We start from the raw sequence: 57,671 nt of genomic DNA, 5'->3' as shown, positions 1-57,671 counted from the left end.
AGGTTCACTACGGCTCTGCAACGGACGACGAAACTCTGCAGGCGTTCTGGGCGCTATCCCGTTATGAGGGCATCATTCCAGCGCTGGAAAGCTCCCACGCTGTCGCCTACGCCATCAAGCTGGCCAAGGAATGTCCGGGTGAAACGATCCTCGTGAATCTGTCCGGTCGCGGCGATAAGGATCTGGATTATGTGGCTGATAACTTCGGCACAGGCGAAGACCTGAAGATGTAAGGCGTGCCATTACCCCGTGGGATGGGGGAATGAAGTGTAAGAGCAAAATGCATAAAGGGAGCTCAGGCTCCCTTTTTCAAAGCGAAGGTATGCCGTCACACATTCCTGTTTCGGATCGCCATATAAGAGGTGTAGGAAACGCCACCTGCGCCAGAGATAAACGCTGCCACATCTCGTGCCGGACCGCCATACATGACAGTCTGGAATACAACGACGAAAAAGAACAGCATCACAGAGGCTGCAAAGGTTTTGCCGATAAACAAGAAAATTCGGTTCATATGCGTGATCCCGACTGAATAACTGCCCAAAGGAGTGAAGCTCATTTTGGAAAGATGACTTGCTTCAAAACAAGGCGTTACAACGCTTTGCAATCAGTGAAGTGTTTGCAAAGAGCTTTAACTCCCATTGAGCCAATATGGGGTAGGGGATTAATCCTACAAGGTAAAAGCTGTGAGAAAATAAAAAAGCCTCCGCGAATATTCGGGAGACTTGAAGTCCTCTGGAAGAGGAATGGTGGGCGATGAGAGACTCGAACTCCCGACATCTTCGGTGTAAACGAAGCGCTCTACCAACTGAGCTAATCGCCCCCGTAGGGTGGTACGCCGTGTGGCGTGAGGAGGTGTTTAGGCCCTTTGCCGGGTTCCTGCAAGCCCCCTCAGAAACTTTTCCCAAAAGAATTCAAAATATCTCAGATATATCGTCGTGATGGGTACGGCGCATCCAGACCGGTCTCCTATTGCTTATATTTATCAGAGGGTTGAGCTTGTTGGTAATTCGCATAAGGCATGTTGCTCACGATCAGCAAAGGCTTACGGGATGGCCGACGGAACATGAACAGCTTCGCCACATAAAGCCGGTAGGCCGTGAACAGCGCCAGAGAGCCACTCAGGCTGATCAGGATGAAGTCAGGTGTCTTGGAACCAAGGATCGGTGCGAGGATACTGATGAGCGTAGGACCAGCCACACTGCCAGCTGCCCAGATAAAGAGCAGGTAAGTCGAAAGCGCAACACTGCTCTCCGGTTTCCGCTCAAATGCGTGCGCCACACAGATTGATTGCAGCGGGAAGGCAAGACCACCAAGAACAGCCAGCACCAGACCCAGCATGGTCAGCAGGTGATAATTGCGCAGGAAACCAGAGTTCCAGCCAGTAAACGGATCAGCAAGCAGGAAGGTCACCATGATCGCAGTGATCAGCGTGGAGGAACCAAGGATCAGCCATCTGCGATCCATACGGTCAGCAAGGGAGCCAAACGGCCACTGGAACATAAGACGCCCAATGTAAAGCATGGCAATCATGAGAGCCGTCGTGCTGCCACCAACACCAGCTTTGGAAAGGGAAAACGGCACAATGGTCAAAAGGCTTGTCACAATCGCACCGGAAGCAAACGCACCCAGCACCGCAACAGGAGACTGCGTCCAGATCTCACGAAACTTCACACGCTTGGACTTGTAGGTCCGTGGAGGCACAGAACGCGTCATGCACAGCAGAACCACCGCCGCCAGCAAAATTGCGCTCAGCAGCTCCAGCATCTGCAAAGGAACCTCAGTGTAATGGGCAACGAAAATCTGTGAGAGAATAGCCATTGCACCAATCACAATGGAATTTACGGAAAGAACACGGCCACGGACTTCATCTTTCACGGTCTCGTTCAACCAGGCATCCGCCGTTGCAAACAACATGGCAAAGGCAGCACCCATAAAGAAGCGCAGAACAGTCCAGAAAATGATGCTCTCAGAGTTCTTGAAAAGGAGAACCAACAAGGCAGTCAAACCAGCTGCACCAGCAAAGGCCCGGATGTGACCGATGCGGTTGATCATCCGCACACCGCGCATGCACCCGGCCATAAAGCCAAGCGAATAGGCACCCGCCACAAGGCCAGCCTGTGAGGCAGAACCTCCGATACTGGCGATCTGAAGCGGCAGGCTCGTCAACAAAGCAGAGCTCGCCAACTGTGCAAGAGCACTGGCAAGAATGATCGCAAACAACGAAACAAGTGAAGCTTTTACCATGCAGCAATAGACCAGCGCCTGTCCTGACGCGGTGTTCCTGTGTTGATTTCATTTAGTGGAAAACAGAGCTTTCCGATGCTGGATGTTTCGCAGGGGAATGTGACTGCATTGAGCGAAAATTCGCACCAAGCGGTGATTTTATGATGGGATTTACGTGGGGGAAATACGTCAGATTTGCGGCTGCAAACAAAACTGCCGCCCAATGCAAAAGCACGGGCGGCAGATTAATCTTTTTCTGTATCAAAGAGTTAGGAAGGAGCGTTCTCTTCACTCAGCTCTTTAACAGCTGCTTCCAGCTGATTGTAATGCGAAATCACCACATCCGGACCAAGTTCACGAACCGGAATGTCGGTGTAACCGAAATCAACTGCAATCACTGGCAGGCCAGCGTTGCGCGCAGCAGAAATGTCAGCTTTGGAGTCACCTACGAAAATGGAACCGGCACGGGAACCGCCCGCAATGTCGATTGCGCCAAACACTGGCATCGCATCCGGCTTGTTCTTGGAGAAGGTGTCACCACCGACTACCGAGTCAAACAGATGCTCCATCTCCATGGCCCGAACCAGAGGCTTGGCCAGTTTTTCCAGCTTGTTTGTGCAGATAGCGGTTTTCCAGCCTGCTTCTCTCAAGCGCGCAATTGTTTCCAGCGCCTGAGGAAAAGCGTGAGTGTGATCAGCAATGTGGGTTTCGTAATAACGAATAAACTTGGCAAGCAGCGGTTCCAGAACTTCGTCTGTCACTTCAATCTTGTTTGCCTCAAGCCCACGGGTCATCAGCACTTTCACGCCAGCACCCACCATTTTTCTAACCCGTTCAGTTCAATGGCTTCAAATCCGGCTTCTACCAAAACATGATTCATCGACGCTGTTAGGTCTCCCATGGTCTCCAGGAGAGTACCGTCTAGGTCGAAAACCAGAACTGGTGTTGTCATACTTAAGCTCGTTTCTGTTGAGAAAATCCGCGCCACCCTAACGAAATTCGCCGTGAAGTCAATTTGCGAGGAAAACCTATAGTGTGTTGGGTGGATTGCTGCTTGGCGGGGCTGGCACCTCATGGTAATCAGCAGGAGTTATGTCAGAGTAGACCCAAGCGGTATAACTAGGCAAAATTGTTCTGAATTGTGAATGTTTCCTAAGAAGCTTAGGGTCCGGGGAAGAGAAAATAGTCAGATGGCAATGAGTTTGAAGGCGCAGGCCGCAGCTGCAGCACTCAAGGAAGTTAAGCCCGGCATGAAGCTGGGGATAGGTTCTGGATCAACAGTCAACGAAATGATCCGCCTTCTGGCAGATATGGTCAAGGATGGTTTCGAGATCATCGGTGTTCCAGCCTCCTCTTACTCTCAGGCGCTTTGCGATGAACTGGGAGTTCCACTGACCACACTGGACGAAACACCGGTGCTGGACCTTGTAATTGATGGTGCGGACGAGATCGATCCGCAGCTGAACCTCATCAAAGGTGGCGGTGCGGCACTGCTTCGCGAAAAAATCATCGCGGCAGCATCTGGCCGTATGCTTGTCATCGCAGATGAGAGCAAAATTGTTGATACCCTCGGAAAGTTCCCGCTTCCCGTGGAGGTTATCCCATTCGGGCTTGAGGCTACCCGGCAGATGATGCAAAACAGCTTGGACGCTGAGGGGCTGCAAGGCGAGATGATCCTGCGTATGGCAGGTGATAAGCCACTTGTAACCGATAACGGCAACTACATTCTCGATTGCCACCTGAAGGCAATCAGCGATCCGAAGTCACTGGCAAAACGCCTGGAAGTTATTCCGGGTGTCGTTGAACACGGGTTGTTTATTGATATGGCGGTACGGGCTTATGTCGCCGGTACTGATGAAATTCGTGTCTTGGAACCTTAAGCTATCCTGACAGTCATTTAAGGACAGCTGATTAAAATATAGGGGAGCCATTTTATGCTCGCTAAGTTCAAGTCTGCAGCAATTGCAGGTGTCGCATCACTGGTTGTTGCTGGTGTGCTGATTTCCAGCCCGGTCATGGCTCAGGACAATTCCATTTCTGAAAGCCACATCGAAGCTGCAAAAGCAGCCGTTCGTGCAACAAAGTCCATCGAGAACTTTGACAACATCCTTCCAGATGTTGCTGAGCGCACGCGCACCCTGTTCATTCGCTCCAATCCGGCAATGAGCGCTGAGATCGACATTGCTGTCAACGAAGCTGCTGTTGAACTTATCCCACGCCGTCAGGAATTGGACCGCGTGATCTACGAAGTGTGGGCGCGCCGCTTCACCGAAGAGCAGCTCAACGAAATCGCGACTTTCTACAACTCTGACACTGGTAAGCGTCTTGCTGACCTGTCCGGCACACTGTCCGCGCTGACCATTGGTGCAGCGAAGCAGTGGGGCGACGCGATCAGCACCGACATGGTTGCTATTGCACGTCAGAAACTTGCTGCGATGGCTGCTCAATAAGCGATCACGAAATCGCAATCCAAAATGAACAGTTAGATCAGATACGCCCCTTGAAATTTGGGCGTATCTGGCCCAAGTCTGAGCCTACGTTTTTATAAGACAAGACCTTAGAGCGAAACGAAACGTCGTTGCATAAGGTTCTATTGCTAACGAAAGTGGGCTGTAATGACTAATTTCGACTACGATCTCTTTGTTATTGGGGCTGGTTCCGGCGGTGTGCGCGCAGCACGTATCGCAGCAACCCATGGCGCCCGTGTTGGTATTGCTGAAGAATTTCGCTACGGCGGTACCTGCGTAATCCGCGGCTGCGTTCCAAAAAAACTCTTTGTATATGCTTCCAAGTTCACGGAAGAATTCGCCAACGCTGACGGGTATGGCTGGAGCCTGAACGGCACGCCGACCTTCGACTTTGATAAGCTGGTTGAAAACAAAGACAAGGAAATCACCCGCCTCGAAGGCATCTACCGCCGCAACCTGGACAAGTCCGGTGTTGAGTTGCACGACAGCCGTGCTGTTATCGAAGGCCCGAACACCGTTCGCTTGCTCTCCACTGATCAGGTCATCACAGCTGAGCGCATTCTCGTTGCTGTTGGCGCAACGCCAAACGTGGATGCTGGCCTTGTTGGCTGTGAGCACACGATCACGTCCAACGAAGCGTTCCACCTTTCCGAGTTCCCGAAACGCACCATTGTTGTTGGAGGCGGCTACATCGCGGTCGAGTTCGCTGGCATCTTCAACGGAATGGGCTCTGAAACCACGCTGGTTTACCGTGGCGAAGAGATCCTGCGCGGTTTTGATATGGACCTGCGCACCGGTCTGCATGAGCAGATGGAAGAAAAGGGCATCACTGTCAAAACCAAATCTACCATCGCTTCCATCGAGAAGCATGAGGGCGGCCTGACAGTGACCACCCATGCTGGTGAAGTAATCGAAGCCGATCAGGTGCTTTACGCAATTGGTCGTCGTCCAAACACAGCAGGCCTCGGCCTCGAAGAAGCTGGTGTTGAGCTCGATAAGGCAGGGGCAATTGTTGTTACCCCGCAGAGCCAGAGCTCCGTACCAAGCATCTTTGCTGTCGGTGACGTAACTAACCGCGCCAACCTGACCCCTGTTGCGATCCGCGAAGGCCATGCGTTCGCTGACAGCACTTATGGTGGCAAGGAATGGCATGTGGATCACTCCATGATCCCAACCGCTGTCTTCTCCCAGCCAGAAATTGGCACCGCTGGTCTGACACAGGAAGAAGCGGAAGCACGTTTTGACAACATTGATATCTACACCTCTTCCTTCCGCCCAATGAAGAACACGCTTTCCGGCAAGCCGGGCAAGATGTTCCTCAAGATGCTGGTAGATGCAGACACCGATAAGATCCTCGGCATTCATATCATGGGCCCAGATTCTGGTGAACTGATCCAGATCATCGGCGTCACGCTGACCATGGGTGCTACCAAGGCAGATTATGATCGCACCATTGCGGTTCACCCAACTGCCGCAGAAGAACTGGTGACAATGCGCGAACCAACTGAGCGTATCCGCAAGAATTAAACTTTAGTCGACTTTCAAAGAGCCGCTAGTCCTTGCTAGCGGTTCTTTTTTGCCCTGCGACAGGAGCAAGGCATCTCTCAAGTTTTGATTGGAATACCCGTGACAGACCTCACACAGGACCAGATTTGCTATTTTGGTTATGGCTCACTTGTAAACGAAGAAACTCTTCCAACCGGCACTACCGTGATTGCCGGGCAGCTGAGTGGATGGAAACGGGAATGGCGTGGCTGCTCAAAGGGCAAAGAAGGCAATGGCCGCATGTCCGGTGTCGGCGTCTGTGCACTTGGCGTTCGCCGTGAAGAAGGTTCCGTCATCCGCGGGGCAATGGTTCTCGACTCCAAAGCCAACCTGCCTGCACTTGATAAGCGCGAATGGCACTATTCCCGCAAGTCTCTTGCTGAAGGAAGCTTCGTGCCAGACTGTGGCAGACGAATGCCAGCGGACACGTTCCTCTATCAGGTTCAGGACCAATACGCCCACTGGGGCAATGAAGAGCATCCAATCCTGCAGAGCTATGCAGACTGCGTCATGGCTGGTTTCTACCGCTTGTGGGGGCAGGAGGGCCTGGAGCACTTCGTGGAAACCACCGATGGTTGGGACCGCGTGCCGATCCTGAAGGACCGCGAGGATCCGTACTATCCACGGGCAATCGTGCTCTCCAATGAGCTGGCTGCGACTATTGACGATCTGCTCAAATCTGTGAATGCTCAATATTTAAATCGCTGAAATATGCCTTGAGGATCAGCAGTGTGAACGCTTCATGTATCTTTACACAAGTGTTCATCCGCGATCCCAAAGGGTGCTTTGAAATAATTCTCTACCAAGTTTCGATTATTTGGAACATAATAGCTCTAAAGAAGATTGGTTTGATGGATTCTCGTGAGAGCTGAATTTTTTGAGGTATCCTCAACCTACAGCGATAAAACAACGTATACGTACCCCTAGTCAGACAAACGGGCGGCGTGTATAAGCCTTTCTGGGCTTTTGTCAGAAAATGAGAACTGCTCGAAAGAATTAGAGCTGCCAAAGACAAGTGCATTGGGCGCGCTGGCAGCATTCCGTATTGATGGAGTTTTAAAATGGCGGAGAAATGGACACCGGATTCCTGGCGATCAAAACCGATCGTGCAGGTGCCGGACTATCCAGATAAGGAAGCATTGGCAGACGTTGAAAGTCGCCTCGCATCTTATCCGCCGCTCGTGTTTGCAGGTGAGGCGCGCAAGTTGAAAGCGCAGCTCGCTGATGTTGCCGAGGGGCGTGGATTCCTCTTGCAAGGTGGTGATTGTGCGGAGAGCTTTGCGGAGCACCACGCTGATCACATCCGCGACTTTTTTAGAGCATTCCTGCAGATGGCTGTGGCCCTTACCTATGGTGCACAGCAGCCGGTTGTGAAAGTAGGCCGTATTGCAGGTCAGTTCGCAAAGCCACGTTCTTCTAATATTGAGAAGAAAGATGGCATCGAGCTGCCAAGCTACCGTGGTGACATTATCAACGGTATCGAGTTCAACGAAGAGTCTCGTATTCCGGATCCTGAGCGTCAGGTGAAGGCATACCGTCAGTCTGCTGCGACCCTGAACCTGCTGCGTGCATTCGCGCAGGGTGGTTTTGCAAACCTTGACCACGTGCACCAGTGGATGCTCGGCTTCGTAAAAGACAGCCCGCAGGCGCACCGCTATCAGGAAATGGCGGACCGTATCTCTGATGCGCTGTCCTTCATGCGCGCTTGCGGCATTGACCCGGACAACACACCTCAGCTGCGTTCCACTGAGTTCTTCACCAGCCACGAGGCACTGCTTCTGGGCTATGAAGAAGCTCTGACCCGTATCGATTCCACCACTGGCGAATGCTACGCGACCTCCGGCCATATGCTCTGGATTGGTGACCGGACCCGTCAGCTGGATCATGCACACGTTGAGTTCTTCCGTGGCATCAAGAACCCGATTGGCCTGAAATGTGGTCCATCTCTTGATCCTGAAGATCTGATCAAGCTGATCGATGTTCTGAACCCTGAAAACGAAGCTGGTCGTCTGACACTGATCACCCGCTTCGGTCATGACAAGGTCTTCGAACATCTGCCAGCAATGGTTCGTGCTGTTGAGCGTGAAGGTAAGAAAGTCGTCTGGTCCTGTGATCCGATGCACGGCAACACCATCACCGCAAACGGCTACAAGACCCGTCCATTCGAGCGTATCCTGCGTGAAGTGGAAGCATTCTTCGCGGTTCACCGCGCTGAAGGCACCCACGCTGGTGGTGTTCATGTTGAAATGACTGGTCGTAACGTGACTGAATGTACCGGTGGTGCACGCGCACTGTCCGCAGAACAGCTCGGTGATCGTTACCACACGCATTGTGACCCGCGCCTCAATGCGGATCAGGCTCTGGAACTGGCGTTTACAATCGCTGAGAACCTCAGAAAAGAATCTGAATCTCGCGTTGCAGTGAACACTTAACTCTATCTAGAGTATTCAATTGATGATCAGGGGTTGCACATTGTGCAGCCCCTCTTTTTTTGATAAATACTCATATGTGTTGCACATAGGAAATTGGAATTATGTGCTTCCTGCCTTTAACAGCTCGGTTTATTTCTAGGTTTTTTCGCCCTCAGGGAGAGTTTGTTGCTTCAGAGCGATTCTTTGTTGTCTGGCTATTCAATCCTCATTGTAGATGACAACAACTACATGCGTTCCATCTTGCGCACCATGGTCTCCGGCTTTGGTGTCCGCTCGATCTATGAAGCTGGTGATGGAGCAGACGCGATTGCTATCCTGCTTGATCGCCGACCAGACATCGTTTTGTGCGACTGGATCATGCATCCCATCGATGGCAATGACTTCCTCCGTATCCTGCGGCAGGATCAGGATTCTGAAATTGCAAAAACGCCGGTGATCGTCATCACCGCAGATTCCCGACGCTCCGTGGTCGTTGCTGCGCGCAATGCGGGCGTAAACTACTTTCTTGCCAAACCAATCGCACCAGCCATTCTGTATGACCGCCTGAAGGCGATTGTCATGCAGGGGGATGAGTGCGTTCAGGCCAGAGACATGGCGCAACTGCCCATGGGAACACGCCTGCAGCAGCATCTGGATGTGATGGCAAAAGCAAAAGACTCCGGCACCTTAAAGAAGAAGTCCTCTGACTGATCGGAGACTGTGAATCCTTTCCTCCAACCATCAACTATGTGATGGATCGACTTTTCTAAGCTATAAAAACGCTGTACATGAGATGCAAAGCTACGAAAGCTCGAAGCAATCAGGGCAATCCCATTAACCCATTATAGCCTTTGAAGTTCATATGATGATTAAAGACCAGTTCCGTCTGGCCGTCGTTCAGGCCAATCCTTGTGTAGGTGATATTTCCGGTAATGCTGAAAAAGTTCGGCATCACAGAAAACTAGCTGCCGAGCAAGGCGCTGATCTGGTCTTGTATTCCGAACTCTTTCTTGCCGGTTATCCGCTGGAAGATCTGGTGCGTAAGCCTTCCTTCGTCGCAGCTTGTAAGCGCGAACTGGAAGCTTTGGCAAAAGAAACTGCGGACGGTGGTCCTGGTCTTCTCGTAGGCCTGCCATGGGCAGAGGGGGAAAAGCTCTATAACGCTGTGGCCTTGTTGGATAACGGCAAGGTTGAAGGCCTGCGGTTCAAAGTTGATCTGCCAAACTATGGCGTGTTCGATGAAAAGCGCGTGTTTGATGCTGGTCCAAACCCGGGCCCAATCAGCTTCCGCGGTGTTCGCTTAGGCGTTCCAATCTGTGAAGACACATGGACGGATGAGGTCTGTGAGTGTCTTGAAGAGACAGGCGCTGAAATCCTCGTTGTTCCAAATGCGTCGCCTTACAACCGGGAAAAAACCGAAGAGCGTATGCAGCTCATGATCTCCCGTGTGGTTGAGACTGGCCTGCCATTTGTTTACTGCAACCAGGTCGGCGGACAGGATGAACTCGTTTTTGATGGCGCCTCCTTTGCGCTTAATCATGATCGGTCTCTGGCAATGCAATTGGGTCAGTTCACCGAAGAGACTGGCTATCTTAACTTCAAAAAAGATGCAGACGAAAACTGGCTGATTGAGCCTGCGCGCGTCGTGCCTATGCCAGATACACAGGAAGCTGATTGGCTTGCCTGCGTGCTTGGCCTGAAAGACTATGTAAACAAGAACGGCTTCCCGGGCGTTGTGCTCGGCCTTTCCGGTGGCATCGATAGCGCCATATGTGCTGCAATGGCCGTTGATGCACTGGGGGCTGAACGAGTTCACTGCATCATGCTACCATACCGCTACACCTCCGAGGAAAGCATCAAGGACGCTAAAGCGTGTGCTGACGCACTCGGCGTGAAGTACGACACCATTCCAATCGCTGAGCCAGTAGAAGGCTTCCAGAAGACGCTGTCCGGCGTTTTTGCTGGCACTGAGAGCGGCATCACAGAGGAAAACCTCCAGTCCCGTTCTCGCGGTGTTATCCTCATGGCGGTCTCCAACAAGTTTGGCGCGATGGTTGTGACCACCGGCAACAAGTCAGAAATGTCCGTTGGCTATGCGACCCTTTACGGCGACATGAACGGCGGCTTCAACCCGATTAAGGATCTTTACAAGACTGAGGTCTACCGCTTGTCTGACTGGCGCAACAAACACCACCCGGCAGGTGTCATGGGCCCGGCAGGTGAGGTGATCCCGAACAACATCATCGTGAAAGCGCCGACTGCTGAGTTGCGTGAAAACCAGACGGATCAGGACAGTCTGCCAGAGTATGATGTACTGGACGACATCCTGCACTGCCTCGTGGAACAAGAGTTGAGCCTTGACGAGATCGAAAAGCGCGGTCACTCTGTTGAGACCATCCATCGAGTCGAACACCTTCTTTACATCGCTGAGTACAAGCGTCGTCAGGCAGCTCCGGGTGTCAAAATCACACTAAAGAACTTCGGACGCGATCGCCGCTACCCAATCACCAACCGTTTCCGGGATCGAACCTAGAAACAAACGCGACTTCAGATCTTAGTTTAAGATCTCGCGCACTAGGCTTGATCTCCCGTGTTCAGGCAGGCATCCGGCTTTGCCTGAATCATTTTCTACACTTCTTAGGTTAAGTCTATGACTTTCTTCGAATTTCTCCAGCGCAACCTGCGCTGGGTCGCGGGCGGTTTTCTGCTCGGCTTTGGCTCCAGCTTCGGCCAGACGTTCTTTATTGCCCAATTTTCCTCCCAGATCCGTGAGACCTACAGCCTGTCTCACGGGGATTTCGGCTCAATTTACATGTTCGCCACGCTGGCAAGTGCGGCGACACTTATCTATCTCGGCAAAATCGTCGACTATTACCGCCCGGTCGTCGTCGGCTGCGCTGCAATTTTGATCCTTGCCGGATTCAGTTTCTTAATGAGCTGGCATAACTCCATAATATTACTAGGCATTTGTCTCTATGGCTTGCGCTTGTTCGGGCAGGGCATGCTGCCCCATACCTCACAGACCGCAATGTCGCGCTGGTTTCACGGTTCCCGCGGCAAAGCGCTGAGCCTTGCCTCCTTTGGCAATATGGCCGGTGAAGCTCTGCTGCCACTGGCAGCTGTTACCCTCATGGTTTCCATGTCCTGGCGTGATCTCTGGTCTGCTGCCGGCGTTACTCTGCTCCTCGTATTCCTCCCTCTGGCATACCTGACACTGAAGAAAGACCGCACACCAGAAAACCCGCTTGAGTCATCCCGATCAAATGGCCCGGCTGTCAGCTGGACCAGAAAGCAGGTGATGGCGGACTGGCGTTTCTGGGTTGTCATGACCGCAGTGCTAGCTGTGCCATTTCTCGTCACTGGCCTCATGTTCCATCAGGTCCACTTTATGGAAGCCAAGGGATGGGAGCGCACCGTGATGCCATCTTATCTGCCGCTCTATGCTGCAGCTGGTGCTTTGTTCTCCATGCTGGCTGGCATGCTGATTGACCGGTTCTCCGCTGTCTCTCTGCTTCCCCTCTCCGTAGTGCCGCTCGGTGTCAGTGTCCTCGTGTTTGCTTTTGCAGGCGAAGAGTACTTCGTCCCCGTGGCGTTTATCATCCTGGCAATGACTGTCGGGTCATGGGGCGCTGTTGCCTCCGCTGTTCTGGCCGAGCTGTATGGCACAGCCCACCTCGGGTCCATTCGTGCCATCTACTCCGCCATGATGGTCTTTGCCTCCGCACTGGCTCCCGGTCTCATGGGTGTCCTGCTGGACTATGGTGTTGAGCTCGATACGCAGTTTGCCTTCTCCAGCCTCTACTGCTTCGGTCTGGGACTGGTTCTGTTTGCTGTAAAGCCGCAGCTGATGCTGGTGCGCTCTCCAGCCTGAAAACAGGAAAACCCGAGATATTCCGTAGGTATTCAAGATTGGCTGGTTGACCCGTACCGGCCAACGCGATACCCGAGTGTCAAACTTGTTTATTGATGAGAAGGCTCAGCCATGAGTGTTACGGTTCGCTTCGCGCCATCTCCGACTGGTCACATCCATATCGGCAATGTGCGCCCGGCGCTTTTCAACTATCTCTTTGCCAAAAAGCAGGGCGGTAACTTCGTTCTGCGTTACGACGACACCGACGTGCAGCGCTCTAAGGAAGAGTATGCTGTCGGCATCGCCGAAGACCTGAAATGGCTGGGCATCAACCCTGATCGCGTCGAAAAACAGTCCGAGCGCTTTGCATTGTATGATGCAGCTGCTGCCAAGCTGAAAGACGCCGGTCTGCTCTACGCCTGTTACGAGACACCGGAAGAGCTGGAACGCCGCCGCAACCGTGCCCGCGCTCTGGGCCGTCCTCCTGTCTACGACCGTGCTGGCCTGAAGCTCACCGACGAGCAGATCGCTGAGTATGAGGAAGAAGGCCGTAAACCACACTGGCGCTTCAAACTGCCAAACCACGTAGAAGGCGATCCGTTCTCCTTCAATAGAACAGAAGTTCACTGGGATGATGTAATCCGCGGTCGTCAGACTGTTGATCTTGCTTCCCTGTCTGATCCGGTTCTGGTGCGCGCAGACGGCACATACCTCTATACCCTGCCATCCATCGTGGATGATGCGGATATGGGCATCACCCATGTCATCCGCGGGGAAGACCACATTGCGAACACCGGTGTCCAGATTGCCATATTCCAGGCACTGGGGGCACAAGTTCCTGAGTTCGGTCACCACAACCTGCTGACCACCGCTTCAGGTGAGGGCCTTTCCAAACGCTCTGGTGCTCTGTCCATTCGCTCCCTGCGTGAGGAAGGCTACGAGCCAATGGCAGTCTGCTCTCTCGCAGTTCTGACCGGCACCAGCCACGCAGTAGAGCCAGTAAAGTCCATGGAAGCTCTGGCAGAAATGCTCGACTTCTCCGGCATTTCCAAGTCCGCTGCAAAGTTCGACCCGGAAGACGTTGGTCACCTGACTGCAAAGCTGGTGCACGACATGAGCTTCGCTGATGTTGCAGATCGTCTGAAGGCAGACAGCGTTGAAGGCGATGAAGCGTTCTGGTCTGCTGTGAAGGAAAACTGCTCCACCGTCAGCGATGCGAAACAGTGGTGGGAGCTTGTTGTCGGCTCTGTCACCCCGGAGATCGCCGAGGAAGACAAAGAGTTCATCACTCAGGCCAAAGATCTGCTGCCGCAGGAGCCGTGGAGCGAAGAGACCTGGGGCGAGTGGACCAAAGCTGTGAAAGGCGAAACAGGCCGCAAAGGCAAAGGTCTGTTCATGCCACTGCGCAAGGCAATCACAGGTCTGGCCCACGGACCAGACCTGAAGAACATGCTACCGCTTATCGGTCGGGAAAAAACTTTGGACCGACTTTCCTGATAGGCCCTTCGCGAGGCTCAACCTCGCGAGGCACAAATTTCTTCTGAACAAGCGGAGGCTCGGAGATATCACTCTGGGCCTCTGTTGCATCTACGGTCTGACGCAGCTCACTCTGGTTCGGAATAGCCGGATAAGTCGCAGTTGCACCCGGTGTCAGATCATCCAGCTCGGTGCTCGGAATAGCTTGCTCCAAAGATGGAATCGCAGGTGTCGGCTCAATGTTGTTCGGCTGACCAGCCGCTGCATCACACGAACAGGCTGGATTGTTTTGCTGTCTGAACAGATAGGCATTGGCTAGGGAGGTATAAGGCGCACCGGAAAGGGAGCGCATCTGCGCTGGTGTTTCCTGCGGAACCTGGAAAACGTAAAGCTCCGTATCCTGACTTGGGCACAGCGCCTGACAGATCTCTTCATCCTCCGCCAGATCACCCGCACTGGAGTTCGGGTTGATCGGGAAGTAGTAGCCATCACACTTGCGCACACACATGGTGGCATACTGCTGGCCGCCAGAAGAGTAACCTGCCGTAGAGCGCGGCTCCAGCTGCAAAGGTTGGTTGGCCTGCACTGGCGGTGTCAGCGGCTGGATCTGCTGATCAGAGCGATCAGAACAGTTCAGATCAACCAGTGCCTGCTTCACTTCATTCAGACGGTCCTGCATCGCGCTGGAATAGAGTTCCTGCTGTCTCTGACTATCAAGATAGCTCAGGTTCTCATTCATCTGCTGCAGGGAAGAGCTGAGCTGCTGACACTGCGGCGGGCCAAAAGACCCGTCACAGCCAAAGCTGGACATCTGACTTTGAACATTGCGGATGTGCACCTGCTGCTCTTCATAGGCCGTCTGCCAGCTGTTGGAGCTGCCGTTGGCCTCGACCTGTTCTGAGAGCTCGATAAACTCCGTCTCCAATCGGTCACAGACCTGTGGGCGCGCGCTCGCACTCTGGGTCCAGATAAAGGAGGCACCAAGGGCGAGGGCCGCAACTGCGCATGAGTGAGCGAAGGGGAGTCTGGAAATAGTCATAGCCCGCAATTTTACGTTTAGTCAGAGAGGTTTCTACAGATAAGCTATTCTATGGCCTTATTGGGGCAAAACCAACGGATTCTGGATGGTTTTGAAAAAATCTCTTCTTCTCTTGCTGGTAGTTGCCGAAAAACATCTTATATCGAGAGTGAATTGATTTGATCTTTTGTGATGGAGGGGAGCTTTGCAGATGTCTGCGCTTGGCAAGTCAGTCCTGAAAATGGTGAGCACCGTAACTGTGGCACTTGGTGTAACCTTAAGCATGCTCGGTACAGCTGCGCAGGCACAGGACCCGGACCTGATCTTCAAAAAATCCACGGTCTGGAAGTTTCTGAGCCCGGACCACAAACTGGCCACCTACGCGCTGGATGACCCGGAAGTGGAGGGCGTGGCCTGTCACTTTACCGTGCCGGAAAAGGGCGGCTTCTCAGGCTGGCTCGGACTGGAAGAGGAAACCTCTGACGTCTCTCTGGCCTGCCGTCAGGTCGGACCAATCAAGTTCAAGAGCAAGTTTGAGCAGGGCGATGAAGTCTATCGTCAAAGCCGCTCGCTGTTCTTCAAGAAAATGCGCATCGTCCGCGGTTGTGACACCAAACGCAACGTGCTGGTCTATCTCGTCTACTCCGACAAACTGGTTGAAGGCAGCCCGAAGAACTCCACCTCAACCGTGCCAATCATGCCGTGGGGCGATCAGGTGCCAGAAAAATGCGCTGACTATCTGGACGACTAAATCGCGCTCCAGAAGAGCGCCACCGGTCTTCCAAGTAGAATCCACTGCACAAGCAATTTTAGCACCGCTGGGCTATCCCGGCGGTGTTTGTGTTTGAGGATCCCGTTTCTCACGGGTGGAGCAAGGCGAACAGGCTCTGCCTGCGCTACTTGTTAGAAATGTTTCTTCGGCATCAGCTGTTCGCCTCGCCCGGGCCTTTTATCATGAACACGCGGGCTCCCTCTCAGACAGACGCGACTGACAGGTTTCCCTGTCATTGACAATTTCTTGTCACCACCGGACGCCCTCCGGAACGACCCCAAGCTCCCTACTACCACTGTGGTCTCAATAGGGTATGGCGCTTCACCGGACCTCCCGACACGATACGTTACCTCATGCCGGCAGCCCAACCCCGCCCACGCCACGGAATGGACGGTCCACTCCTGCCCGAATGCGTGGGCACAAACTGAGAGTAAAACAGGTGCTGGGTGAGGGGGATAAGTTTCTTGGCACTGCACCACACCACCCCACGCCGTCATTGCGCACGACCACAGCGCGATGCGGGAACCGGAGCCACACACTAGAACCTCTCCACTGGATACCGGATCTCCGCTTTGCTCTGCCCGGCATGACGGCAAGAACCACCACCCCACACCGTCATCCCACACAAGCGCAGCGCGATGCGGGACCCAGTGCCACACACTAGAACCTCTCCACTGGATACCGGATCTCCGCTTTGCTCCGTCCGGCATGACGGCAAGAAACACCACCCCACGCCGTCATTCCGCACAAGCGCAGCGCGATGCGGGACCCAGAGCCACACACTAGAACCTCTCTGCTGGATACCGGATCTCCGCTTTGCTCCGTCCGGCATGACGGCAAGAAACACCACCCCACGCCGTCATCCCGCAGAAGCGCAGCGCGATGCGGGACCCAGTGCCACACACTAGAACCTCTCCACTGGATACCGGATCTCCGCTTTGCTCCGTCCGGCATGACGGCAAGAAACACCACCCCACGCCGTCATTCCGCACAAGCGCAGCGCGATGCGGGACCCAGAGCCACACACTAGAACCTCTCTGCTGGATACCGGATCTCCGCTTTGCTCCGTCCGGCATGACGGCAAGAAACACCACCCCACGCCGTCATCCCGCAGAAGCGCAGCGCGATGCGGGACCCAGAGCTACACACTAGAACCTCTCCACTGTATACCGGATCTTCGCTTTGCTCCGCCCGGCATGACGGCAAGAAGCACGATACCGTCACCCTTTACAAGCGCAGCGCGATGCGGGACCCAGAGCCACACACTAGAACCTCTCTACTGGATACCAGATCTCCGCTTCGCTCCGTCCGGCATGACGGCGAGAAGCATCACCCTACGCCGTCATCCCGCACAAGCGCAGCGCGATGCGGGACCCAGAGCTACACACTAGAACCTCTCCACTGGATATCGGATCTCCGCTTTACTCCGTCCGGCATGACGGCAAGAAGCACCACCCCATAACGTCATCCCACGTAAGCACAGCGCGATGCAGAGACCTGAACCCAACAACCAGTATAGCCTTGAGTGATGGAGCGTCGTGTCGATGACTAATAAATTTTCATTTTGAATAAGTGTGCTTCATATTTAGGATTATAGCTCTCGGGCCCTCCTGGATTTTTTCATTTTCAAAACTGAATTTTTATGAGGCTACTTCGCATGAAACGCCGATATCTCTTAGTTGCGCTCGTCTTTGTCACGATCGCAGCATCCCTTCTGACTTATCTCATCCAGACCGGAGAACGTGGACTAGCACGTCAAACTCAACCCTCTCGGGATTTGGGCATGACCCGACTTGATGCATCTAAGATCAAGAGTTTGGGGTGGGATCCCAAGGGGTTGGATGCGGTTTTCAACTATGCTGCCAGCCTGAGCACCGATACCTTTATGATCATCACTGATGGCCAAAGGGTTGGGACATTGGGTGACCTTTCAAAACCCTACAATGTCCATTCAATCAGAAAATCTCTTTTGAGTGCTGTTATTGGCCAGCACCTCGCTTTGCCCGAAAATCATTTGCGCCTAGATGCAACGCTTATGGAACTCAGTATTGATGACGCCCCGGTTTCGCTGACGGATTTACAGCGAGAGACAACCGTTCGCCACTTGCTGCAAAGTGTTTCAGGCATTAATCACCCGGCAGCTGCATCGGGTAGTCTTGAAGAGGAAATCGACAAGCGGTTGGGGCATGCAGAGAACCAGCCTGGTACCATTTGGGCTTACAACAACTGGGATTACAACACCCTGACGACGGTCTTCGAAAATGCAACGGGCTCCGAGGTTGGGGCAGCTTTCGAGGACGGGATAGCAAAACCAGTTGGAATGCAGGATTTTGATCGTTCCGCCGTGTCGTATGTGTTTGATCCTCAAAAGTCTGAACATAAGGCAGCAATGTTCAAAATGTCTGCACGTGACCTTGCTCGTGTTGGGAGCCTCTATCTCAATCATGGAGTTGCAGACGGACAACACGTTCTTGTAGAAAACTGGACAAGTCTCATCACAGAGGATTTTGCTGAAACGGGCTATGGCGGACTGCGAATGGGGCACGGCTATCTGTGGTGGATACCTGCAAAGGAGACTGGTCTGCCTGAGGGGACTTTCTGGGCATGGGGTCTGGGAAATCAGGCTCTCATGGTGATCCCTGAATGGAACACGGTTGTGGTCCATCAATCAGACACCACTGAGTTCCTGAAGCGGTTCATCCCATTGATCAGCAGTGAAAATATAACCGGAGAAGCGGCGATCGAGCAGCTTATTTTCTCATGTCTTAAACGTGCTGCCCGTGAAACTGAGTATTGTATCGAGCACCGTTTCACCACGAAGCGTGAGTTCACGCAGCTGATGTCGCTGATCGTGGCCGCACGGGAGTAAAGCAGCTAAAGCGTATTGCTGAAAAGTGGGAACCTGGATCTCATTTGCTAATCTCTGCAGGTGTTGTGCTGGATACCGGATCTCCGCTTCGCTCCGTCCGGCATGACGGCAAGAGGTGCTCGCCCACGCCTTCATCCCGCACAAACGCAGCGCGATGCGGGAGCCAGAGCCACACACTAGAACCTCTCCATTGGATACCGGATCTCCGCTTCGCTCCGTCCGGCATGACGGCAAGAGATGCTCGCCCGCGCCGTCATCCCGCACAAGCGCAGCGCGATGCGGGACCCAGAGCCACACACTAGAACCTCTCCACTGGACGCCGGATATCAACTTTGCTCCGTCCGGTTTAACAGCAGAAGTCACTCCTCTTGAAGCACAATCAGTGCCGATCTCACAAAAGCACCACAGCCCCCACAACATCACCTCGCCAGAAACACAAAGCTGCCAGCTTGCCCAATTAACCAGTTTAGATGAGTGAAATTCAGGCAAAGAAAAAGGCAGCGCAGAACGCCGCCTTTAAATTTTCGGGAACTCACACTTTTGTCTGGACCATCTGAAGAGATGGGCTGGAACTCATGCAGAGTTCATAAACAGGTAAACCGCAAGGAAAATGATCGGGCTCGAGATCACACTAGCCACAATCATAGCTCCCATAGCCTGCTTCAGCATAATCAACCCCCGTTTGAATTATGAAACGCAGCTCTATGTCGGATATATTAGCACAGTTAATTCAAATATGCACTATTAACCATACCCTGAGAAGGAGCGTGGCAATTTGCGCAGTGCGATCAGATCAGTAGGTGGAGGCCATCTTCATTTTGAATGCATCTTGCGAGGTCAAAAGCGCTTCTAAAATAGCTTTGTCCTGCTTGTAGATGTCTTCCCGGAACTGCAGCTCCCCATCAACACCGGCAAAGGCAGTGTAATAGCGCAGATGCACTGGCACCGTCTCCGTCAGCTTCAGGCGTACTGTCTTGCCACGCGCACGCAGCTTTTCCATCTTTGCACGGCTGTGGCCGGAGCCAGAAAGCAACACCTCGCCGAAAGTGAATGGATCCTGCACACGAATACAGCCATGACTGAACGCACGTTGATCTTTGTTGAACAAGCGTTTGGACGGCGTGTCGTGCAGATAGATGTTGTGCTTGTTCGGGAACATGTACTTCACCGCACCCAGCGCATTCTTCCGGCCAGCCTTCTGGCGCAGCTGATACCCAAACTTACGCTTGCTCACATTGCTCCAGTTGATCGCGGTGGGATCAACTCGTTTGCCGTTCTTGTAAACGTTGATGCCGGTACCGGAGAGGGCAGAAGCATTCTTGCGGAGTTTCGGCAGATACTCGTTGGTCGCAATGGACCACGGAACACCCCAGGTCGGGTTGATCTCGGCGTACTCAAAGGTATCGGAAAACAGCGGTGTCGCATTGCGCGGCTTGCCCACCACGCTGCGGGTTTCATAAAGCACATCCGTGCCTTCCATCACCCGTACCATTTGTTCCGCTACGTTCACCTTCACATAGCGACCTGATGGCAGAGGATCATCCCAGCGCATGCGCTCCAGATTGACGAGAATCTGATTGCGGCGATCCTCCAGGGAAGCATTGAGCGCGGCCCGTGTCTTCTTGCCAACAACGCCATCGACCGTCAGGCCATGGCGCTTCTGGAAGTCCTTGACCAGCTCAACCATGTCATCATTGTAAAAGGTTGGTGGCACCTCAGTTTCACTGGTGCCCGTGTAGTCGGAATAGTAAGGCGCATAGCCTTCCGCCTGAAGGCGCTTTTCCAGCTGAGCCACGCGGCCTCCTGTATCACCGAGCCGGATGCTTGGGCCATCTTCAATGTAAACGGGATAATCAGAAGTCAGCGCCGCGTTATAGCGGGCCAGCTGATCCTTCAAAATATCGTAGGAAGGCGCTTCCGGCTCCAGCCCGTCGAAGAACTGCGCCAATGAGCGCGTTTCTTCCATCTGGGTAAGCATGTCGTTCAGCTTTGGCACCTGAGGTGAGATGAATACGTTTTTCAGCACCTTGGTTGGCCGTACAACACCGCCAGCAATGTGAGCGCCATATGTGGCAAAGGCACGGGTCAGCTGCAACTCGACAACCGCAATCTCATGAAGGGTTGCAGTGGCGTTGGACGCTTCCATGACGGCCAGAATGGAGGCGAGCTGACGGACACCATAGGCTTGCGGATCAAGCCCATGGGCCGGTGCCTTACGAATCTCAGTGACCAGACGGTTGGCCAGCGGCGTTAGTGACTGATCCTCAAACCACACAGGCCGGAACTTGCGCAAAGCGTAAGCCTCCGCCAAGGCGTCAACCTGCTTGGGGCTGAAGCCAGCCTTTTGGATATCCGCTTCAGAAAAGATCAGATCCCGGATGGTCTGCTCCAACTCAGAAAGTTCGGAGCCCGTTGGTTTGGCCACCTGACCGGCAGGGCCAGTCAGAGGAGGGGCCTGCGGTTCACTCTCTGGCATCACCAGCGGCTCAATCACAGGCGGGGAGAGGTCTTCCGGTGCGGGCAGGTCAGGCAGGGCCGCCGGATCTTCGTTGAAATTCAGCGGGTCTATAAGTCGCTCGGAGGAAGTTGCATTACTGGTCGCACTTGATGGCGAGATCATTCCAATCAGACTTGCAGCGAGAATGGTGGCACAGATACTCTTGTGAGACACGTGTAACTTCCCTGTTTTTTCTTGGCTTTCCCTTAGAATTGCATCTTCGGGTAGAAATTTTGTATTTAACTTAGTTAGAAATGTGGGTGATCCGGTGAGACTAAGACTTGACCTGTAAGCCACAATCAGCGAAAAGCAACATATGAAAACGGCGATGCACACTTCTTCTTGCACCATCATTATTTGCAGCTAGCGACAACGCTGGCTGTGGCCGTTCTATCCTGCCTATTTTCTGCGTGAGATGAACGCCCGGCCAGCTGGCCAGGAGACGAACCACTATGAGCGCAGACACAGCCCAAGGCGAAAAGGGACTTCTGCTCACCAATACTTTGACACGCACAAAAGAAGCTTTTGTGCCAATGGATGCGTCTAACGTGCGCATGTATGTGTGTGGTCCCACCGTTTATGACTACGCCCATATTGGTAATGCGCGCCCCGTCGTCGTTTTTGACGTTTTGGCAAGGCTGCTTCGCCAACTCTATGGCAAAGACCATGTCACATATGTGCGAAACATCACAGACGTGGATGACAAAATTAATGAGCGCGCAGCACGGGAAGGCATTTCCATTCGCGAGCTGACCGAAAAAACAGCTGGTCAGTACCATGCGGATATGGAAGCGCTGGGTGCTCAGGCTCCGGACATCGAGCCGCGTGCAACCGAGCACATCGAAGAGATGAAAGTGATGATCGAAACGCTCGTCGACAAAGGTCATGCCTATGTCGCGGACGAACACGTTCTCTTCCACGTGCCAAGCATGCCGGAATACGGAAAGCTCTCCAACCGAACACTGGACGAGATGGTCGCCGGTGCCCGTGTGGAAGTGGCCTCATACAAAAAAGACCCGACCGACTTCGTACTCTGGAAGCCATCCAAAGCGGATGAGCCGGGTTGGGAAAGCCCATGCGGCATCGAAACACCGGGCCGTCCGGGCTGGCACATCGAATGTTCCGCAATGTCTGAAAAGCACCTGGGCAAGGTCTTTGATATTCATGGTGGCGGGGTCGACCTGACCTTCCCACACCATGAAAACGAGATTGCACAGTCCAGGTGTGCGCATGATACCCATGCCATGGCAAACGTGTGGCTGCATAACGGCTTCCTGCAGGTGGAAGGCGAAAAGATGTCCAAGTCTCTGGGCAACTTCTTCACCGTTCATCAGCTGCTGGACACGGAAGAGGGCGGCGGACGCAAATGGTCTGGTCAGGCCATCCGCTACGCACTGCTTCAGACCCAGTATCGCCAGCCAATAGACTTTACATTCAAGAGTCTGGCAGAAGGCGAAAAGCAGCTCACCCGCTGGGCAGACCTGCTGAAGAAGCATGATGTCACCGCACAGGAAAATGGTACACCGGATGAAGCTGTTCTGGAAGGTCTGAAGGACGACCTGAACACACCACGTGCCTTCGCTGCTCTTCATAAGCTCGCCCGTGATGCACGTGGCGGTGATGCAGACGCTGCACAGAAATTAGCTAATTCTATCAAGTTCTTGGGCTTTGATCTTGAATCATTTTCCAAAGCACAGAGCGAAGAAAAAGCTGAAGCAGATGTCTCCCCTGAGCTGAAGGCAAAGGTGGAAGAGCTGATCGCAAAACGTCTGGAAGCCCGTAAGGTCAAGGACTTTGCCGAAAGCGACCGCATCCGCGATGAGCTGGCAGCCGACGGCATTGTGCTCAAAGACATGAAAAACAAGGAAACAGGTGAGATCGAAACCACCTGGTCCTGCGCTTAACGGAAAAGCAGACTTTGGAGTAAGCAGATACCACAAGGAAACTTGAAGTCTGCTCCATGGTTCTGAATGGGATAACCCGTTAGGCTTGCTAAGTTTTCTCAAGGCGCGCGTTGTGTGTGCCTTGAGAGATCCTACGGAGGCAACAGGGAAGCCTCCGCCAAATGAGGGGAGCCTGAGGCAAAGCTCAGGACAATAAGCAGGGTAGGCATACTATGACGAAAGAGCGTCTGTATCTTTTCGACACGACATTGCGCGATGGGGCTCAGACCTCCGGCATTGATTTCTCCGTGGACGAAAAAATTGCCATTACCGACTTATTGGAAAGACTGGGTGTCGACTACATTGAAGGCGGCTACCCGGGCGCGAACCCCACAGACACAAAGTTTTTCTCTGAAAAGAGAACCCAAAAAGCGATCTTCACCGCATTTGGCATGACCAAGCGGGCAGGGCGTTCCGTCAGCAATGATCCCGGCGTGCAGATGGTTCTGCAGTCCGCAGCTGACGCCACCTGCTATGTGGCAAAGAGCTGGGACTACCACGTCGATATCGCGCTGAAATGCACCAACGAAGAAAATCTGGAAAGCATCGCTGACACCGTCAAAGCCTCCGTCGACGCTGGCAAAGAAGCCATGATCGACTGCGAGCACTTCTTTGATGGCTACAAGGCGAACCCTGACTACGCTCTGGCCTGCGCGAAGACTGCCTATGAAGCCGGCGCGCGCTGGGTAGTCTTGTGCGACACCAACGGCGGTACGCTTCCGCACGAAGTCACCGAGATCGTCAACGCCGTGATGCAGGTGGTGCCGGGCAGCAATCTGGGTATCCACGCTCATGACGACACCGGCCACGCCGTCGCAAATACGCTGGCAGCCGTTGTTGCAGGTGTGCGTCAGGTGCAGGGCACGCTCAACGGCATCGGTGAGCGCTGCGGCAATGCCAATATGATCACCTTGATCCCGAATATGCTGCTGAAGAAGCCATATTGCGACCTGGTGGAACTTGGCATCAAGGTTGAAGACCTGACAGAATTGACTGCAATATCAAGGAGTTTTGACGAGATCTTGAATCGATCTTCCAATGTCCATGCTCCTTATGTCGGCGCAAATGCCTTCGCCACCAAAGCAGGCATTCACGCTTCTGCCATCCTGAAGAACCCGGACACCTACGAGCACATCCCGCCAGAAATGGTCGGCAACCAGCGCCGTGTGCTTGTCTCTGATCAGGCAGGCAAGTCCAACCTGCTCAACGAGCTGAAACGCCTCGGCGTGGACGCGGACAAAGCAGATCCGCGCGTCGATCGCCTGCTGGCAGAAGTGAAGGAACTGGAAGCACAAGGCTTTGCATATGAAGCCGCAGACGCCTCTTTCGAACTCCTCGCCCGCAGACGCTTGCATTCCGTGCCGGATTACTTCGACGTCCTGTCTTTCCGCACCGGAGTAGAACGCCGCTACAATGCGCTAGGTGAGCGCGTAACTGTTTCCGAAGCGGTGGTGAAAGTGGAAGTGGACGGCGAAACCTTCATGTCGGTGGCGGAAGGGAATGGTCCGGTAAACGCACTTGATCTGTCACTGCGCAAAGATCTCGGCAAATACCAAAGCCTGATAGCTGACCTTGAGCTGATCGACTATAAGGTACGAATATTGAATGGCGGCACCAGCGCTATCACCCGCGTTCTCATAGAAAGCCAGAACAAGAAAACCGGCAAGCGCTGGTTCACGGTTGGCGTCTCTGAAAACATCGTAGACGCCTCCTTCCAGGCTCTGGTAGATTCCGTTCGCTATTGCATTTTCAAGGCGAATGAGTTGGAAACAGCCTGATAGATGCTGATAAGGCATCTTAAAACGTATCGCTGAAAAGTGGGAACCGGTTTTCAGATAAAGATACCTGGGAAAAAGCACTGAAAGATTTGTGGTCGCGATCGCGCGGCCATTCCTACCTGTATTTCATCGGCGTCAGGCTCTCTGGCGCCCATTTATTTCGTAGTATGAGGGTTTAATGAGCCAGTCAGCATCCGCTGCTGACCAGCTGAGCACGCCGGAAGCGTTCAAAGCTGGCTTGATTGCAGCGATATCTGCTTATCTTATGTGGGGCTTTGCACCCATGTACTATAAGCTCACAGCAGACATGCCAGCGATCATCGTAATCTGTTATCGCGTGATTGGCTCCGTGCTGTTCCTTGGTGCGTTTCTGGTCATGAGCAAGCTGCGCAAAGAGGTCTTCGCCATCTTCTGCGATTTCTCTCGCCTGCGCTATCTGCTGGTCTCAGCTTCAGTCATCAGCATCAACTGGACCGTCTTTATCTGGTCCGTTGAAACGGGCAGGGTGCTGGACGCAAGCCTCGGCTACTTCATCAATCCGCTCGTCAGTGTGGGCTTGGGCGTCGTGCTGCTCTCCGAGCGCCTAACCAAAGCGCAGATGCTGGCCTTGGCGATCACCATCTTCGCGGTGCTCTACAAAACTTATGAGGTTGGGGAGCTGCCGTGGGTCTCCGTGGTGCTGGCCCTCAGCTTTGCGCTCTACGGCTTCGTGCGCAAAAAAGCCCCTGTGGGTGCTGTTGCCGGTCAGTTAGTGGAAGTTCTGCTGGTCATGCCATTTGCGCTGGGCGGTCTCTGGTACTTCACCGCAGTGGGGTCGGGTGGTATCTATCCGACCATCCCAACCGAGCATCCATGGTTCCTGTCCTTGCTGCTCTTTACAGGTGTGATCACAGCCGTGCCGCTGGTGGTCTTTGCTTTTGCCGCACGGCGTTTGCCAATGGTCTACATCGGCTTCCTGCAATACATCGCTCCTTCCATCCATTTCCTCAGCGCAATCTGGTTGTTTGGAGAGGAACTGTCGCTGGAAGGCCTGTTTGCCTTCGGCATGATCTGGTTCTCGCTGGTGGTTTTCTCCATTGATGGTGTCATGGCGCGCCGCCGGACGGAGAAAATGGCATAGAAGCAGTCGCACGCAGAATTAAGAAAGGCCGCTCAATCAGCGGCCTTTTTCATTACATGTCTTTGACATCCGGATGTTCAACTTTGCAGCCCTCAATGGCCTTGCAAAGGATATCGACGCTCTGCGAAACGTCTGAGGTGATCTCATAGGTGATGTCGCTATCTGGACGAATGAAGCCAAGGCCTCGCATGTGGTCGAGTAGCTCAACCAATGGCGTCCAGAACTGATCCAGATTGAGCAACAGCATTGGCTTGTCGTGACGGCCAAGCTGAGCCCAGGTCAGCATCTCCACAAGTTCCTCAAGTGTGCCGATCCCGCCCGGAAGAGCGATGAACGCGTCCGCTTTTTCAAACATGGTGCGCTTGCGCTCATGCATGTCCTGCGTCACGATCAGTTCGTGGGCTTCTTCCAGCATCACTTCCCGTTCCTTCAGGAACTTTGGAATAACGCCGGTCACTTCACCACCGTTTTCAAGAACGGTTTTTGCAACAGCTCCCATAAGTCCAATGGATCCGCCACCATAAACGAGTCGAATCCCTTCACGGGCTAACAATTCACCAAGCTGAATCGCAGCTTGTTCAAACAGCGGCTGGCTCCCCGCGTTGGAGCCGCAATATACGCAGATGCTTTTCAAGGTTTTCATAGGTATTCTGTCGCATTAGGCTAGGGGGAACGTCAAGCAAGGCTCGTAAAATGAGGTTAATTCACCCAACATGCGCAACTTGCCTGACATAGTGCACCTTGCCCCTCGGGTTAAACATGTATAACAAACACGATTAAAGTCTGTCCTTTTTGCTCTAAACTCGGCAAAAGAGACAGCCGGATAAACTGATATCCGGGCAATCTGATATAATGTCAAAGCATGCCATGTCGAGTGAACTATGGTCTGCTTGAGGAGCAATTGAGAACCATGTCGAAATCGGGGATGAACTGGTTGCTGACAGTTGCTGTAGCTGTTGCTGCGGGCGCAATCGGTGCGGGGGCGTACTATCTGAGCAAGGAAGACACTTCGGTTGTAGCAGAAGCTGAAAAGGCTGTTGCAAAGCTGGAGGCCGCTGCAAATGGCAAAGTACAGCTCAACTCGTCGGGCGCACAGGTAGATAAGGCAGGGGCCGATAAAACTCCTGAAGCGACTACCAAGCTGGAGACAGCAGATGTTGCCGGCGACAATGTCCCAAGTTTCGATGTGATGCGTGTTGAGCCATCAGGTGATGCTGTGGTTGCGGGCCGCGCAGAAGCCGGTTCCATTGTCGCGCTCATCTCCAATGGCGATGTGATCGGCAAAGGCATTGCCAACAACCGCGGTGAGTTCGCGATTGTCCTCGATAAACCGCTGAAGCCGGGCGACCACGATGTCAGCCTGGAAGCGACCAATCAGGAAACTCAGGAAAAGAATGGCTCCGAGCAGCACATTGCTGTGTCCGTTCCTGAAGATGAAAGCGGTGAAGTCCTCGTTGTCCTCAATGAGCCAAACGCACCATCCAAAATTCTTCAGCTTCCTGAAGCGCCGGTCACTGCAGAACCTGTAACAACCGTCCAGACAGAGCAGCCAAAAGCGGATGCCCCGGTTGAAACAGCAGCCACTGAAACGCCGGGTGCAAAAGAAGAAGCATCTGCACCAGCAGCAACCGCTGAAAAGCCAGCAGCAGCGCCAGCTGAAACCTCCGTTGCTGTGACAGAGACACCAGCTCCAACTGCTGAAACACCTGCACCAGCAGCAACTGAGACTGCGGAAGCTCCCGCTGAACAGCCTCAGCCAGAAGCACCGGCGGCTGTTGCTGCACAGACTGAAACCCCAACCGAAGCTCCAGCCCCTGTTGCTGTTGCGCAGGCAAACGAAGAGCCTGAGCTGACCGTAAAGGCTGTTGAGACCGAGCAGGGCAAAGTCTTTGTCGCCGGTGAAAGTGAGCCGGGCGCACAGGTTCGTGTTTACGTTGGCGAAGAGTTCGTCGGCGAAGCAAAAGCTGGCAAAGAAGGCCGCTGGTTGGTGGAGGCTGATAAGACCATCCCAGCTGGCAACGTAGAGGTTCGTGCCGACAAGGTGGAAAACACCGAAGGCAAAGTAGAAGCCCGTGCGCAGGTCGTCTTCACCAAAGGTGAAAATGATGTTGCTATGATTCCGGTTCGCCTCGTCGCAGAAGGTTCCGGCTCTAAAGGGTCATCTGCATCTGTCGGTATTGGCGAGCTGCCAAATGTTATCATTCGCCGCGGTGATAACCTTTGGACCATTTCCCGCCGCCTGTATGGTCAGGGAACGCGTTACACCACCATCTATCAGGCAAACAGCCAGCAGATTCAAAACCCGGACCTGATCTTCCCGGGACAGGTGTTCATGTTGCCTGTGGCTGACCTGAATTGGAAAACAATTAATAACTGATCTGGATTCTTCTCTTCGAACGTCCTATTTAAGAAGAGAAAGCTTTCCAGATTAATCTTTCGGAAAGCGCTGGATGAATAATCCAGCGCTTTCTCTGGTTTGCAAACCTACTGCGCACTCCCGAAAAGTGGTTTCGGTTTTCGGATGAGGGTGCGTTCCCAAAGAGGGCATAAGACCCTTTCCAATCTGATGACAATGGCGCGTTCAGGACCATTGCTCTTCTGATAAGACATTCCAAATTCGCCAAACCGCTTCTGCGTATTGAGAAGCGTGCCGGGCAACAAGGCACTAGCATGACTGCAACAAGCAAAAAACAGCAGGAAAAATCCGCCCCTGCTTTGGATGCAGACGATAAAGGCTTGCTTCGTTCACTGAAAACTCTCTGGGTTTACATGTGGCCTGATGCAAGGCCGGAGCTGAAAAAGCGTGTCGTTCTGGCCCTCGCGGCGTTGATTGTCGCAAAAATTATTACCGTTTTCGCACCCTACCTTTATGCATGGGCAACCGATGCCCTGACTGATAACAGTGTTCTGCCAAACTGGTTGCCGCCAATCCTCATTGCGCCAATCATGCTGGTGATCGCGTACAATGTCGCCAGAACCATGGCTGTCGGTTTCAACCAGATCCGTGACGCCATCTTCTCCAGCGTCGGCTTGCATGCCGTTCGCGAACTGGCCAACCTGACCTTCCAGCACCTCCATGCGCTGTCCCTGCGCTATCATCTGTCACGCCGCACCGGTGGCCTGACCCGTGTGATCGACCGTGGTGTGAAGGGCATTGAAGGCATCGTTCGTTTCACGATCCTCAGCGGTATTCCAACAGTCGTTGAATTTGCCATGATGGCGGTTGTCATCTGGTTCCAGTTCGGCTTCTGGTACGTGGTCGTGGTCGGCGTCACCGTGTTTGCCTACGTTTACTACACCGTTGTGGCTTCTGATAAGCGTATCCAGATCCGCCGCGACATGAACAACGCGGACAACGACGCAAACAGCAAATCCGTCGACAGCCTGCTGAACTTTGAGACTGTGAAGTACTTCGGCAACGAAGAGATGGAACGTGGACGTTTTGATAAGGCAATGCGTGGTTATGAGCGTGCGGCCATCAAGACATGGACATCTCTCTCCTGGCTGAACTTCGGACAGGCGCTAATCCTGGGTGTCGGCATGACAACCTGTATGGTCATGTCTGCGATGGCAATCCAGCGCGGCGAGCAGACCATCGGTGACTTCGTCATGATCAACGCTCTGCTTATGCAGCTGTCTGTCCCGCTCAACTTCATCGGCTTCATCTACCGCGAAATCCGTCAGGGTATAGCTGATCTGGAAGCTATGTTCTCTGTTCTGGCTGTTGAACCTGAAATTCAGGATGAGCCACTGGCAGAGAACCTGAAGGTCAAGGAAGCCACCATCAAGTTTGAGGATGTGCACTTCCACTACGATGAAGAGCGCCCGATCCTCAAAGGCGTGAACTTTGAGGTTCCCGCTGGCAGCACCATTGCGATCGTTGGCCCATCCGGTGCCGGTAAGTCCACCATCTCACGCCTGCTGTTCCGTTTCTATGACGTCACCTCAGGCCGCATCACCATTGATGGCAAGGACGTGCGTGAAGTCACTCAGAAGTCTCTGCGCGATCACATCGGCATGGTACCTCAGGATACGGTGCTGTTTAACGACAACATTGCCTACAACATCCGCTATGGCCGCGTGAACGCAACAGATGAAGAGGTGAAGGAAGCAGCAAAGCTGGCCCAGATCGACCACTTCATCGAAGCATTGCCACATGGTTATGACAGTGAAGTGGGGGAACGCGGCCTAAAGCTCTCTGGTGGTGAAAAGCAGCGTGTGGCGATTGCGCGAACCATCCTCAAGAGCCCGCCAATCCTTATCCTTGATGAAGCAACGTCAGCTCTGGACACCCACACCGAGCAGGAAATTCAGTCCGCTCTGGATGTGGTCTCCAAGGATCGCACCACGCTCGTCATCGCCCACCGCCTCTCAACCGTGGTGAACGCAGACCAGATCCTCGTGCTCAAAGCCGGTGAAGCCGTAGAGCAGGGCACCCACGCTGAGCTTATGGCCAACGATGGTCTCTATGCCTCCATGTGGAGCCGTCAGCGCGAAGTCAGCGAAGCGGAAGCTCGTCTGGCAGAAATGCGTGAGGATGATCAAGGCTTCATTTCCAGAGGCAAAAGTGCTGAAGAAGCCGTAATTGAGGGCATAAACGACAAGAAATAGTGGGTTGAAGGGAAAGCTCTGCGCGCAATCAGGGGAATCTCTGTTTAAATAAGCTAGAGTTGCTTGCACAGAACTCTCTGAGTTGCTCTATGAGCAGAAACTTAACGTCTGAGGGGTTCAATAGCTGAACCCCTCAATTGAGCAAAGGTGGTCGACGATGTCGTTGGTAGACAGCATTTCCAAGACACTGGTTCCCATTCATAGAGAAGGTTACCCGTTCATCGCCATTGCTGCTGTCCTGACCATCATTTTAGGGTGGTTCTGGTCACCTCTTTTCTGGATAGGCCTCTTCCTCACCGGATGGGTCTGTTACTTCTTCCGTGACCCAAAACGTGTCACACCCGTTAAAGACGGTCTGATTGTTTCCCCCGCAGATGGTACCGTGTGCCTGATGGGCTCCGCCATTCCACCGCGTGAGCTGGATTTGGGTGATCAGCCGATGATGCGTGTCTGCATCTTCATGGATGTCTTTAACTGCCACGTAAATCGTGCGCCAATGGCAGGCCGCGTCACGCGCGTTGCTTACAAAGCCGGAAAGTTCCTGAATGCGGAGCTGGACAAGGCAAGTGAGCACAACGAGCGCAACGGCCTGATCATTGAAAACGACAATGCCCGCATCGGCGTTGTGCAAATCGCCGGCCTCGTAGCACGCCGTATTGTGTGCTTCGTCAAAGAAGGCGAAAACATTTCTGCAGGTGATCGCTTCGGTCTGATCCGCTTCGGATCCCGTCTTGATGTTTACCTGCCACAGGGTACAAAGCCACAAGTTGCCTTGGGCCAGACCATGATTGCTGGCGAGAGTATTCTGGCAAATCTGAAAGATGAAGAAGCAGGCGACGTCGTTGCCCGCGTTTCTTAAGGTAGTATAGCGTGTCAAATCCATTTCCTCCCTACGAACCGGGAGGTCAACCCGCCAATGGAAAAGGGAGTACGCGCAAGCGCATTCCCCTTCGTATTGTTTTACCAAATGTCGTCACCCTGCTGGCGCTGTGTTCTGGCCTGACAGCCATCCGCATGGCCATGGAAGACAGGTGGGATATGGCAATCGCTGCCATCTTCCTGGCTGCTATTCTGGATGCTCTTGATGGCCGCGTCGCGCGCATGCTCAAAGGCACCACCAAGTTTGGCGCCGAGCTGGACTCGCTGGCCGATTTTGTGAACTTCGGTGTAGCACCGGGCATCATCTTGTACGCATGGATGCTGGAAGACGCCAGCTCCCTCGGCTGGATCGCTTCGCTGCTGTTCTCCATCTGTATGGCATTGAGACTGGCGCGCTTTAACGTGGCGCTGGACGACCCGAATAAGCCGAAATGGGCCAACAAGTTCTTCACCGGTGTTCCGGCCCCGGCAGGCGCACTGACAGTTCTGCTGCCGATCTATCTTGAGCGTCTGGGCGTACCGCACTGGAACGAGCTGGCATTGCCAGTCGCGCTCTACACCATGTTCATCGGCCTTTTGATGGTCAGCCAGCTGCCGACCTTCTCCGGCAAGCAGATCGGCACACACATCCGCCGTGAATGGGTTCTGCCGCTGTTCGTCGTTGCTGTTGGTATCGTCGCGCTGGCAGCGAGCTATCCGTTTGAATGCCTGACTGTGATCAGCCTCGGCTACCTCATCTCTATCCCGTTTGCGTGGCGTTCCTACAAAATCCACTGTGTAACAGGGAAGGGGCCACACGCCGATTGCGATGTGATGACCACCGAGATTGAAGAGGAAAGTGTGTCAGAAGACAAAGCCTCTTTGAAAGTCAGCCTCGAAGATATCGCCAAAGCAGGTGTGCCTGATCCAAAACAGGATCAGGAGGACAGCAAGACTTAAGGTCTTGCTGAACGAATGAGATTTATGAAAGGCCGTGGAGCGTTCCGCGGCCTTTTTTATTGACCTCACAACATCGCCCGCAAACATTCTCCCAGCTCCCAGCTCCCAGCTCCCAGCTCCCAGCTCCCAGCTCCCAGCTCCCAGCTCCCAGCTCCCAGCTCCCAGCTCCCAGCTCCCAGCTCCCAGCTCCCAGCTCCCAGCTCCCAGCTCCCAGCTCCCAGCTCCCAGCTCCCAGCTCCCAGCCACGCTCTTAGAATGCAGGCAACAAAAAAGGCTGCCGAAGCAGCCTCTTTCATACTCGTATCTGAGCCAGCTTTATTCAGCAGCCTCTGGAACGCGTTTGACCTCTTCAGCCTCGTCTCCGAAGCTCGGTTCTTTAGTTCCCACATTGCCATTGGCAAAGGCATACTGATCCGCAGGCATTTTGCCCTGACGACGGCTGGAGAACCGCGTCACGCCATTCTTCATGTGCATCGGCATCACCAGAGCAATCGGGATCACCACCAGTGTCAGCAGCGTAGAGAACGCCAGACCGGAGATCACAGCTGTTGAGAGCTGTACCCACCAGCTGGCCGTTACGCTGCCAAAAGTGGTGACCTGATTAGCAAAGTCGAAGCTGATCTGCGTTGCCATCGGAATGAGACCCGCAATCGTTGTGATCGTGGTCAGCATCACCGGACGGATACGCTGTGCACTGGTGCGCAGCGCTGCATCTACCGGGCTCTGTCCATCTTCACGGAAGCGATTGTAGGTATCAATCAGCACGATCGCGTTGTTCACCACAATACCAGCCAGCGCCACGATACCGGTTCCGGTCATGATGATCGAGAACTTCTGCCCGGTCACCAGCATGCCCAGCAGCACCCCAAACACACTCATCACAACGGTCGAGAGTGTCAGGAAGCTTTGGTAGAAGCTGTTGTACTGGGTGAGCAGAATGATGAACATCAGGAAGAGGGCGCCAATCATCGCCTTCATAAGGAAGGCCTGAGATTTGGCTTGCTCTTCGTTCGCACCACGGAACTTGATGAACACACCTTCCGGCCATTGCTGAGTATCAAGCCAGGCCTGAATTTCAGCCTCTTTCTCAGTTATGAGGAAGCGATCCTTATCAACGCCAGCCTTCACGTCCAGCGAGAACATGCCATTACGGCGTGTGATGCTGGAAACCTTCTGCTTTGGTGTACGTTCCACAAAGTTGGACAGAGGGATCTGGCCCAAAGAGGTGCGCAGGCGCAGCTCATCAAACTTGTCGAGCGTACGTTCCTCCACTGGCAAGCGAACGCGAATGTCCACTTCATCTTCAGAGTCAGATGGACGATAATCACCAATCAGAACACCGTTGGTCACCAGCTGAACCATAGCCCCCACGGCAGCGATATCCGCTTTATAGCGGGCCGCTTTCTCGCGGTTGATGGTTAGCTCCCAATCGATACCCGGTAGCGGACGGCTGTCTTCCTGATCGCGCAGTCCATCGATGGTGTCGATGTGGTTGCGAACACGATCAGCAGCAGCAACAGCAGCTTCGTAGTTGTTTGAGCTGATCTGCAGCTGAATGTCTTTACCAGTTGGAGGACCACCTTCAACCTGACGGGATTCAACCTTGATGCCCGGAATCTGGGTGGTTTTCTCACGAACGCTGTTGAAGATCTCCTGCGCAGAACGACGGCAGCAGAAATCTGCAAACTCAATATCGATGGAACCAATCAGATCCGCAGGGGCATTGTTGCCGCTCCCGCCACGTACTCCAACAGGGAAGGCACGGGTCACAACGTTCTCAATGCCTGGCTCAGCCAGAATGACGTTATCAACCTGACGAACAAGCTCCAACGCTTCCAGCGCTGACATGTTACCGCGTGCTGTCACATAGAACTTACCTTGCTCTGGTTCTTCATCCACGAAGAACTCAGTCCCGGCATTGTTGCCCATAAAGGTAATAAAGATACCTGCACAAAGAGCCAGCATGGCAACAATAGCCATCATACCAGCCCACCATCTGCGAACCAGAAACTCCAGAACAGCAATGTAAGCGCGGGTGATACCGCGCAGCTTGGAGGTGTCGAACGGACCGTGCCCGGAGAACACTTTCGCTGCTGCCAACTCTTCGGTCTTACGACGCTCAACACGAGCGCGCGAGTAGTTGAGGATTGGCTTGAACATCTTCATCAATGGCAGGTAAGCAATCGCAAGGACTGCTGCACCAAGCAATTTTGAAGCTGACCCAAGCACCGCAACAACAGGTGTGAGGCTGGAAACCACAACAGCAAGCGCCATCGCTATAATAAGAGCCAGAAGATGCTCACCATACTTGCTCATGAAGGCAAACACGGAAGCCAGAATACCACCGGTCACCGGCAGGAACACCATAGCTGTCAACAAAGAGCCGGACAGAACGATGATCACCATGATCGGCAGATAGCTCATGAACTCGCCCGGAACGCCCGGCCACAGCAGCATCGGTAGGAAGGCTGCCAGTGTTGTTGCAGTGGAAGAGACAATCGGCCAGAACATCAGCTTGGCTGCACGGATGTAGGCATCCCGCGGAGGCATACCTTCTGCAGCCTTACGGTCTGCGTATTCCACCATCACGATTGCGCCATCCACCAGCATACCAACGGTCAGCACGAGACCGAACATCACCATGGTGTTCACGGTCATGCCGATGGTTGTCAGTGTCAGGAAGCCGAGCATGAAGCTGGTTGGGATTGCTAGACCAACAAGCACCGCAGAGCGCAAGCCAAGAGCGGCCACCACAACGATCATCACAAGGAAGATCGCGGTCATGATGGAAGATTCAAGGGAGTTGAGAACCTGGAAGATGTTGTCGGACTCATCCAGCATGTAGCTGACAGACACAGTTGGTGGCAGATCTTTTGTGATCTCCTCAACAACAGTGCGCACAGCTGCGTTGTTCTCAATGATGTTCTCACCAATACGCTTCACAACATCCAGAGAGACAGCTGGCTGGCCGTTAACCAGAGTGAACGTGCTTGGATCTTTGAAGGTCCGCTTGATGGTCGCGATATCGCCAAGAGTAACAACACCTTCGCCGGATTGTTTCACTGGCAGCGAATACACATCATCAGCGTCAAGGATCAGGCCCGGCACCTTGATGTTGAAGCGACCTGCGCCACCATCAATGAAGCCCGCTGCGATCAGCTGGTTGTTCAGGCTAAGGGCGTTGATTAGCTCACTCTGGCTGATGGAATAGCTTTCCATCTTCAGCGTATCGATGATCACTTCCAAAAGCTCATCGCGCTGACCAGTCAGCTCAACCTCTTTCACAGACGCAATGGACTCGATCTCGTCTTTCAGACGATCTGCGAGTCGGTAGAGCGTACGGGAAGGGACATCACCGGAAAGGGCGATGGTCATGGTCGGCTGCAGCGCCATGTTGTGTGTGCTGACAGTAGGCTCTTTGGCGTCCTCTGGGATCTTGCTTTTCGCCGTATCCACCTTCTCGCGAACGTCCGTCAGAGCCTTGTCTTTATCGACGCTGATGTCGAACTCCAGCAAGATACCAACGTGCCCTTCAGAGGCGATGGTGGTGATCTCTTTTAGCCCTTCAAGGCCGCGAAGCTCCGTTTCCATCGGCTGACCGATCAGGCGTGTCCCATCTTCAGGAGAGATGCCGGACTGGCTGACAGAAACGTAAAAGAAAGGAACGTCAATATCAGGAGCTGCTTCTTTTGGGATCGCGATGTAGGACATAATGCCTGCGATCACCATGAAGAGCATCATCACAAAAACTGTTTTGGGGCGATGGAGCACCCCTTCCAGCATGGAAATCATTGTGAAACCTCCGCGGTTTCAAAAACAGGATGAACAGTACGGCCTTCTTTCACGAAGTCCTGGCCCACAGTAATTACAGTCACTTTTTCTGGCAGGCCTTTCAGCCATACGCCTTGCGTGTCGCCGCCGATCAGTTCAACAGGGTAGAAAATAACCTTGTTGTCTGCATCAACACCGCGCAGACCAATGTCGCCATTGTCAGCAAGGGTCAGGATGCCGGGAGAAACGAAGTGCGCTTTCTCTTCTGCCAGCTGCAGCTGCGTGCTGGTGGTGACACCATCCTTCAGTTCAAAGTCGGAGTTCGGCAGTTCCACCTCAACGCGGAAGGTACGGGTGTCAGGATCTGCAGAGCTTGCAATGTAGCTCACCTTGCCTTCAACACTCTGGCCGGTCACCAGATTAACAACCGCAGTCTGACCAACCTTCACAGCCTGAATGTTGGATTCAGAAACCGCGCCAATGGCAAGCATTGGATCCGGAGCCATAATTGTTGCGCAGACTTTGCCAACACCAAGCATTGCACCCACTTCAGTCAGCGGTGTTTCAATAATGCCATCAATCGGTGCGCGGATTTCGGTGCGGTCCAACTCCAGCTCAGCTTCCTGCAACTGTGCTTTGGCCGCATCACGTGTTGCCTTCAGCGCGATCACACGGTTCGCCGCAGAAAAGCCCCTGTTGTTCAACTTGCTGGCAGCTTCATAATCAATGTTCGCCTGTGCCAGAGCTGCGTTGGCCTGCAAAACCCGCGCTTCACGTGCACCGCGATCCAATGAACACAACAGATCGCCTTTGCGAGCAAACATACCTTCCGTTGCCGGACGTGTGCGAACCACGCCAGAGGTTTCCGAATGCACCTCTACGCGGGTATCAGCCTGCGTGCGCCCACGCATTTCCAGAAACGGCGTACGTGTCGTCGCTTCCAGGGTTTCCACTTTTACGGCAAACGGTAAAGAGGCTTGGGCTTTCACGCGTTCGGCTGGCGGTGGCGTAGAATTTTCGCCGTTACCCTGACCCATCACAACAGTGGTGCCAGTTGCCATCCAAATACCAATTCCGGCCGTAAGCCCCAATGCCAGAACATGTGAAAATCGAATTGCCATTTTTCTCTCCGCCGGTTCTAGGCGATTATTCAGCTGCTTGAGCGTGGGAGACACGCTCGCTGGCGATGCGCTCAAGCTTGCTTCGGTTCATTTTCAAGTAATCAAGGGAAGCACTCAGTGTGGTAATTCCGTATCCCAGCGTCCAGGCGCTTGCCGGATCTTCACAAAGCTCAACCTCGTGTTTCATACCCCCGATCTTCAGCTCCAGATGCTCGATGCGACGGTCGATCTCGCGTGAGATGAACTCGCCTCCAACCCATCGGCTATAAAGAGCAAGAAGAAGGAATGGGGATCTGAACAGATCTTCGACAGGGGTCTCGGTCAGCTCTTGCACAAAAGCATCACGCCCTGCCTGCGTAATAGAATAGATTTTTCGGGACGGTTTGCCTGAGGAAGTTTCTTCGCGCCACGTCACAAGCCCTTCCTGTTCCATTTTGGCAAGTGACGGATAAATCGACCCGTAACTGGCTTCAATGAAATGGCTGAAATGACCTTCTTGCGCAGTCTTGCGAATTTCATATCCGGTCGCGTCTCCGCTGGACAATATGGCAAGACAAAATTTTCGTGTGCTCATTCCCCACCACATGGCACTGAGTGTTGAAAACAGAGCCCATATAACAATGAGCTCGAATAAACTACTGAACTTAAAAGACTTAATTTCGACTAGAGCAAAAGTCTGATCACGTTCGATATATATCGATTAGATATATGTGAAACTTTTCTACTTAATGCTCTGAACACTGTCAAATGTAGAAATGTAACAGGGTGTCCCACTCTTGCTACATAGGGTTCAGATTGGTCACGTGCTCAAAAATTCAATGGGTCTCTCTCATTTTTAATAAATAATCTGCAAAAGAATGTGTTTGCCATCACAGGTTGTTTCAATTTTCTTCGCTTACGAAGCAGTTGTGCATTGGATTTCTGCACGAACCTACTTGTCTTGTCTTGCTGTTTTGAGGTGAAGTGTCTCCGGTCAACTTCAAAAAGGTACTTCATGATGGATTATGCACGCGATATGATTGGGTATGGTCGAAACACACCGGATCCCAAATGGCCAGGCAATGCGAAGGTCGCGGTACAGTTCGTCATCAATTATGAAGAAGGCGGCGAAAACAACATCCTTCATGGAGATGCCGGATCCGAAGCATTCCTTTCTGAAATTGTCGGCGCAGCATCATGGTTGAACCAGCGCCATATGAACATGGAGTCTATCTACGAGTATGGCTCCCGCGCTGGATTCTGGCGTTTGTGGCGTTTGTTCCAGAAACATAAGCTTCCGGTCACCTGTTACGGCGTCGCAACCGCCTTGGAACGCAATCCCGGCGCGGTTGAGGCAATGAAGGAAGCAGACTGGGAAATCGCCTCCCACGGTCTCAAGTGGATCGAGTACAAGGATTTCTCTGCCGAAGACGAACGCTGGCACATTGAGCAGGCGATCAAAATCCATGAGGACACCACCGGCGAGCGCCCCTACGGCTGGTACACTGGTCGCACCTCGGTCAACACACTGCCGCTGATCATGGAAGAAGGCGGCTTCCTGTACAGTTCAGACAGCTACGCAGATGATCTTCCATATTGGGTGGAGGGTCCAAAAGGTCCGCATCTGATCATTCCGTACACGCTGGATGCCAATGACATGCGCTTTGCAACACCGCAGGGCTTTAACAGCGGTGACCAATTCTTTACCTACCTGAAAGATAGCTTCGACACGCTCTACGCCGAAGGGGAGGATGGAGCGCCCAAAATGATGAACGTCGGCCTCCATTGCCGTTTGGCTGGACGCCCTGGCCGAACTGCTGCTCTGGCCCGCTTTCTGGATTACATCTCCACCAAACAAGACGTCTGGGTGCCGCGCCGCATCGATATTGCACGCCACTGGCACGAGCACCACAAACCGTAAGCTCTTCAAAAGCTAAGGTAATTGCCTTCCTTACTATGGGTGAGGGAGGTTGCCTCGCCATCTGTAGAAAAGCCATTTTGTTCTTGAACTGGCCGCAATGCAGCCATTTGCAGGCCAGACACACCCTATATTGCCTTGTTGGTCGCACCCTTTGAATCCACATAGTGAATAATGCATAGGTTCAAATTGTCGTGACCATCTGTCTTCCTCAATTAGTTATTGATAGAGACAAGTTAGAAACGCAAATCGGCTGTGCGGTATGCCTATTGCATCATCCTCGGCAATCTAACTTAAGGAACAATAATAGGGTGACCATGAGCTTTTTAAGTGCAACGGCCGAGAAGGCGAGGCATTCAAGCAAAAGAAGTTTGTCCCGGCGTGGTTTTGTCCTCGGAACAGCAGCTCTGGCGTTGGCTGGCTGTCAGACCACAAGTGCACCAAAACGTAAGACGGTCGCTGATCTTCGTCAGGACCCATACTACAAGGCTGTTTACGGCCCGATGCCGGAAGAAAAATTCCCCGTCCCGGCAGTGAACCTCAATGAAATTCCTGATGGCAAATATCTCCGTCAGGTCGTCAACTACACCGGACCTGAAGCGGGCGGCACCATCGTCGTCGACCCATCCAACCGCTTCCTGTATCTGGTACGTGGTGACGGCACAGCGATGCGCTATGGCGTTGGCGTAGGCCGCGCAGGTTTTGGTTGGAACGGCGATGCTGTGATCCAGTACAAGCGCCAGTGGCCGAAATGGACACCGCCTGCAGAGATGATTGCACGTCAGCCAGAGCTGGAAGAGTTCCGCTATGGTATGGCACCGGGTATTGAAAACCCACTGGGCGCCCGTGCGCTCTACCTGTTCCAGAACGGTAAGGACACTTTGTACCGCCTGCATGGCACCAACGAGCATTGGTCAATCGGCAAAAACGTGTCCAGTGGCTGTATCCGTCTGCTCAATCAGGATGTGATCGACCTTTACAATCGCGTACCAAACGGATCACGCGTTGTGGTTCGTCCGGCCAGCAATCCGGTGGAACCGCTGAGCGTCTGATTAAAAACATCATCGCGAAAAAGACTGAAAGGCCTGATATTCCCATCAGGCCTTTTGTGTATCTGCCTTTGGAAAACGCGAGGGAAGGTTGAGGAAAGTGTAACGAACTGTAGCAAAACGCCGGTTCAGACAATGTCATTACGTTTTTACAAGCATCAAAATGCACATGTCTCACAAAAGCAATGTAAAACACTCTCAACTAATATGTTCTTTCAAGCATACTTGTTTCGCCAAGAGGCTCCCCATTGATCCAGTGAGCCTGCATAGCCGTAAGTACTGCGAATTCTTGTAGGAGTTGGGTGTATATGTCCCGTTCTAGGCAGGCTGTAAAAGTTGGTCTGATCGCCATCTCAATTGGCGTTGCAGGATTGTATATCGGCAAACCGGCGCTGTTTTCAAAGCCGGTTCCATTTCTCTCCTCCATTGGACTAACGCTCTGGCCTGCGGAAACCTCCGAAGTTGCCGTGCAGGGTTCTGGCAATAAGCAGCAAGGCAAGAAAGGTGGCGGGAAACGTGGATTTGGTGGTGGCGGCAATCAGGAAATTCTCGCCCGTGCCCGCAATGTAACCACCGGTGTCACCGACACATTTGTCCGCGCCATCGGCACAGGTCGTGCAGCCAAGATGACGGACCTTTACCCGGAAGCCTCTGGCCGCATTCAGGAACTTCCATTCAAAGCAGGCACACGGGTTTCCAAAGGAGACATCGTCCTGCGCTTGGATGATGCCGAAGAGAAACTGGCCGTCAACAGAGCTAAACTGGCGCTGAAGGATGCGGAGGAGCAGGTCGAGCGCTACGAAAAGCTCATGACCTCTCAGACCATCTCCACCGTTCAGATGCAGAATGCTCTGCTAGCAACTAATCAGGCACGGCTTGATCTGGACAAAGCCAGCATCGATCTGGATCGCAGACTGGTGAAAGCGCCTTTTGATGGTGTGCTTGGCATCATGGATGTCGAGATCGGGGATTACGTCACCCAGTCCTCACGGATCACAGGCCTTGATGACCGCTCCAGCATTCTGGTGGAGTTTGTGGTCCCAGAGCGTTTCGCGAACAAAGTGCAGCGAGGCGACAAAGTGGAACTGCGCACTGAAGCCATGCCGGGCCGCATCTTCAGCGGCGAGCTCACCGCCATGGAAAACCGCGTCAACTCAGAATCCCGCACACTGAAAGTACAAGCCACCGTCGACAATCCGGATGACCTGCTGCGCTCCGGTATCGCCTTTGATGCGCGGGTGCAGCTTGAGGGTGACGAATGGCCGTCTGTCCCATCAATCGCCCTGAAATGGGATCGCTCCGGCCCGCATATCTGGCTGGCTGAGGGCGGGGAGGCTCTTCGCACCGATGTGATCGTTATCGAGCGCAGTGCCGATCGCGTACTGATCGAAGGCAAGGTTGAGCCGGGTGATATTGTCATCACAGAAAGCGTTCGCGACCTGAGGCCGGGCACCAAAGTGCAGCTGAGCCCTGAACCAGGCTTCACCCTCACACAGCCGGAAGGTAGCAAAGCCCCGCTTGTGAGTGAAACCCAAACCTCTGAGGGCAAGGCTGAAGGAGAGCGCAAAGGCAAAGGCCGCGGTAAAGGCAAAAACAAGCCTGCGGATGCTGAGCAAACCCAGCAGGGAGAGCCTGTTAAAAGTTCTGGCTCCCGCTCCGGTGCATCCCGCGATGATGCCAACCAATCCAGCTCCTGATTGACGGACCCCAAGGTGTTTCTATGACCACTGACAAAAACTCCAAACGGGAAAGTCATCTGAGCGGATTGTATGCCCTGTGCGTACGTCGTCCGGTATTGGCGATTACCCTGAACCTCCTCATCATCGTTGCAGGCATTGCAGCTCTTCTTGGCGTTGAAGTGCGCGAGATGCCCAACGTAGACCGGCCTGTTGTAACCGTAACAACCACATATTCCGGTGCTCCACCAGAAGTCACGGACGCTGAAATCACCAGTGTTCTGGAAAAAGCAATCGCCCGAACAGCTGGCATTGAATCTGTCTCCTCCTCCTCAAAGTATGGCCGCAGCCGGATTACAGTTGAGTTCAACGATGGCGTAGACGTCAGTGAAGCTGCCAACGATATCCGCGATGCCGTCAGCGGTGCAGGGCGTAACCTGCCTGAAGACGCTGATACACCCGTGGTGGTGAAAGCTGATGCTGACGCTGATCCGGTCATGCGCCTCGTGGTGACATCCGATGAGATGCGCATCGAGGAACTCAGTAAGTTTGTCGATGACGAGATCATCGACCGCATTACCTCCGTGCCCGGAGTGGCAAGTGTTGATGTTTATGGCTCTCAGACTCCGGTCTTCAAGGTCGCAATTGATGTGCAGGCCATGTCATCCAGAGGTCTGACGCCAGATAATCTGCGCAGCGTTCTGCAGGAACTGGCTTTGGATACCTCTGGCGGCTCTTTGGAGACAGGCGATCAGGAACTCTTTGTTCGCGCCAACTCTGATGTGAAGACCGCCGAACAGATCGGTATGGTCAAGCTGAATGACACGACGCGTATTCGCGATATTGCATTTGTAAGCTACGGTCCGGAAAGAGCATCTTCTGGTGCGTTCTACAATGGTAAGCGTGCTGTCGGCATGGGCATTATCCGCTCGGCCAACTCCAACACCATCGACATTTCCAATGATGTCCGTGCTGAAGTTGCCCGGATGCAGGAACAGCTGCCTAAGGATGTGGAAGTCAACATCAGCAGTGATGATGCCACCTTCATTGGCGGTGCAATCAAAGAAGTAGTGTTCTCACTTTTCCTCTCCACCAGCATCGTCGTGGGTGTGATGTTGCTGTTCCTTGGCTCAATCCGCGTCACACTCATCCCAGCCGTCACTGTACCTGTAGCCTTGATCGGTGCCTTGGTCGGCATCTGGTTGGCAGGCTTCTCCGCCAACGTTCTCACACTATTGGCTCTGCTCCTGGCAACCGGCATGGTGGTGGATGATGCCATTGTGGTGCTGGAGAACATCTCCAAGCGCGTTCACAAAGGGCAGGGACCACGTGCTGCTGCAATCCTTGGTACGCGTGAGGTCTTCTTCGCGGTGATCACCACAACAGCGACGCTAGCCGCCGTCTTTATCCCGATCTCGTTCTTGCCGGGCAGCGTCGGGAAGCTTTTCTCCGAGTTTGGTTTCGTGCTGGCAATCAGCGTTATGCTGTCCTCCTTCGTTGCGCTGACACTCGCGCCAATGATGGCATCACGCCTGCTGCGCACGAAAAACTATGAGGACACGCACAAGCCCTCTGCCGCATGGAGAGCAATCTCAAGTGTGGGAACTGCCATAGAACGCGGTTACTCCAACGTATTGGACTGGTCTCTGCGCCGACCATTCGTGCTGCTAGGCCTGGCAACCTTGTTCGTCATCCTCGGTGCTTCACAGTTCACATCCCTGCCACGACAGCTGACCCCCTCTGAGGACCGCTCTGTGATCTTCATGATCGCCTCAGCGCCACAAGGCTCCAGCTTGGATTATACAGCCGCTAAAATGCGTGAGCTGGAAATCATTGCTCAGCCTTACGCAGAAAATGGTGAAGCGCGAAGCATCATGAGCCTTGTAGGCATGGGCGGGCAGATCAACCGTGGCTTCCTCATCATGTCCCTGAAGGACTGGGCAGAGCGCGATCGCTCCCAGCAGGAGATCGTCAACGAACTCCAACGCAAAACCTCCAAGATCCCGGGCCTCAAAGTACGTGTGGCTCAGCCCAATACGCTTGGCATCCGCGGAGCCGGGCAGGGCCTTCGTTTCGCAGTGACCGGCACCAACTACGATGAACTGGCTGAAAGTGCCGATGATATCGTTGCTGAAATGCAGGCCCGTTACGGTGACAAGGTCGGCTTTGCATCCGTCTCTTATGAAACGACCCAACCACAGCTGCTAGTCAGCGTGGACAGAGAGCGCGCCAATGATCTTGGCCTCTCATCAGACCGGATTGCCTCCAATCTGCGCATGCTGCTGGATGGGTCTTCCGTCGCGGATCTCTTCGTGGAAGACGACGGCATTCCGATGGTCATGGAAGCAGGCGGCCTGCCACTGCGCTCAACCCGTGACTTGGAAAACATCTTCATCAAGAGCAGAGACGGCACCATGCTGCCCATGTCTTCCATCGTATCCATCGAGGAAGAGGCAGTTGCCCCAAGCCTGACGCGTGAAGAACAACAACGTGCAGTCCCGGTCACCATCGCCATCAATGAAGGCTATGATCTGGCGCAGGCGATTTCAGATATGAAACAGGTCGCGGAAGAAGTTCTGCCCGAGGGAAACAACGTCACACTCTTGAGTGAGGCGGCTGTTCTGGAGAAGACCACCTCTAACGTCTACATGACGTTCCTCTTTGCGATCCTCGTGGTCTTCCTCGTTCTGGCTGCCCAGTTTGAAAGCTTCATGAGCGCCTTTGTGATCCTTTGCACAGTGCCATTCGGAGTGTCTGCTGCGATCATTTCTATTGGTCTCACAGGAGGGTCCATCAACGTCTATTCCCAGATTGGTATTATCCTGTTGGTCGGCCTGATGGCGAAAAATGGTATTCTGATCGTCGAGTTTGCCAACACACTGCGTGAAGAAGGTCGCTCTGTGTTCCAGGCGATCCACGATGCTTGCCTCATCCGCTTCCGTCCGGTTGTGATGACCGTTGTCTCCACCGTGCTAGGCGGAGTGCCGCTCGTCATGGCGTTTGGGGCAGGGGCAGAAGCACGTATCGAGATGGGATGGGTGATCGTCGGTGGGCTGGGCTTTGCAACGCTGTCGACGTTGTTCGTTACACCTGCAGCCTATCTGTTGCTGATGCGCTTCACGAAACCACGCAAGGCCAGTGAAGAGAAACTGCACAGCGAACTGGATGAAGCGCTGGGCACCACAAACACGCCTGCGGAATAGCACCTGTTACGGACAGGCCGAGATGATGACGATACTCGTATTGCCTTCGTCTCGGCACCTCTGTGCAAGGTAGTAGATGTCGAGCCGCAGCGTGACCAGATGTGAGTTTGCACCCGGCTGCGTCGTCTCATTCACCCGGTGCCCGAGGTCTTGAGAGAGCTCCAGCTCAAAGAAAGCCTCACTCTGGGAGAAGTAAGAGAGCAGCAAATCCAGATCCAGAGCCTCATTGCCCGCAGCGTCGACCACGCGGGTTTGGCGCAGCTTATCGCGCCACATGAGCTCGCCGCAATTATCAAGAAACTGCTCGCAGGAGACCAGCTGGTCAAACAATTGATGCACAGTGGAACGAAGCATCTACACCCAATCCAAACCTTCAAATGCAGGTAACAGCGCAAGTATAGCGCACAGATCTGATTTCCCCTCAAAACCAAACAGTAAAATTGAAGGCAAGCGTCACTTTACTGCGTTCTACCTCCCCAACTAGTCCCGGATCACCCCTCAATTGTCACAGAAATGCAATAAAGCGCATTGAGTGCGCTTTGTTTGTGGTATGCTTAAGTTTTCCCTAACGGAATTAAAGGTGCGACCACGGAGAGATACCATGCGCTTACTCAAGCTTTTTCCATTGATGCTTGCGTTTCTTACAGGCCTGTTGCTGCCGGTCTCAGCCAATCAGGCACTGGGCATTGAACAGCTAACAGAAGTGAGCGGCAGGGCTGAAGTGGTCGATAAACGCCATCTTGATATCTACCATACCTACGGCATCGTCAGAGTAGGGCTCATGTGGCCTGCCAAGAACCACTATTCCCTGCGCAGGCAACTGGTGACGGCGGTAAAAGTGAAGTGCTTGATGTTTGGCTCTGAAACCCATGCCAGCTGTGTGGCGATCGATCAGTTTGGCTCCCGCTGGATGCTGGGCAGCGCAGGCCAGATGGCCTTCACTAAATAGGGGGAGGAAAAGCGCCGAACTGCATTAAGCTTCGGCGCTCATCAGATTTATTTATTCTTCGCGAATGTGTCCATCATGATGTCGACGAAGAGCTGTGCGTTCGCATCAAATGCCACCTTGCAGTTCACCGGCTTGCCGCCACGGCGGTTCTTGTCCACGACGGTGCGACCAACGGTGAGTGCGCCTTGTGTTTCAATGTCGACAGGACACTCTTCCAGCGTAATCACCTCAGGCTGAATGAGGTGAGCAATACAAAGCGCGTCATGTACGGGAGCGCTGTGCTCCACATCCATCTTCTGGATCTTGTCGTGAATGCCAATGCGGTGACCTGTGCAAGCGGCCATTGCTTTACCGGCTGGCGTGCCCAGCTCATCAAACTGACGGCACTGTGTTGCAGTCACCAATGCTTTGTGGGTCGCATCCAGCGGCACCATGGTCAGCTTTTCAAAGCCAGCATTGAACACAGCATAAGCCGCTTCAGGATCCGCCCAGATGTTGAATTCAGCAGCAGGGGTTACGTTCCCCACATCGTGACCACCACCCATGATCACAACTTCAGGAATAAGGTCCACCAGCTTAGGTTCTGCAGCCAGTGCAGCCGCAATGTTTGTCAGCGGAGCAACCGGAACCAGCGTGATTGGATCAGTCGCATTGCGGTAGGTCTCCACCAGATACTCAACCGCATGCTGTTCCTGCGCTTTCAGCGCAGTTTCAGGCAGGGGCAGATGCTTGCCGTGGATCTTTTCAGTCAGGTCGTTCTTAGTGCGCGGTACTGGAAAATCATTGCGCACCAGTGGCTTTGGACAGCCTGCATATACCGGGATTTCAGACTTGCCGATGTAGTCGAGCACGCGCAGGGAATTATCTGTGCAATAATGCAGCTCAGCGTTGCCGTTGACGGTGGTAACGCCAATCAGATCAAGATCTTCATGCAATGCAGCCAGCATAATGGCAACGGCATCATCCGTGCCGGTGTCCACATCTAGTATCAGTTTTCTTTTCATTATTCGCTCCCGGAAAGCTGATCGCTGCTAACGCCATGGGTGCGCAGCGGCAGCCTTATATGCAGATGCATCATCGCGGATGATTGGGTACATGCGTGTGATGCATGAAAAAAAGAGATAAGAAACAAGAGACTAGATTATTCTGGCAAGGTCAATTACCTGTGTAATGGAACTGACGATATATCACAGCTTCATCCCATTATTTGACGAGTAAAGCATGCCTGCAAATCCCATTTTCTCCGACGACTATTTCGAAGCTCAAGAGCGTTTCATCGACTTGTCCCAGCGCCTCGGGTTCGAAATGGAAGTGATCCCGCATCCCACCTTCAATAGCGAAGAAGGGCCTGTGCAGATGACTGTCGCAGTGCAGGGTGGGCAGGAATGTGAGCATGTTGTCTTCATTACATCCGGCGTACATGGAACCGAACTGACTGCAGGCTCCGGCATCCAATTGGACCTGATGCAGCGCTATCTGGATCAGGTGCCGCCAAACACAAAGGTGGTCTGGGTCCACGCGGTCAATCCGGCAGGCTGCGCGATCTTCACCAGAACTGACGAGAACAACGTCGACAACAACCGCAACTCCATCAGCTTCGATGGGGAACTGCCGCAAAATCCGGATTACGAAGAGCTTCACACCGCCATTTGTGCGCCAGACATTACTGGTGAGCCTTGGGCAAAAGCCAATGCTGAAATCAAAGCCTACACAGACAAGAACGGTGCTGGCGCACTCACGCAGAAAGTCCTGAAAGGCCAGTACACAGTGCCTATGGGATTGTTCTACGGAGGTGTTGAGACCTCCTGGTCCACCACAACGCTGAAGCAAGTGATCTCGCGGTATGGACAAGGTGCAAAACGCGCAACGATCATAGATCTGCACACAGGTGTCGGGCCAAGCGGCTTCTGTGAGGTGATGGATCTGAGTTCTAAACCGGGAGAAGAGGTGGAGTGGAGCCTGATCGGTGGCTTCATGTGTGATACTATCGATCTGCTGGATTTGGATGAACCACCCACAAAGCTCATTCTGGAGTTTGGTACCATCCCGTTTGAGCAGGTACTTGATGCCCATCGCCGCGACAACTGGCTGAAACGCAACCGCGATACCGTCGCGCCGGAACTCGCAGCAGAGATCCGGCAGGAGCTCAAAGATGCACTCTTCGTGGATACACCGGAATGGTGTGAAGCGTTGCTAATCCAAAGCCGGGATGTGTTTGAACAGTACGTTCTGAAAGTCGGTGCGGAAGTTTAAGGCAAAATCTCAGTCCCATCATAGGCCAGACATTTGCCTGTTTGGGACTGATCCACTTTGCTGATCACATCCAACAGCATAGCTGCAGACTTGGCAGGGCGCATCATTTGCCCTTCTGGAATGTTGCGCTGAAATGGTTTGGAAAGATCGCTGTTGACTGTTCCCGGATGCACACCGATAACAACTGAGCTTTGATGCGTGCGCTGCATCTCAATCGCGGCGCACCTGATCAGCATATTCAAAGCTGCCTTTGATGCGCGATAAGAGTACCAGCCTCCCAGATAGTTATCGGAGACACTGCCAACACGTGCCGAGATTGCTGCAAAAACTGCCTTTTTATGCTTCGGCAACAATGGCAGGAAATGTTTCATGATCATTGCTGGCAAAATCGTGTTGGAGTGGAGCGTTTCTTCCATGCTAGCGATGGAAAGCGACCGCATAGTTTTCTCTGGTTTGGCTGTGGCGCTGTGAAGCTGCCCTGTCGCCACAAAAATCAAATCAAGCCCACCAACCGCTTTGAGTGCTTCTGCCTTGGCCTGCAGACCTTCCAGATCTTCCAAGGAAAATGCGTGGCTCTCAATCCTGTCGTGTTTGGGAATGCGTTCAGGTGAACGCGCAAAGCAAAAAACTTTGGCCGTGCCGTACCGGTCCAGACATTCCTGCGCAAAAGCAGAGCCAATAGCGCCGCTTGCACCAAACACAGCAACTCGTTTGGGAGAAAAGGGCATGACACATCCTTCGCAGTTTGAAACCGCGGGAAGTGTTCTTGAGCCATGCACAAACGTCAACTAGCGGAAAACAGGAAGAACCGCTGAGTGCGACGGTGAGCATCAATGTAAGGAAGAAAATGGCTGGGGATCCTGGACTCGAACCAGGACCGACGGAGTCAGAGTCCGCTGTTCTACCATTAAACTAATCCCCAGCAGAACAGGAGGGTGGTGTTCCCTGCAATGCAGAAGCTTAAACTGAAATTGGCTGGGGATCCTGGACTCGAACCAGGACCGACGGAGTCAGAGTCCGCTGTTCTACCATTAAACTAATCCCCAGCAATAACAGTAAGTTAGCTACTGCTCGCCGACAAACAGAAGCAAGCTGCTCAATTCGTCGGTGAGAGGGCTTTTAGTGTCCGTACCGTACCTTGTCAACTTGGTTCTGGTGAGTTTTAACAAAATCAGAGGTCTAAGCGGATTTCTGGACCCTCACTTGTGAATAAGGATCTCGCCTCTGCGTGTTTTTGCGCAGCCGCATCTTGCTCGAGGCCACAATAAGGCAGCTGCTTTCCTACACAAGTCGGGCAGTAAGCTCTTGGAGTTTCCTGCAATTTGAGAGAACCCGTTTAAATTTAGGACTGTACCATTCCAATGGGGCGATTGCTGTTTGCCATTAAACTGTTACAATGTTGCCAACTTGAAATGACTTCGGTCCGGATCGCATCCAGATGCCATCAGGACTGCACAAAGGCATAGCACTTGAAAAAAACGGGTGAGCGGTCCTCTTCGGATGGAACGAGAACGCCCGGCGTCCCGGGAAGCTCTAAAAAGGGCAGACGGAAGCAACGCCATAGAAAGCGCCAGTCAGGAGACGCCAAAAGTGTGTCTCCGCAACGCGCTGAAACCGGTCATTCTGCTGTAGCGGCGGAAGAGACTGGCAGTTCTCGTCCTGAAGGCGCCAAGCGGCAGAGGAAGGCACGTCGCGCAAAGCCTAACCGGGCTGAAAGACGTGCGCTCTTAAACCAGAAGCTACATCCGCCCGTTGTCAATATTGATCCGGGCGGCACATCGGTAGAAGTTTTGCCACCTGCTCCTAAAAAGGAGGAGGCCAAAAAGCATGTGCCGACGCCGGGAAGGCAGGATGGAGCTTCCGACAGAAAGTCTCCGCGGTCTTCCCAAGGCTACAAAACCAGAGATAACGATACCAACCGGCGCCGACACCCTGCAGATATGCGGGGCGATGGCACGCATCGTTTCCCAAGCCGTCACAGACATCATGCAGCAGGACCGCAAGAGCTGTATGCCGCGCTTGATCTGGGCACCAACAACTGCCGCTTGCTGATAGCCAGACCTGAACAGCGTGGCTTCCGCGTGATCGATGCCTACTCCAAGATTGTGCGCTTGGGTGAGGGGGTCGGACGAAACCGGAGGCTCTCCGATGACGCCATCTCTCGCGCCATCGAAGCTCTGCAGGTCTGTCAGCAGAAAATCTCTGAACGCGGTGTTCAGCGGGCAAGGCTGATTGCAACGGAAGCCTGCCGTGCGGCTGAAAACGGCGAGGACTTTGTCAGCAGAGCCAAAAAAGAAGCCGGACTGGAGCTGGAAATCGTCAGTCAGGAAACTGAAGCGCGCCTTGCTGTGGCAGGCTGTGTCTCTCTGGTCGATCCTGAAGCTGATGGAGTTCTGCTCTTCGATATCGGTGGTGGTTCCTCAGAGATCGTCTGGTTGGATCTGCGCAACCGCTACGGAGCCAGAGGGTATGCTTTGACCCGCTTCGTCAGAACATGGACTTCCTTGCCTCTTGGCGTGGTCAATCTGGCCGAACGGCACGGCGGCGTGCATGTAACGCCAGAGGTTTTTGAGGCCATGGTTGGTGATGTCTCAGAAAGATTGCAGAATTTCCCTCTTGGCAATGAACTCTCCCGTGCTATAGAGCGCGGCAACGTCCATATGCTGGGAACATCCGGGACGGTGACCACACTGGCAGGGGTTCATTTGGGCCTTAAGCGCTATGATCGCCGCCGCGTCGATGGAGCATGGATGGAACAGGAAGATGTTTCAGCCATGATTAACCAGCTTTTGAATATGTCCTATCAGGAACGGGTGGAAAATCCTTGTATTGGTGAGGACAGAGCCGATTTGGTGCTAGCAGGCTGTGCGATTTTGGAAGGAATACGCCGCAGGTGGCCGTGTCAGCGTTTACGTGTCGCTGACAGAGGACTGCGTGAAGGTATTCTGATGGAGATGATGGCGGCAGACAAAGTCTGGAGCAACTCCAACCATAAGCGCCGGCGCACACCTAGAAAGGAATATAACAGATGACCCGCAACTCAAGTGGTCGTGGATCAGGTGATCGTGGCATGTTTCAGCGCGTGAAAACCGCGCGTAAACGGTCCAATTCCTCTACACTCTGGCTACAGCGCCAGCTGAACGATCCATATGTCCGCCGCGCGAAGGTAGATGGCTACCGCTCCCGCGCAGCGTACAAGCTGATTGAGATCAATGAAAAGCACGAGATCCTGAAGCCAGGCATGCGCGTGGTGGATTTGGGTTGTGCACCGGGCGGCTGGTCTCAGTTGACCGCACCAATCGTTGGTTCCACAGATGATGATCCGCTGGTTGTTGGTATCGACTATCTTGAAGTTGAGCCAATTCCTGGCGTGGTGATCCTGCAGAAAGACTTTCTGGACGATGATGCACCGGACGAGCTGATGAAGGCGCTGGGTGGCCATCGTCCTGATCTGGTCATGTCCGATATGGCAGCTCCTACCACAGGCCACCGTCAGACAGACCACCTGCGCACAACATACCTGTTCGAGATCGCAATTGATTTTGCACGTCAGAACCTGAATGAAGGCGGCACGTTCCTCTCCAAGGTGTTTGCTGGCGGAGCAGAAGCAAGCTTGCTTCAGGACTTGAAAAAGGAGTTCAAGTCCGTGGTGCACATCAAGCCACCAGCAAGCCGCAAGGGCAGTCCGGAGATGTTCATTCTCGCTCGTGGCTACAGAGGCAAAAAGTAATCATCAAAAGGCTGGTCTTGACCGGCCTTTTTGCTGCGTGCGGTCTAGTGGTGCAAGTGTGCCTGCTCATCCACTTTGTTTTTGCCAAGGTTCACCGGCAGGAACCAGAAAAACACAGCAGGCAACAGAGCAAACAATCCGGTGCAAACGGAAAGCCAGATGAAATCTGGCCCGGTCAACATATCTGCTCCCGTCACATTTTGACGAACATGCAGCACCGCCGCTGCAAATCCCACAGCCAGCGATATGGAAAGCTGCTGAACAAGGCCCGCAAAGCTCACGCCTTGATTGACCAGACATCGCGTGAGATCCGCATAGCTCGATGTATTCGCGGACGTGAATACAAGGCTGCGCGTGAAGCCTGTCAGCAGAATAAGCACTGCGACTGCTGCAAGAGACTGTGTGAGCCAGACAAAGCCCACAGCCAGCGTCAAAACGGAAAGCGCAGCAGTGCAGGGCAATAGCACACCTCGAAAGCCGAGTGTCTTGATCAGGCGATGCGCAACGGTTCTGGAAAGCAGGGCGCCCACCGCTGCAGCTCCCATCAAGAGCCCCGTGGTCAAGCTATCAAGCCCCATTGGTATCTGCAAAATAAGCGGCATCACAAACGCAAAGGAAGCCACCCCAATGCGCAGTGGCACTGCAGCAAAGGTTGAGAGGCGATAACTCACATTTGTGAAGAGCTTCGGGTCAACCACGGGATGCGCCGCCCGTTTTGCGTGCCAGATGAAGACCAAGGCGCAAAGAAGACTGGCCGTGAACAAGCTTCCCGGAATAGAGGCCTCGCTCGTTACCTTGGTGAGATTTGCTATGCCCGCAAGCAGGAGAGAGGCGGCGCTGCCAAGCAGAATGAAGCCCGGAAAGTCAAAAGGAATCTTGTTTTTGCGCTTGTAGTCTCGAAAGTAAAAACTGCTCATTGCCCCTACGGCAATGCAAACGGGGACGTTGATGAGAAAGATCCAACGCCAGCTCAGATAATGAACGATCACCCCACCTAGAAACGGACCAAACGCAATCCCGAACGCTGCTGGCGTCACCACCCAGACCATAGCTTGCACAAGGTTCTTCGTACCAGCCATGCGAATAACCGTCAGGCGACCAATCGGCATCAAAAACGCACCGGCAACACCTTGCACGCTGCGGGCAATCAGTAGGTGGGTGAGGTTTGTTGAAAGCGCACACGCAACAGACATGCTCAGGAACAGGATCGTGGCTGCAACGAACAGCCGCTTTGAGCCAAGTCGATCTGCTGTCCAGCCCGAAATGGGAATAAACACCGCCAGTGTCAGTTGATAGAGTGAAATAGTCATATGCAGTGACAGCGGATTGATGTTGAGATCCCGCGCTATGGTCGGGATAGCAGTTCCCAGCACCGTCGCATCCAATTGCACAAGCAACAGCGTCATGCCAACGATCACAGTCGTCATGCGGAGGCGGTGAGGCATGCGTTGGGCTTTCTGGTTTCCAAAGGGTGAGGGGCTTTGTGAAGGCTCTGCACCCTACGCTGGTGATCTGCTGTCAAAAGCTCACCCTAGAGGAACTCAGTCTACCAACAATCATTGGTCCACTGCGTAATTTAATAAAATCAATCGGGTAGGGCGAAAACATGCAATCTGCTTTCTGAAATTGACAAATAACCCCTTTTCAAATCGGAAAAGCCGTGGTAGTGACCCGCGTCAACTTCTCTATCATTTCAGGCAACTCTGCAATCAAATCCACTTGAGCAGGGAGTGGATCAGGGTGGTCTATATCTATCCGAAGGGAACTTGGCGATGCCTACATTTTACGAACCATCTTCAGGTCACGAAGCGCTGACTTTTGATGATGTTCTGCTCCTTCCAGGGCATTCCGAGATCATGCCAGCGCAGGTAGATCTGCACTCGCGTATCTCTCGCAATCTTCATTTGCATTTGCCGATCCTCTCTTCCGCAATGGACACGGTGACCGAAGCACGCCTTGCGATCGCAATGGCACAGGCTGGTGGTCTGGGTATCATTCACAAGAACATGCCTCTTGAGCGTCAGGCTGAAGAAGTCCGTCAGGTGAAGAAGTTCGAAAGCGGCATGGTGGTCAACCCATTGGTGATTGGCCCGGATGCTACGCTGGAAGATGCGCTCAACCTGATGGAAGCCCACAAGATCTCCGGTGTTCCGGTTGTCGAAAACGGTGGCCGTGGTGGTACTTCAACTGGCCGCCTCGTTGGTATCCTCACAAACCGTGACGTACGCTTTGCCTCCAACCCAGAGCAGCTGGTATGCGAGCTGATGACCCGCGACAACCTCGTCACTGTGCGCGATAATGTACGTCAGGATGAAGCCAAGCGCCTTCTGCACCAACACCGCATCGAAAAGCTGCTGGTAGTTGATGAAAACCAGTGCTGCGTTGGCCTCATCACCGTAAAGGACATGGAAAAGGCTCAACTGAACCCGAACGCATCCAAAGACGAGCAGGGACGTCTTCTCGCAGGCGCTGCAACCAGCGTGGGTGAAGAAGGCATGAGCCGCGCAGAAGCGCTTATCGAAGCAAGCGTGGATCTTCTCGTAGTAGACACCGCACACGGCCACTCTCAGGCTGTGATTGATCAGGTCGCAGCAATCAAGAAGCGTTACCCGAATGTGGAGCTGGTTGCCGGTAACGTGGCTACACCAGCTGCAACAAAAGCACTGATTGATGCGGGTGCAGATGCGGTGAAAGTGGGCATCGGCCCAGGTTCCATCTGTACAACCCGTATCGTCGCTGGCGTCGGTGTGCCTCAGCTTACCGCGATCCTCGACTGTGCTGCAGAAGCAGCCAAAGCAGACGTGCCGATCATCGCAGACGGCGGCATCAAGTTCTCAGGCGACATGGCCAAGGCATTTGCAGCAGGTGCTGGCTCCTGCATGGTTGGTTCTCTTCTGGCTGGTACCGAAGAAAGCCCGGGCGAAGTCTACTTGCATCAGGGCCGTTCCTACAAAGCATACCGCGGCATGGGCTCCGTCGGCGCAATGGCGCGCGGTTCCGCAGATCGCTACTTCCAGGCAGAAGTTTCCGACAAGCTCAAACTGGTTCCGGAGGGCATTGAGGGACAGGTACCATACAAGGGCCCGCTCTCATCCGTCCTGCACCAGCTCGCAGGCGGTGTTCGCGCCTCCATGGGCTACGTCGGCGCACCAAACCTCCCAGAGTACAAAGAACGCGCCACCTTCGTCCGCATCTCCGGCGCTTCCCTCCGAGAAAGCCACGCCCATGATGTGACGATTACCAGAGAGTCACCTAATTATCCCGGCGCTGTTTGATGACTTTTTGCTGAGTTATCTCTTCTTTTAAAATCAATGGCTTGCGGTTATTTCGTGTTATATCGAAATACCGCAAGTTTTATAGCTAGTGTGACTAGTATGTGATTTATTTTTCGTGTTCATATAGTGGGGTGTCATTTTTGTGATTTAAGCCATCTCCATGGCAACCCGTCTCACTAACTCTTATCTCAAGAATTTTCAGTGCGAAGGCAAGCGGGTTCGGCTCTCTGACACCGTTGAACAAGGGCTGCTCGTATCTGTTGGCGCCGCGAAAAAAAAACTTCTCAGTGTACGTAAAGGTCGCGGGTCAGCGCCTTCATGAAACGCTGGGATACTTCCCTGAACTCAGTGTGGATGAAGCGCGTGAGAAGGCGCGTAAAATGAAGAAGTCCATGCGTGATGGTCTGGTACACATCGAAACACTGGATGAGCTTGCTCAGATCTACTTCAAGCGTAGAGAGGGTGAGGTCTCAGAAAACACTCTGAAGAAGTACAAGGCTGATTGGAAAAACAAGTTCCAAGACTGGCACAAAATCAATCCTGCGGCTCTGACGGTGGATAGATGTCGGGTAAAGTTTGGAATGCTTACTGAGAAGCATGGGCCGATCGCGGCAAACTCGGCTGCGATAACAAGCCAGGTCATTATCAATCGGTCAATCTCGCAAGGACTCCTCCCTCTCTCTTATGCCAACCCTTGGCTCCACGTAGCGCGAAACCCGCGTAAGCCGCGCACGAGGTTTATGAGTTCAGAAGAGCTGAACAGGTATTGGGAAGCGTTGGAAGAAGTACAGGCCGGCGGGCGGCATTGGATCATGGGTGTCCATGCTTTGCGATATCTTCTTATGACGGGGAGAAGAAAGGAAGAGGCGCTCAACCTGCGTTGGGATTATCTTGACCTTGAGTTGGGATCAGTGTCGCAGCCAACGAAGACTGGAGAAAAGACGTTTCGGCTTGCTCAAGAGGTAGTGGATCATTTGGATAGTGTTCCCAGAGTGAAAGGCTGCGACTATGTTTTTGCTTCTTTTGGTAAGGGGAACACGGCAGTAAATGAGCACACTCTCTACGGCGTGCATAGTGATGTGTGCAAGAGGGCCGATATATCTGACTTACAAGTCCATGATTTGCGCCAGACTGAAGGGTCACATCTGCGTTTGAGTGGGGTTGATCTGGCTGATATCGCAGACATTCTTGGGCATGCTGATCTAACTACAACGCGAAGACATTATGCGCATCTTGATAGCGCGCGTCTTAGAGACAAGGCAGAGATCGTGGCGGCATTGATGCGGAAAAAGTAAAGCAGGCGAGAGGCCTGCTTTGTGTTCGGACTTGTTGATTTAAACTAGATTCCGACTCTGATTGTGATGCCTGGCCCCAATAAGAAAGTACTGGGGCCATTGCTTGGTTAGGGAAGATGGGCGGGATCAAATTAAAGTGTCATTCGAAAACTCTAACAAGGCTGAGTATTTTAAGCATGTTGAAGGGTAAGGGCAACAACTAAACCGTCACGAAAATGGTTTTGATAAAACTAATGCCTATCATGCTGTTGGAGGAATTTCAGGAACGGATCATCACTTGATAGTTTAGAGGTGAATTCTTCTAGGTGCTGGAAGGTATAATATTTAAATTCCGTAGAGTAATATTTATTTGACAGAATCATCTTCTTTTCCGACCGTATGTGTGTTTGAAAAACTACTGAGGGTGTACAATGTCAACTGAGATTAAGCCGTTAAGTGTCGCGGACCAAGCGCCGATCGATGGCTCGGCCTCCATGAAGCTTTGGCTCGAAACTATGAGTAATGACCATGCAGTCAGTTTTGCTATTCCGTGGGTAGCTATCGGTGCTGTTGCTTCAGTTATTGGAGCCTCAGCATCTATCTTAGGCCTTCTCGAAGAGAGAGAGCAAACGGCGTATCTCCGGAATATTTCTAAGAAATTGGATGAAATGCGATCAGATATCAAGGATATCAAGCGAGATGTTGAGAAGATCCTAGAGCTTGTAATGCAGTTTGAGGACTTATTGAACGAGCAAGATCGTCGAAACGCATCTAAGCACCTGATTGCACTTGTTGAATTAGGTGTTGAGAAGCTGCCCGGTTGGCTGAAGGAGATGGATAAAAACGGGAAGCCTAGTCAGGTTTTCTTAAACTTTCACATGGACTTAGAGCTGGCAATCAAGCGCGCGGATGACTTTCCGGAAGACTCGGCTAATGTCTCTCTCGGAATTGCTTTAAATGTTACGATTTTACGGGCACTCGGGCAAACTAAGTTTCATCCGTCCACGCTACGCAACCACATAACCTACCTAAGGAAGTCTTCCGAGAGATTGGATGAAATCGCAAATAATTATA

The 57,671-nt window shown here is 53.3% G+C and carries 44 protein-coding genes and 3 tRNA genes (1 of these 47 running past the window's edge); 30 read left to right on the top strand and 17 right to left on the bottom strand.

The window, feature by feature from the left end:
* On the top strand, positions 1–233 hold the final stretch of the coding sequence (gene trpB / locus PJE062_RS21200) for a tryptophan synthase subunit beta (protein WP_008551796.1). 985 nt of this gene lie to the left of the window's left edge; the window shows 233 of its 1,218 coding nt (coding positions 986–1,218); its start codon lies off the left edge, out of view; the stop codon is at positions 231–233.
* A 95-nt stretch (positions 234–328) separates the two neighbouring features.
* Here trpB and PJE062_RS21195 read toward each other — a convergent pair whose 3' ends face one another.
* From PJE062_RS21195 to PJE062_RS26770, 5 genes are all read right to left on the bottom strand, one after another.
* A complete protein-coding gene (locus tag PJE062_RS21195; protein ID WP_008551766.1) occupies positions 329–511 on the bottom strand; it encodes a hypothetical protein in 183 nt (60 codons plus the stop codon).
* A gap of 233 nt (positions 512–744) precedes the next feature.
* Positions 745–820: transfer RNA gene (locus PJE062_RS21190), tRNA-Val, on the bottom strand.
* A gap of 146 nt (positions 821–966) precedes the next feature.
* Positions 967–2,244: an MFS transporter gene (locus PJE062_RS21185; RefSeq protein WP_008552058.1), complete on the bottom strand. Its 1,278-nt coding sequence runs from the start codon at positions 2,242–2,244 to the stop codon at positions 967–969.
* 248 nt (positions 2,245–2,492) lie between these two features.
* On the bottom strand, positions 2,493–3,044 hold the full coding sequence (locus PJE062_RS21180) for an HAD-IA family hydrolase (protein ID WP_008551903.1): 552 nt from the start codon (positions 3,042–3,044) through the stop codon (positions 2,493–2,495).
* Positions 3,026–3,175, bottom strand: coding sequence for an HAD family hydrolase (locus tag PJE062_RS26770; protein ID WP_208982425.1), 150 nt, complete (start codon positions 3,173–3,175; stop codon positions 3,026–3,028). Before PJE062_RS26770 ends, PJE062_RS21180 begins: the two co-directional genes overlap by 19 nt.
* Positions 3,176–3,413: 238 nt before the next feature.
* Between PJE062_RS26770 and rpiA the strand changes: the two genes are divergently transcribed.
* The 9 genes from rpiA (at position 3,414) to gltX (ending at position 13,994) form a co-directional block, all read left to right on the top strand.
* Positions 3,414–4,103, top strand: a complete 690-nt coding sequence (gene rpiA, locus PJE062_RS21175) for a ribose-5-phosphate isomerase RpiA (protein WP_008551913.1) — start codon at positions 3,414–3,416, stop codon at positions 4,101–4,103.
* Positions 4,104–4,157: 54 nt separating this feature from the next.
* Positions 4,158–4,673, top strand: a complete 516-nt coding sequence (locus tag PJE062_RS21170; RefSeq protein ID WP_008551909.1) for a DUF2059 domain-containing protein — start codon at positions 4,158–4,160, stop codon at positions 4,671–4,673.
* 165 nt (positions 4,674–4,838) lie between these two features.
* Positions 4,839–6,218, top strand: coding sequence for a glutathione-disulfide reductase (gor, locus tag PJE062_RS21165; RefSeq protein WP_008551890.1), 1,380 nt, complete (start codon positions 4,839–4,841; stop codon positions 6,216–6,218).
* A gap of 99 nt (positions 6,219–6,317) precedes the next feature.
* The gene (locus tag PJE062_RS21160) at positions 6,318–6,944 is read left to right on the top strand and encodes a gamma-glutamylcyclotransferase family protein (RefSeq protein WP_008551836.1); all 627 of its coding nucleotides are present in this window, start codon (positions 6,318–6,320) and stop codon (positions 6,942–6,944) included.
* A gap of 353 nt (positions 6,945–7,297) precedes the next feature.
* Entirely contained in the window at positions 7,298–8,668 is a 1,371-nt protein-coding gene (locus tag PJE062_RS21155) for a class II 3-deoxy-7-phosphoheptulonate synthase (RefSeq protein WP_008551873.1), read from the top strand.
* Between the two features lie 165 nt (positions 8,669–8,833).
* The gene (locus tag PJE062_RS21150) at positions 8,834–9,358 is read left to right on the top strand and encodes a response regulator (protein WP_208608700.1); all 525 of its coding nucleotides are present in this window, start codon (positions 8,834–8,836) and stop codon (positions 9,356–9,358) included.
* Between the two features lie 154 nt (positions 9,359–9,512).
* Positions 9,513–11,180 (top strand): NAD+ synthase, encoded by a 1,668-nt coding sequence (locus PJE062_RS21145; protein ID WP_008551998.1) that lies wholly within the window; start codon positions 9,513–9,515, stop codon positions 11,178–11,180.
* Between the two features lie 117 nt (positions 11,181–11,297).
* The gene (locus PJE062_RS21140) at positions 11,298–12,518 is read left to right on the top strand and encodes an MFS transporter (RefSeq protein ID WP_008551928.1); all 1,221 of its coding nucleotides are present in this window, start codon (positions 11,298–11,300) and stop codon (positions 12,516–12,518) included.
* Positions 12,519–12,629: 111 nt separating this feature from the next.
* Entirely contained in the window at positions 12,630–13,994 is a 1,365-nt protein-coding gene (gltX, locus tag PJE062_RS21135) for a glutamate--tRNA ligase (protein WP_008551830.1), read from the top strand.
* Here the strand turns inward: gltX and PJE062_RS21130 are convergent.
* Positions 13,957–15,012 carry a DUF2865 domain-containing protein gene (locus PJE062_RS21130; protein ID WP_083793295.1) on the bottom strand — a complete coding sequence of 352 codons (1,056 nt, stop codon included), beginning with the start codon at positions 15,010–15,012 and terminating at the stop codon, positions 13,957–13,959. The two genes, gltX and PJE062_RS21130, sit on opposite strands and share 38 nt — an antisense overlap.
* Positions 15,013–15,274: 262 nt before the next feature.
* Between PJE062_RS21130 and PJE062_RS21125 the strand changes: the two genes are divergently transcribed.
* Entirely contained in the window at positions 15,275–15,742 is a 468-nt protein-coding gene (locus PJE062_RS21125; RefSeq protein ID WP_371256389.1) for a CreA family protein, read from the top strand.
* A gap of 1,804 nt (positions 15,743–17,546) precedes the next feature.
* Positions 17,547–18,632, top strand: a complete 1,086-nt coding sequence (locus PJE062_RS21120) for a serine hydrolase (RefSeq protein ID WP_008551816.1) — start codon at positions 17,547–17,549, stop codon at positions 18,630–18,632.
* A 793-nt stretch (positions 18,633–19,425) separates the two neighbouring features.
* Here PJE062_RS21120 and PJE062_RS21115 read toward each other — a convergent pair.
* Positions 19,426–21,303, bottom strand: a complete 1,878-nt coding sequence (locus PJE062_RS21115; RefSeq protein WP_008551986.1) for a murein L,D-transpeptidase — start codon at positions 21,301–21,303, stop codon at positions 19,426–19,428.
* 278 nt (positions 21,304–21,581) lie between these two features.
* Here PJE062_RS21115 and cysS point away from each other — a divergent pair, with 278 nt between their 5' ends.
* The 3 genes from cysS to rarD all read left to right on the top strand — a co-directional run bounded on the left by cysS (position 21,582) and on the right by rarD (position 25,970).
* Positions 21,582–23,033 (top strand): cysteine--tRNA ligase, encoded by a 1,452-nt coding sequence (cysS, locus tag PJE062_RS21110; protein WP_008552011.1) that lies wholly within the window; start codon positions 21,582–21,584, stop codon positions 23,031–23,033.
* Between the two features lie 212 nt (positions 23,034–23,245).
* A complete protein-coding gene (cimA, locus tag PJE062_RS21105; protein WP_008551760.1) occupies positions 23,246–24,850 on the top strand; it encodes a citramalate synthase in 1,605 nt (534 codons plus the stop codon).
* Positions 24,851–25,028: 178 nt separating this feature from the next.
* Positions 25,029–25,970 (top strand): EamA family transporter RarD, encoded by a 942-nt coding sequence (rarD, locus tag PJE062_RS21100; RefSeq protein ID WP_008551985.1) that lies wholly within the window; start codon positions 25,029–25,031, stop codon positions 25,968–25,970.
* A 52-nt stretch (positions 25,971–26,022) separates the two neighbouring features.
* Here rarD and PJE062_RS21095 read toward each other — a convergent pair whose 3' ends face one another.
* Positions 26,023–26,613: a TIGR00730 family Rossman fold protein gene (locus PJE062_RS21095; protein ID WP_008552018.1), complete on the bottom strand. Its 591-nt coding sequence runs from the start codon at positions 26,611–26,613 to the stop codon at positions 26,023–26,025.
* Between the two features lie 267 nt (positions 26,614–26,880).
* On the opposite strand from PJE062_RS21095, the gene PJE062_RS21090 reads away from it, so the two are divergent.
* The 4 genes from PJE062_RS21090 (at position 26,881) to pssA (ending at position 32,399) form a co-directional block, all read left to right on the top strand.
* Positions 26,881–28,347 carry an Ig-like domain-containing protein gene (locus PJE062_RS21090; protein ID WP_208982424.1) on the top strand — a complete coding sequence of 489 codons (1,467 nt, stop codon included), beginning with the start codon at positions 26,881–26,883 and terminating at the stop codon, positions 28,345–28,347.
* 293 nt (positions 28,348–28,640) lie between these two features.
* Positions 28,641–30,581: an ABC transporter ATP-binding protein/permease gene (locus PJE062_RS21085; protein ID WP_008551870.1), complete on the top strand. Its 1,941-nt coding sequence runs from the start codon at positions 28,641–28,643 to the stop codon at positions 30,579–30,581.
* A 136-nt stretch (positions 30,582–30,717) separates the two neighbouring features.
* Positions 30,718–31,440 carry a phosphatidylserine decarboxylase gene (locus tag PJE062_RS21080; protein ID WP_256377983.1) on the top strand — a complete coding sequence of 241 codons (723 nt, stop codon included), beginning with the start codon at positions 30,718–30,720 and terminating at the stop codon, positions 31,438–31,440.
* A gap of 11 nt (positions 31,441–31,451) precedes the next feature.
* Positions 31,452–32,399: a CDP-diacylglycerol--serine O-phosphatidyltransferase gene (pssA, locus tag PJE062_RS21075; protein ID WP_014285284.1), complete on the top strand. Its 948-nt coding sequence runs from the start codon at positions 31,452–31,454 to the stop codon at positions 32,397–32,399.
* A 315-nt stretch (positions 32,400–32,714) separates the two neighbouring features.
* Here pssA and PJE062_RS21065 read toward each other — a convergent pair whose 3' ends face one another.
* The 3 genes from PJE062_RS21065 to PJE062_RS21055 are packed head-to-tail and all read right to left on the bottom strand — an operon-like array spanning position 32,715 to position 37,865.
* Positions 32,715–36,191, bottom strand: a complete 3,477-nt coding sequence (locus PJE062_RS21065; protein ID WP_008551776.1) for an efflux RND transporter permease subunit — start codon at positions 36,189–36,191, stop codon at positions 32,715–32,717.
* Positions 36,188–37,291: an efflux RND transporter periplasmic adaptor subunit gene (locus tag PJE062_RS21060; protein WP_008551849.1), complete on the bottom strand. Its 1,104-nt coding sequence runs from the start codon at positions 37,289–37,291 to the stop codon at positions 36,188–36,190. Before PJE062_RS21060 ends, PJE062_RS21065 begins: the two co-directional genes overlap by 4 nt.
* A 25-nt stretch (positions 37,292–37,316) precedes the next feature.
* Positions 37,317–37,865, bottom strand: coding sequence for a PadR family transcriptional regulator (locus tag PJE062_RS21055; RefSeq protein WP_037037887.1), 549 nt, complete (start codon positions 37,863–37,865; stop codon positions 37,317–37,319).
* A gap of 420 nt (positions 37,866–38,285) precedes the next feature.
* Between PJE062_RS21055 and puuE the strand changes: the two genes are divergently transcribed.
* The 4 genes from puuE (at position 38,286) to PJE062_RS21035 (ending at position 45,116) form a co-directional block, all read left to right on the top strand.
* Positions 38,286–39,191 carry an allantoinase PuuE gene (gene puuE / locus PJE062_RS21050; protein WP_008552039.1) on the top strand — a complete coding sequence of 302 codons (906 nt, stop codon included), beginning with the start codon at positions 38,286–38,288 and terminating at the stop codon, positions 39,189–39,191.
* A gap of 368 nt (positions 39,192–39,559) precedes the next feature.
* Entirely contained in the window at positions 39,560–40,240 is a 681-nt protein-coding gene (locus PJE062_RS21045; RefSeq protein ID WP_008552008.1) for a L,D-transpeptidase, read from the top strand.
* 305 nt (positions 40,241–40,545) lie between these two features.
* A complete protein-coding gene (locus PJE062_RS21040) occupies positions 40,546–41,934 on the top strand; it encodes an efflux RND transporter periplasmic adaptor subunit (RefSeq protein WP_008551942.1) in 1,389 nt (462 codons plus the stop codon).
* 23 nt (positions 41,935–41,957) lie between these two features.
* On the top strand, positions 41,958–45,116 hold the full coding sequence (locus tag PJE062_RS21035; protein ID WP_008552007.1) for an efflux RND transporter permease subunit: 3,159 nt from the start codon (positions 41,958–41,960) through the stop codon (positions 45,114–45,116).
* 6 nt (positions 45,117–45,122) lie between these two features.
* Here the strand turns inward: PJE062_RS21035 and PJE062_RS21030 are convergent, their stop codons facing one another.
* The gene (locus PJE062_RS21030; protein ID WP_008551973.1) at positions 45,123–45,470 is read right to left on the bottom strand and encodes a hypothetical protein; all 348 of its coding nucleotides are present in this window, start codon (positions 45,468–45,470) and stop codon (positions 45,123–45,125) included.
* 247 nt (positions 45,471–45,717) lie between these two features.
* Here PJE062_RS21030 and PJE062_RS21025 point away from each other — a divergent pair, with 247 nt between their 5' ends.
* Entirely contained in the window at positions 45,718–46,065 is a 348-nt protein-coding gene (locus PJE062_RS21025) for a hypothetical protein (protein ID WP_008552010.1), read from the top strand.
* Positions 46,066–46,112: 47 nt separating this feature from the next.
* On the opposite strand, the gene PJE062_RS21020 is transcribed toward PJE062_RS21025, so the two are convergent.
* Positions 46,113–47,069 (bottom strand): nucleoside hydrolase, encoded by a 957-nt coding sequence (locus tag PJE062_RS21020; protein WP_008551809.1) that lies wholly within the window; start codon positions 47,067–47,069, stop codon positions 46,113–46,115.
* Between the two features lie 217 nt (positions 47,070–47,286).
* On the opposite strand from PJE062_RS21020, the gene PJE062_RS21015 reads away from it, so the two are divergent.
* Positions 47,287–48,318 carry a DUF2817 domain-containing protein gene (locus PJE062_RS21015; protein ID WP_037037883.1) on the top strand — a complete coding sequence of 344 codons (1,032 nt, stop codon included), beginning with the start codon at positions 47,287–47,289 and terminating at the stop codon, positions 48,316–48,318.
* Here PJE062_RS21015 and PJE062_RS21010 read toward each other — a convergent pair.
* The 3 genes from PJE062_RS21010 to PJE062_RS21000 form a co-directional block, all read right to left on the bottom strand.
* The gene (locus PJE062_RS21010) at positions 48,315–49,046 is read right to left on the bottom strand and encodes an SDR family NAD(P)-dependent oxidoreductase (protein WP_008552030.1); all 732 of its coding nucleotides are present in this window, start codon (positions 49,044–49,046) and stop codon (positions 48,315–48,317) included. The two genes, PJE062_RS21015 and PJE062_RS21010, sit on opposite strands and share 4 nt — an antisense overlap.
* Before the next feature lie 120 nt (positions 49,047–49,166).
* Positions 49,167–49,240: transfer RNA gene (locus PJE062_RS21005), tRNA-Gln, on the bottom strand.
* 50 nt (positions 49,241–49,290) lie between these two features.
* Positions 49,291–49,364, bottom strand: a tRNA-Gln gene (locus PJE062_RS21000).
* A gap of 546 nt (positions 49,365–49,910) precedes the next feature.
* Here PJE062_RS21000 and PJE062_RS20995 point away from each other — a divergent pair.
* Entirely contained in the window at positions 49,911–51,350 is a 1,440-nt protein-coding gene (locus PJE062_RS20995) for a Ppx/GppA phosphatase family protein (RefSeq protein WP_008551811.1), read from the top strand.
* Positions 51,347–52,048, top strand: a complete 702-nt coding sequence (locus PJE062_RS20990; RefSeq protein ID WP_008551852.1) for an RlmE family RNA methyltransferase — start codon at positions 51,347–51,349, stop codon at positions 52,046–52,048. The genes PJE062_RS20995 and PJE062_RS20990 overlap by 4 nt, the downstream gene beginning before the upstream one ends.
* A gap of 44 nt (positions 52,049–52,092) precedes the next feature.
* Here PJE062_RS20990 and PJE062_RS20985 read toward each other — a convergent pair whose 3' ends face one another.
* Entirely contained in the window at positions 52,093–53,493 is a 1,401-nt protein-coding gene (locus tag PJE062_RS20985; RefSeq protein ID WP_008551988.1) for an MFS transporter, read from the bottom strand.
* A 327-nt stretch (positions 53,494–53,820) separates the two neighbouring features.
* Between PJE062_RS20985 and guaB the strand changes: the two genes are divergently transcribed.
* From guaB to PJE062_RS26600, 3 genes are all read left to right on the top strand, one after another.
* Positions 53,821–55,323 carry an IMP dehydrogenase gene (guaB, locus tag PJE062_RS20980; protein WP_008552052.1) on the top strand — a complete coding sequence of 501 codons (1,503 nt, stop codon included), beginning with the start codon at positions 53,821–53,823 and terminating at the stop codon, positions 55,321–55,323.
* Positions 55,324–55,583: 260 nt separating this feature from the next.
* Positions 55,584–56,618: a tyrosine-type recombinase/integrase gene (locus tag PJE062_RS20975; RefSeq protein WP_157039282.1), complete on the top strand. Its 1,035-nt coding sequence runs from the start codon at positions 55,584–55,586 to the stop codon at positions 56,616–56,618.
* 410 nt (positions 56,619–57,028) lie between these two features.
* Positions 57,029–57,671 (top strand): hypothetical protein (locus tag PJE062_RS26600; RefSeq protein WP_037037881.1); only part of this gene is annotated, 643 nt, incomplete at its 3' end.

The organism is Pseudovibrio sp. JE062, assembly GCF_000156235.1.
Classification (GTDB): domain Bacteria; phylum Pseudomonadota; class Alphaproteobacteria; order Rhizobiales; family Stappiaceae; genus Pseudovibrio.
Note: the sequence above shows the minus strand (reverse complement) of the source record. Positions and strands in the feature narration are given on the sequence as shown.

What these genes read in the sequence shown, in the direction of transcription:
- PJE062_RS21195 (WP_008551766.1), bottom strand. Translation starts at nt 511, where the DNA reads ATGAACCGAATTTTCTTGTTTATCGGCAAAACCTTTGCAGCCTCTGTG.
- PJE062_RS21185 (WP_008552058.1), bottom strand. Translation starts at nt 2,244, where the DNA reads ATGGTAAAAGCTTCACTTGTTTCGTTGTTTGCGATCATTCTTGCCAGT.
- PJE062_RS21180 (WP_008551903.1), bottom strand. Translation starts at nt 3,044, where the DNA reads ATGGTGGGTGCTGGCGTGAAAGTGCTGATGACCCGTGGGCTTGAGGCA.
- PJE062_RS26770 (WP_208982425.1), bottom strand. Translation starts at nt 3,175, where the DNA reads ATGACAACACCAGTTCTGGTTTTCGACCTAGACGGTACTCTCCTGGAG.
- rpiA (WP_008551913.1), top strand. Translation starts at nt 3,414, where the DNA reads ATGGCAATGAGTTTGAAGGCGCAGGCCGCAGCTGCAGCACTCAAGGAA.
- PJE062_RS21170 (WP_008551909.1), top strand. Translation starts at nt 4,158, where the DNA reads ATGCTCGCTAAGTTCAAGTCTGCAGCAATTGCAGGTGTCGCATCACTG.
- gor (WP_008551890.1), top strand. Translation starts at nt 4,839, where the DNA reads ATGACTAATTTCGACTACGATCTCTTTGTTATTGGGGCTGGTTCCGGC.
- PJE062_RS21155 (WP_008551873.1), top strand. Translation starts at nt 7,298, where the DNA reads ATGGCGGAGAAATGGACACCGGATTCCTGGCGATCAAAACCGATCGTG.
- PJE062_RS21145 (WP_008551998.1), top strand. Translation starts at nt 9,513, where the DNA reads ATGATTAAAGACCAGTTCCGTCTGGCCGTCGTTCAGGCCAATCCTTGT.
- PJE062_RS21140 (WP_008551928.1), top strand. Translation starts at nt 11,298, where the DNA reads ATGACTTTCTTCGAATTTCTCCAGCGCAACCTGCGCTGGGTCGCGGGC.
- gltX (WP_008551830.1), top strand. Translation starts at nt 12,630, where the DNA reads ATGAGTGTTACGGTTCGCTTCGCGCCATCTCCGACTGGTCACATCCAT.
- PJE062_RS21130 (WP_083793295.1), bottom strand. Translation starts at nt 15,012, where the DNA reads ATGACTATTTCCAGACTCCCCTTCGCTCACTCATGCGCAGTTGCGGCC.
- PJE062_RS21125 (WP_371256389.1), top strand. Translation starts at nt 15,275, where the DNA reads ATGCTCGGTACAGCTGCGCAGGCACAGGACCCGGACCTGATCTTCAAA.
- PJE062_RS21120 (WP_008551816.1), top strand. Translation starts at nt 17,547, where the DNA reads ATGACCCGACTTGATGCATCTAAGATCAAGAGTTTGGGGTGGGATCCC.
- cysS (WP_008552011.1), top strand. Translation starts at nt 21,582, where the DNA reads ATGAGCGCAGACACAGCCCAAGGCGAAAAGGGACTTCTGCTCACCAAT.
- cimA (WP_008551760.1), top strand. Translation starts at nt 23,246, where the DNA reads ATGACGAAAGAGCGTCTGTATCTTTTCGACACGACATTGCGCGATGGG.
- rarD (WP_008551985.1), top strand. Translation starts at nt 25,029, where the DNA reads ATGAGCCAGTCAGCATCCGCTGCTGACCAGCTGAGCACGCCGGAAGCG.
- PJE062_RS21095 (WP_008552018.1), bottom strand. Translation starts at nt 26,613, where the DNA reads ATGAAAACCTTGAAAAGCATCTGCGTATATTGCGGCTCCAACGCGGGG.
- PJE062_RS21090 (WP_208982424.1), top strand. Translation starts at nt 26,881, where the DNA reads ATGTCGAAATCGGGGATGAACTGGTTGCTGACAGTTGCTGTAGCTGTT.
- PJE062_RS21085 (WP_008551870.1), top strand. Translation starts at nt 28,641, where the DNA reads ATGACTGCAACAAGCAAAAAACAGCAGGAAAAATCCGCCCCTGCTTTG.
- PJE062_RS21065 (WP_008551776.1), bottom strand. Translation starts at nt 36,191, where the DNA reads ATGATTTCCATGCTGGAAGGGGTGCTCCATCGCCCCAAAACAGTTTTT.
- PJE062_RS21060 (WP_008551849.1), bottom strand. Translation starts at nt 37,291, where the DNA reads ATGGCAATTCGATTTTCACATGTTCTGGCATTGGGGCTTACGGCCGGA.
- PJE062_RS21055 (WP_037037887.1), bottom strand. Translation starts at nt 37,865, where the DNA reads ATGAGCACACGAAAATTTTGTCTTGCCATATTGTCCAGCGGAGACGCG.
- puuE (WP_008552039.1), top strand. Translation starts at nt 38,286, where the DNA reads ATGATGGATTATGCACGCGATATGATTGGGTATGGTCGAAACACACCG.
- PJE062_RS21040 (WP_008551942.1), top strand. Translation starts at nt 40,546, where the DNA reads ATGTCCCGTTCTAGGCAGGCTGTAAAAGTTGGTCTGATCGCCATCTCA.
- PJE062_RS21035 (WP_008552007.1), top strand. Translation starts at nt 41,958, where the DNA reads ATGACCACTGACAAAAACTCCAAACGGGAAAGTCATCTGAGCGGATTG.
- PJE062_RS21030 (WP_008551973.1), bottom strand. Translation starts at nt 45,470, where the DNA reads ATGCTTCGTTCCACTGTGCATCAATTGTTTGACCAGCTGGTCTCCTGC.
- PJE062_RS21025 (WP_008552010.1), top strand. Translation starts at nt 45,718, where the DNA reads ATGCGCTTACTCAAGCTTTTTCCATTGATGCTTGCGTTTCTTACAGGC.
- PJE062_RS21020 (WP_008551809.1), bottom strand. Translation starts at nt 47,069, where the DNA reads ATGAAAAGAAAACTGATACTAGATGTGGACACCGGCACGGATGATGCC.
- PJE062_RS21015 (WP_037037883.1), top strand. Translation starts at nt 47,287, where the DNA reads ATGCCTGCAAATCCCATTTTCTCCGACGACTATTTCGAAGCTCAAGAG.
- PJE062_RS21010 (WP_008552030.1), bottom strand. Translation starts at nt 49,046, where the DNA reads ATGCCCTTTTCTCCCAAACGAGTTGCTGTGTTTGGTGCAAGCGGCGCT.
- PJE062_RS20990 (WP_008551852.1), top strand. Translation starts at nt 51,347, where the DNA reads ATGACCCGCAACTCAAGTGGTCGTGGATCAGGTGATCGTGGCATGTTT.
- PJE062_RS20985 (WP_008551988.1), bottom strand. Translation starts at nt 53,493, where the DNA reads ATGCCTCACCGCCTCCGCATGACGACTGTGATCGTTGGCATGACGCTG.
- guaB (WP_008552052.1), top strand. Translation starts at nt 53,821, where the DNA reads ATGCCTACATTTTACGAACCATCTTCAGGTCACGAAGCGCTGACTTTT.